We start from the raw sequence: 57,671 nt of genomic DNA, 5'->3' as shown, positions 1-57,671 counted from the left end.
TTTTACCTCTTTTTACGGTTCGGTCAGGGAGTTGTTGTTCTAGCTCCCAAGTCCAATGGGAAGACTTCATAAAAGCAGTGGCATGTTCTTCGTGGCATTCGATACATTGGCTAGTGACTTCGCTGCCACTAGCAAACGGCCCACTGAGGATCTCGCTATGATCTTGACCTGCCCAGCTTGAGCTGCTTATTAACAGGCCCAACAATAGGGGGAAAATTGGGGTTTTCATCTGATTGCTCCTTGCCCCCTTGCTGTTAACAAGGGGGCCTATCAAGACTAGAAATTAACGGTCAACGAAGCGTTGATATCAAAGGCGGTGTCGACTACCGGCAACATCGAGTAGGCACTGCCAGCTAAGATGTCATCAATACTCTGCGGTGCACCAACCGGGGTGCCGCTGCCGGTGTATTCGTAATCGTAATAAAGCCCGGCCAGCTTAATGAACATGCGTGGATTAACATCAAATATGTAATAGGCTTCCCCCACATGTCCACGAGTCGCAAGCTTGCTGCCAATGGGATCGTCTTGGGCTTGGGTAAAGGGGGTCCAATACTTAGAGCCGTAGTTGTATTCGATACCAAACTTACCTAGCGGTGCCGGGATCTGTACCCCGACATAGACGCCGTAACCATCTTTGGTGTCTTTGTCATCGCTATGGGCTGGCATCATGATAATTTCTGAACCGTCGGCATTCAGCTGTGCTTCAAATACCGCATCACTGAGCATGCCGCCAAACATGCCGGCGTTGCCATTGCTTTCACTGCGAGTCCAGCCACCAGAGATAAACCACTTGATATCATTGGCTTCCTCACGGGCAAAACCGATGCCCCCTAAGTACATATCGCCGATAACTCCACTGGGCTGCACCCGGGTTTCAAAGTTGAAGTTGCTGAACTTCTGCATGTCTTGATACATGGTGGGGGCAAAAATACCCGCCAGTTGAGTGGGAAATGCCATGGTGCCTTTGAAACCATCATTGATATCTTTCGCGCCAAATAACGTGAACTGCAGGAAGTTGGTGCCGTCATTGATAGCGTCAATGTTGAAGCCGCCTAGGTGGGTATCTTTAGTGACAATATCACCAAACATTTCACCATTGCCCCATTGGGATTCAAACCCTTGGCCATAGCAAAAACGCACCACTTGACCATCAATACCGGTGATTTCACCGAGGTTATAACCTAAGGTTGCACCATCAAAGTTAAAGTTCACTAGATGACCTGAAGGGGTGCCACCCCGTTTCTCGTTTTCGCGATAATGGGTCGGTGGGCCATAGGTTGATGGGCGACGACCAATAGACAAATAGGTGTTGGATCCACCAATGTTTTTCCAGTCAAAGTAAGCGCGCTCTACCCGCAGCCAGTCGCCGCTGGTGTTACCACTGCTGGTGCCATCCATGGTAAAAGAGCGCCAAGAGTCAAACACCTGGACGCCGGTGGAATCCCCCCAGTTTTTATACATAGAGAGTCGACCGGCAAAATTAACGTTGTCCCACACCTTTGCCTTAATATTGAGTCTAAGCCGAGTGGTATAGAAAATATCGTTATCTATATCTTGGGTACTTTTAGGCGCGAGCACATAGGGCATCACTCCCTGCAGTTGTCCCTGCTGAAATGCGGCTGCCAGTGCAGGATTTGCCGCGAGCATTTTACCTAAGGGAGAGTCACTGTCGGTTGGTGAACCGAATGCGCCGCTCATGGCTTTGCCACCAAAGTCATTGAAGTTCACTTTGATGGCGGGATTCCAAGTCACATTTTGGTAGTGCAGTGAGTGGGCTTTCACGCGAAAGTCACCAGTGAGGCTAATACGATCAAGTGCCGTGTGACGCTCATTGTTATCGACACGATCGTTCAAATCATCTAGCTCTTCTGTAATATCTGCCAGCTGTTGTTTAAGTTGGTTTATTTTTTGAGTGTCACTGTCATTTGCCCATGCGGTGCCTGACAGGGCAAGCGCATTAGCAACCAGTATTGAAAGTAAGGTACGCATAAGGAATCTCCCTATGGCAGCACGAATCGAGTCCGTTTTCCGTGTTACCAAGCTGTCCGTTTTTCATGGTTTGAGGCAATTTTTGGCAAGCCGTTGCCCTAGGGATATCCCTATAAATTGCTCAAATTAGGTTAAGTTTTTGCTAGTCGGTTTGAGCGTTAGCCGCAGGTTTGCGGTTGATCAGAATCGGCTGCATGGTCATACAGAAACTGCTGGATATCGAGCTTGTCTTTGTCAGAGAGCTGCTGAAACACTTCTGGGTTTCCTTTGTGTTTGTTGCGTTTGAAATAACGATCCCACTGCGACATTGTTTTTGTCATGGGTGTCATTTCACCGCCGACATCACCTTGGCTGTGGCAAACCTTGCAAGTTTTCTTATACAGGTGTTTGCCCTTTTTGGGATTACCGCCATCCACGGCATACGCCGAGGTTGCTAAGGCTAACCCGACAACCAAGCAGCCCATCATGTTCATCATCATTTTCATCTTTTAGTCCTTACCCATCTTGGTAGATGGTGTTCTTAGTGTTGATGAGAAGGTACTCATCTTGTAAATAAATTTATCAAATGTAGGTAGATGTAAATTTGATGTTGATCACTAATATCGTAAAAATCTAATTGATAAAAATATTGTTGAAAAAAATCTAATGAATATTCTATAGGTAATTGTGTTTAAAGGTTTTTGGTCTTTATTTTGGCAGAGGTTTGATGATTTTTAGCCTCGTAAAGGCTGTGATTAGGATCACGTTTGATTTTTTTAGCTATTACTTAAGTGATATTTTTTAGTTGACGCTACTTACTAAGGTGCTCTTTCATAGTGGAGTGATTGCAGGGAGGGCTTTGGTCACGGCAGAGTTATTCAGACTTGCGGTTGAATCGTCGGCAAAGGATTGCAATGATGGCTGGGCTTAAGATAAACAGCGCGGTTTTAGTGCACCACACCGTGATGATTTGATCGTAGTTGCTACCGGCTGGGCCATATTGTACTGGGAAATAGTAGATGACAGTCCAAACCAAAGGGGTAATGACGAGCAGTTGTAATCTAATGCGCTTGAGTAGCACTGAGCCTTTGAGTTGGTCGAGCAAGCGAATGAGAATAACGCTGCTGACAAGTAGCGACAGCATTGCAACAATGGCAATAGCGAATGCGATTATCATACCCACAGCAGCTTTCCTTTCAATGAATTATTTTCACCACTACACGCTAGCAATTATCAATTAATTCAAACTTAATCAAATGCTTAAATCGCTCAGATCCTGGCATTATTAACTAATAATAATGCCAGATGCACCCTCGCGAGATTAATGCCCTATAGCGTTGAGGTGTTGGATTAAGTACATACGGATATCATCCGGTGTTTGGCTGACCCAGAAGCCGTTTAGGTAAGCCAGCAAAGGGATAGCAAACAATAAGGTAAGCAAGGTAATTGCCAAGCCCGTTGCTGACATCTGCCAACCATTGCGGGTGCTAAAGGTCAGAGACGCTTTTTTCGGACAAGCATTGATACAGCGCATACACGCTTGGCATTCATCTGAGCGAATGTTGATTTGCTGATGTACCTTAATATTAGCGGGGCAGGCGCGGCTACATTTGTCGCATTTCATGCCTTTACTATCAATTAAGCAATGCTCTGTGTGGCGCCGTATCTTTAACGGACTAAGGAAGCTTAATATACCCAGTAGTGCACCATAGGGGCAGATGTAGCGGCAAAAACCTTGGCGTCGCCATGCGGCTAATGCCAGTATGACTGCGAAACACAGTAAGGTGATTAGCCCAGGAGTAATAAAGAACAGCGCCATTTTTAAGTCGGCAATTTTGTGGTAATTGCCGTTTAAATAGCTTGGTATGGCCTGAGATGGCATGCCAGCAATGATGATGTACAGTAAGGCCAGCAACAGCAAATACTTGAGCATTCTCAATGGCCAATCCAGCCAAGCTGGTGGTAGCAGTTCGCGATTTATAAAGCGTTTTCTGAGCTTGTAGAGGTATTCGCCGGCTAAGCCTAATGGACAAGCCCAGCCGCAAAAAGCACGCTTGCAAAGCAGCCCAGTGAGCATTACCACTGCCAGCATGACAGCTGCTGCGGGGTGAGTTTGGTCCCAATAGCCCAAAGTGATTATCGCTTTTAGCTCAATCCCTCCGGCGATAGGTAAGAAGGCATCGCCAACGTCCGGTCGCATTAACCATGGGGTTTGGCCCATTTTCAACATGATGGCATTGCAGGTAAATTGCACCGCAACCAATAGCATCGAAACCGCTAAAGTGTGATGGATAAGTTCCCGTATGGTGTTGGCTTTAATCTCAGGACTAAACAAGTTTGGCGCTAGCCGTTTAGCAAGCCCTAGCCCGACAGCTGCCAATGCCGTTGCCAGCAGCATGGGCCAATAGAGTGTGGCAATCATCCCTGCGCCCAGTAGTGATAGACTCGTCAAAGCGCCCCAACGTTTACCACTATAAAACATCAGACTGGTCGCATAGAGTAGCGCCAAGGCTAAGGTAAAGGATTCAATAAAACTCATAATGACTTCAAATTAGTTGCGGTGAGTAACGAGTGTGAGTGGTCGTTATTAATTTGGTTCGTAATGTAGCCAAAGAAGTGTGAGAGGTGTCTAAATTGTGAGGCTATTTTATCTAGATTGGTGTGCTAGCTCACAAGGGGCTAACAATCGCGTTGCGCTTGGATAAGCTTGATTGCTAGTGAATACAGGGGCAGTGTCAGATGTGGGCAGGTTTAGCCTAGACGAAACCTACCTGCCAGCTCGGTGAGCTGACAGGCAGAGTCGTTGGGCTAGTTGCCTTCGATAGAGGCGATAAACTTGTTGGACTCTTCAATTGATTTGTTCATCTCTTTAATGAGCCCGGAGATATCAGTTTGCAGGCTGGCAAACTCCCCTTTAATAGCCCCAATCGCTTGGGCATTGAGGTTATGCTTAAGGTAAAGCATGTTATCTTTCATCGCCACAAGCACTGGATCCATTTTGCTTTCTGCGCGTTTCATGGTTCTTACCAGTTGCTCATAAGAGCGCTGAGTTTCTCTGAGCTTAGTTTCACTGTTGCGTCGCAAGCTGGCCTTGCTGATTTCATTGATTTCAGACTGCCACTCATCAAATAGCGCTTCGGCCACATCTTCTACTTTACTGATGCGACTACTGACATCGTCTGCTGCTTCTTGCGATGACTCATATTCATCTTTGGCCTTGTTGTAGGCTTTTTCTAAGTCACCGCCGTCGTGGTTAAGCAGTGCCTGCATCTCTTCTAACGCAGAGCTAAACTGCTCTTGCGCTTCTTCTTGAGACTCTTTGGCATCGGTCACGCGATCGACCATGATGTCACGCTTATGGTAGCCAACTTTTTCCATGGCACCGTAATAAGCGCTTTGGCAACCACTGAGAAGTAAACTTGCCCCTAATAGCGCAATGGAAATACCTTTTTTCATCCTGAAACCACCTTTGTTTTTTGACTCATCAAACTGAGACTCTGTTCGCCCTGTGCTGTTTGGCTGACTTTTACTATTGAGTATTAGCCTCGATATCGCGCCGCATCAATGATGCACCAAATGTGCAGTGGCACAGCAACGATTAAGAATAGCCCAAGGGTGAAGCTGGCAATACCGTATGCCGCATAGGTGAACAAACAAAATAGAATCGCTGACATGATGCGGCCCTGCACAAGCTGACCCAGTCCAACGATAAAAAAGCTAGCAATTGCGGCAATAACATTGCCTGCAGATCCTTGTTGAGACATCAATTTCTTCCTTACACTTGTAAATCTGAGGTTATAAGCTTTATTGTACGAAGATACAGGTTTTATACCAATCAGTATAAGATTTTGTGCTACTCAGCGTATTTTTGAGTCACTGATTCAAAGACAACACATAGCATAATGCCTGTTGCTTATGATTTTATTCAAGCGATAAGCACTAAGTCAAAAATACGCCTACAAAGGCGAGTGTCAGTGACGCTGATGCGGCGTTAACGAATTAATGCGTAGAATGACTATGCATCGCATTCGTTGCCTAGACTTAGAACCACTATGCTCTCGCTGAGCGAACAAACCTTTATACTGATTGGTATGATACCAATCCCTAACGCCAATGAATAATGAGATAGCTGTGATTAATAAAATTAAAAGCTCAGTCTTTTATACCATCCTACTGAGTATTTGGCATTTTGCATTACACTTGCGTCAGCGCTTGGCTGAAGATCAGGTTAACATTCGAGCCGGGCATCTGGCTTATGTCACCCTATTATCGTTGGTGCCCATGGTCGCAGTGACGATGTCGATGCTGTCTGCTTTTCCGGTGTTTAAAGGCATTCGTGGCCAGATAGAAACTTTTATCTATGAGAACTTTATTCCCTCAGCGGGCGATAGCGTGCAGGTGTACATTAATGAATTTGTCGCGAATGCATCTAAAGGCACTGCAGTGGGTATTGGTGCCTTGGTCGTAGTCGCTATTATGTTGATATCTAACATAGATAAAGCACTCAATGCTATTTGGCGCACCACCGAAAAACGCTCAATGGTGGTGTCATTTTCCATGTATTGGATGGTGCTAACCTTAGGGCCTGTGTTAATGGGCGCGAGCTTGGTGGCGACCTCTTATGTGGTGTCATTAAAGGTGTTTACCGGCACAGAGTTATCTGGTGTGGTACCGCTGGTGGTTGAACGGCTGCCGATGCTGTTTTCTGTGGCGACTTTTTTACTGATTTATATGGTTGTACCTAACACCAAAGTGAAGTTTTTCCACGCATTGCTGGGGGCGATTGTTGCCGCATTGCTGTTTGAGTTCGGTAAAAAAGGTTTTGCGTATTACCTAACCCAATTTCCAAGTTATGAAGCCATTTATGGCGCTTTAGCTACGATTCCAATCTTGTTTGTTTGGGTGTATTTAAGCTGGATGATCGTGCTTATTGGGGCGGTCATCACCGCGGGTATGCCTGAGTATTTAGATACTCGTCTAGTGGCTTTACGTAGCCACTTTCGCCAGCAAAGCGCGCAACAGCAGCAAAATGAGCCCAAAGAGAGTGCACCTGAGCCAGAAAGCACGCAATCTCAGCACCAAAAAGGGGGCTAAGCTTGGCAGTCCATTTACCGCTCATTAGTCAAGATTGGCTGGATGTCGGCAATGGCCATCAACTGTTTGTTGCCCAGTATGGCTCGCCACAGGGCACGCCGGTGTTATACCTACATGGTGGCCCAGGGGCTGCTTGCCAACAAGGTGATGTGGCGCTGTTTGATAGTGCGGTCACCGACATTAAGGCGGTACGGCTGTTTATGTTGGATCAGCGTGGTTGCGGCCGCTCCAAACCCTATGCCAGTACTGAACACAACCATTTGATTGCATTACTCAGCGATATTGAAAAGCTCCGTCAATGGGCCGATGTTGACCGCTGGGGGTTATGCGGCGGCTCTTTTGGAGCAACATTGGCGTTGTTATACAGTTGCTGTTATCCCAACCGAGTGAGCTGGCAGCTACTTTGGGGGCTGTTTATTCCCTCGTCGACGAGCCTTGAATGGCTCTATGGCCGTGACGGAGCTGGGCAGATTTTCTCTCAGCAATACCGGGATTTTAAAGGTGATTACTGTGGTAGTGACACCCAAACTTTGCTCAATGACTTTGTTGCGGGGCTGGCAGATCGTGATGCGAGTGTGCGCCGCGATTACCATCAACGTTGGCAACAATGGGAGCAGGTGTTAGCGCTACCTAGTGATGACTTTACTCGCGCGCCATACCAAGGTGAGGCGTTAGCAAAAATTGAAGCGCATTATGCGCAAGCCGGGTATTTTGAGGCGCAGCAAATCTTGCAGCAACGCGCTAAGGTCATTAGCGCCGAGACTTTGATCATACAAGGCGAGTTAGATTGGGTCTGCCCACCTCAGGCCGTGAGCCACTTTATTGAAAACAATGCATTGACTCAGTTAACGCTACAAATCATTAATCACGGGTATCATGCCTTAGGCGATGATAAGATGCGACAAGCGGTCATTGCCGCCTTACGGAAAATGATGAATAACAGAAAGGATATAGCAGAATGAGAAAAACCATGATGGTCACTGCACTTTGTGCAGCATTAGTTGGCTGTGCATCAACCGATGAGGCGAACACAAGCGACGCGGCGACTGTCGCACCAGAGTCAGTTACTTTGGGCGGCATGAGTAACGAGGCCGCCGCAGATGCGTTATTAGCCGCGCTTCTGAAAAAGAATTACCTTGCCAGCAAAGTGTCGCCTACTCGAGTCGGTGTGCAGTTTGATAAAAGCCAGTTTGTACTGCAACCTAGCATTAATGCCGAGGGGATTGATCGCATCTTAATGAATCGTTTTTATGCCATTCATCCTAAAATGGCCGGTAGCAAAGAGTTACTGCTGCTCATCGGTACGTTGAACCATAAGTTAAACTTCGCTAAATTCACTTTGCGCGAGAATGGCAATGTTATTCAAGTGCAAGGCGCAGCGACTTTCGTCAACACCATTGATTTAGAAGAGATCCGCCGTTTTATGTTGTGGACCGACGACGGCCTACATCAGGTGGGGTTATCTTTACCAAAGGGATCTGAAGAGCTGATTAAGCCAATTCCCATTATGAAAAACCCAGTATCAACCTAAGCGTTAAACGAGGTTGGTCGCTAACAGGTCTTGTTATTTAACAAGGCCTGTTGATTAACAATAAGGTAGTAGAGTACGTGATAGCCCTGATCCAACGAGTGAGCCAAGCCAAAGTTGATGTTGCAGGTAAAACCATAGGCGCCATAGATAAAGGCTTATTGGTGTTGCTTGGTGTTGAGCGCGACGATGATATAGAAAAAATGCAGAAACTGGCGACTAAAGTGATGAAATATCGCGTGTTTAGTGATGAAAATGGCAAGATGAACCTCAATCTTAGCCAAGCAGGGGGCAGCTTACTGGTGGTGTCGCAATTTACACTTGCCGCTGATACTGGTCGTGGTTTACGCCCAAGTTTTTCGGGGGCAGGCACTCCAGAGCAAGCAAAACAGCTGTACGATGCGTTTGTCGAATATTGTCAGCAGCAAGGGGTGAATACCCAAACGGGCGAGTTTGCAGCCGATATGCAGGTGAGCTTAACCAATGATGGTCCAGTGACTTTTAATCTTCAGGTCTAATGATTTTTAATCTTCAGATGTAAGACGGTTAATTTACAGGTGTGGCAATTATGGTGATAGCTGAGCAATCATTATTGGCTCAATTACAACAAACATGGCATCAAACGATTCCACTGAGCCAGTTTATGGCGGTAGAACCTCTGAGCTTTAATGATAATGAGTTTAAGGTGACCGCGCCTTTAGGCCCCAATATCAACCTGCATCAGACCATGTTTGCTGGCAGCATCTATACCTTGATGACCTTAACTGGATGGGGAATGGTATGGTTGCAACAGCAACGAGCTCAAGTTCGTGGAGACATAGTGTTGGCCGATGCCCATGTGCGTTATCTTGCGCCGGTAACTGCGCAGCCCATTGCGGCTGTCCGTTGCAGCCATATCGATCTAAGTTCGCTTAGTCGCGGTAAGCGGGTTAAAATCCCACTGACTGTTGAGCTGTTTTGCGCCGATAAATTGTGCGCTCAATTTGAGGCTAAATATGTCAGTTTGCCGCTAACTTGATTAACAGCAAAGGCGATACATATACTTGTATCGCCTTATTATTTTCATTCAAATTTTTACTTAGTTAGCCACGAAGTCATCCATTAAGATGACGCCCAGTGGTGTACCACCCCCGGCGGCATCCACTGCGGCAACTGAGTAGATCCCCCCAGCCATTAGACTAACGCTAAGCGGGCCAATGGCGACATCTTTACTGTCGTGTGGTGTGACGCTAACTACGTAGTCACCGGCAGCAACTGCAAGGGCACCCGAAGCGGCCATAAATGGCACATCGCTTAATGCTGGAGCGGCATCGCTAATATCGTCAGTGGCAGTCAAATAAATATCGACATTACCAGCAGAGAATGACGCATGGGCAATATTGAGTTTTGCTGCCGTAGCAACACGGCGAGGGCTATCCATTAATACCCAAGGCATAATCTCATCACCTAGCGAACCAATTGCTAGTGCAGAATAGCTCATACCTTGATCTAACATCACCTCTGCAGCATCAATCACAACCACGCTGTTGTCAGCATCAGCGGCGACTGTCACGGTATGCTCACCTTCAGGCACGTTTAGGTAACCTGTGACTTCGCCGAAGCTCAGCATATCGACTGCTGGCATATCGCTACCGTCGAGGAATACATCAACAGCTGGCGCATCGGCAACGGCATGAATCACTCGTAGGTCAGCACCGGCGTTCTTGTCTTGAATCAAAGCTTGGCCCTCTGGCAGTGCAGCAAGTAGTGCAACAGGAGAGTTACCGCTCCAAACGTTAGTAATGGCCGTGAGCAGATAATCGGTTTCCGCAGCCAGTGTGACCGCGCCAGAATCATATACCACGTCTTTTTGATCCGCGACGGTAATGCGAACTTGATAGTCGCCAGCCATGATTTCTAATTGATCGGTATTGTCCATGTAATCGACTGAGAGTGTCGGAGCCATATCGCTGATATCTGCGTCTAGTTCAGTGACGTAAACATCGACTAGCCCAACCCCCACAGTGCCATGCAGCACCTGTACTCGCGTATATCCTGCTGCAATATCGCTAGTGGCGTTCGCTATCAGTGCGAGGTCGAGTGACTCACCTGCCACACTGCCTACGGCGACTGCGGTGTACTCCATATCAGCTTCAGCCATCAAATCAGCAGACAAGACTGTGGCAGTTTCACCACTTGGTAATTGTGCATTGACCGCAATGGCATAGGTGGCTGACTCGACACTTAACAAGCCAGACGACATTGCATAGTCAACATCTGTTAGCAGCTCGGCATCGTTAGCTGTGACATTAACCATGGGGGCATCAGCACTGGCATGAATGACTCTAACCATCGACATCTCGGCCGGAGCAGGGGCTGGTGCAGGATCTGGAGCAGGTGTTGAGCTGTTATCATCGTCATCGCTACAGCCGGTGAGAGCCAGCGCAGCAGTCAGTACGATACTAGGATAGAGACGTTGCATAGCATATTCCTTCATTGTGTGTAGGTTACGTATCGCTATACGCCGAGGTGAATTTTAACGATCACATTTTTTTAACGACCTATTGCTTGTGTTTGTGCGAAATTGTGGCTCTGCGTGACAATTTAGAACTAGCACTTCAACGTTTACATCACCGAAGAACAATCAAATAAAATTAATTGAATTAGGTGTTTGTTTATTAACTTTTGATAAAGTTAACAGCTGAATAAATCGATGCTGTTGAAACGGTTTGATGGAGTTAACAGATCGCTTTTTTTTGTCGAGGTAAAGTATTGAGCTCAGCCAAAATCAGTTAACGAAGTCGAAATGAAAGCACTCAATGGTCTGCAAAATAGTGCCGTACCGCAGGTTAATTTTAGGGCACCGTGTAAACAAAAAGCAGGCCTTGAAATACTCGACCTAGGCGACTTTTATCAAAAGCTACACCGGTGTCGTTTTGATCCAGCAAAGCCGCATCGTATCAGCTATTACTGTTTTATCTATATTTCTCATGGTGTTGGCGGACATTTCGTTGATTTTAAATACCACCATTTTCAGTCTGGTAGCTTCATTTTTATCAATCAGGAGCAGGTACACGCATTTGATATTGCAAGTCGTGCTCAGGGTAAGATGATCAATGTTACTGCTGATTTTTTTGATCTTATTCTTGCAAAAGTACGCTTGCCATTTTTCTCTCTGTCTAACTTATTTAGCACCTACACACCGCTAATTAACCTCTCGGATAGTGTGGCAGCAACCTGTAATATTTTGCTTAATGAGATCAACAAAACACAACAAAATGAAACAGATGACCCATTGCTAGCTCAATTATTGTTTTCCTCGTTATTGATGACTATTGAGAATCAGCGACATAGTCATGCTGCGCATTTAAGTGATCTGCAAGCACAGCGCTTTAATCAATTTAGGCAACTGGTTAGTCAGGGACCGCAACAGCGCTGTGCAGCAGCCTATGCACAACGATTGCATATGAGCTATAAGTCGTTAAATCAGCTATGTCGTCATGCTTGCGGTTTAACTGCCAAACAACTGATCGATAACCATACGATATTGGAAGCCAAGAGACGTTTAGCTATTGAAAGCGCACAAGTACAGGAAATTGCCTACCAATTGGGCTTTGATGAAGTGACTTATTTCGTTAAGTTTTTCAAGCGTCACACCCACCTTACCCCTTCTCAGTTTCGTGCTCAGCACGATTGTATATAAGTCCATCTAAACTGAATCAAGCACCATGGCTAGCAGCAGTGCCGACTTGTGTTGCCTAGCTCACAGATTCATTCCTCGGTACGAAAATCACCATTTTTGGGCAATTTAAGCCATGTTGTTCTCTACCTCCTAGGGAGTATTTTGAGGTCGTTAACCCGCCAAGAGAGTGAGTTAATGGTGTTGCATGATGCTGAAATAGCTGACTTGAATTTCAACTGTGTCCGTCATGCGACTAACCAAAAAAATATAAAGCGTGAATATTCCAAGGATATGTGATGATGAATTTTGCAATAGAACGCCCATCGGGTAAGTCCTTGCTATTGGCAGGCGCAATCTGCTTACTAGCAGCTTGTGGCAGTGATAGTGATAGCGACAACCCACTACCTCCCCAAAATACTCCCCCAATAGCTAACCCAGTCGATGCCCAAACAGAGCTTGGTCAAAGTGTGCTGATTGACGCATTAGCCAACGACACTGATGCCGACGGCGACACATTAACCTTGATAATGGTGCAAGTAAAATCAGGTAGTGGAGTAGCTTCAATTAAGGATAACCAAATACTGTTTGAACCTGATGGTGTCGGTACGACTTTGCTTGATTACGCCATTAGTGATGGCAATGGCGGCGAGGCACAAGCGGTGGTCACTGTTATGGTTAACGGTGCTGCTGAAATTTACGTAGGTTCAAGCCAGTGTGTTTCATGTCATGTAGATAAAAAAACCTTTTTTGAAACAGGGCATAACTTCAAATTTACTAAGATTGAAAATGGTGAAGCGCCAAGCTACCCATTTACCTCTATTGATGGTGCGGTCGATTTGATTGATGGTGTCAAAAACACATTAGGTAACCCTAGTGGATGGAGCGACATTAGTTATGTGATTGGTGGATACAAAAGTAGTGCTATGTTTCTCGACCAAAATGGCTACATCATGATTGGGGATAAAGTTGGCACAGCAGTGGTGCCAAAAGGTCATCAAGTAACACCAGAAATGATGTGGCCTTATTATCAAAATGATGCACTAGACAGCCATGGTTACGACTATTGTGGCCGCTGTCATACCACTGGTTGGAAGGATTACACAGAAGCCACAGGTGATTATCGAAACTTGAATAGGCAAGATGATATGCCTGGCATGGGCGGGACATTTGCGCTTACTGGTGTGCAGTGTGAAAGCTGTCATGGTGCAGGAGTCGACCATATTAAATCCCCGTCTAAGCAGAATATTGTTAAATTGGCGACAGCCCGTCAAACTGCGGATTTTCTAGCGGAAGATATGGGATACGGTAAACCAATTGCTTGTAGTGAGTGCCATACGGTTGATGATTCAATTAAACGTTATCCTGACTATATTTCACCGCTTAATGTCGTTTTTGGTGGGGATACTGAAGGTGGGCGCATTGACAAAAATGGTGGAGGTTTAGGTGGTCGTGGAGGACGTCATGCGGCTACGACTATGATAGGTACCGATCCTGATACTGGTGAAGCTATGGGCAAGAAGAAAGACTTCACTTGCTCTACTTGTCACAATCCACACCGCTCAGAACATAATCAAGATCAGCCCGGCCATGAAGATGCGATGGTAGCGCAATGTACTGATTGTCATTCTATGGAATTTAACTTAGGCAATGGCGGCGGAATCGTCCATGAAACCATGGCAAAATGTATTGACTGTCATATGCCTAGTGAGTCGCATATGTTCAAGATTAATCTGTCGATGCCATCGGATGACCCGAATCATTTCTCTGTCGATGGTCAATATAATAAACCTTGGCTGAGGGCGTCAGACAGCTGTCAAAGTTGCCATACCGAGGACTATGATCAAAGGGCGGCCGCGATTGGGACGATTCATAAGTAATTGACGATGAGCACCAAGATCACAAGGTGATGTTGGTGCTTTCTGGTTGAAACTATAAGCCTGTTTTAACGGCTATTAATTCGATTAATAGTAGGCGCGTAAGTACTTAGCTGCGTATCTTTGTAATTTACGCTCGCTGCTGGTTTCGGCCAGTTTTTCTATGGTTGGACGGTACTTTTCTTCGCCGCTGCTGGCCAAGGCTTTTGCCATAAAGGCGTAGGCCTGAATCGCCAATTTGTCATGTTTTAGTAGCCGAGTATCCTGCAGCTCGCTATCGAGTGTTTCCAGCACTTGGTCGGTATACACACCGCGGTTTATCACTCGTTTAGCAGCGTCCAATTTGAGCTGTAATTCATCACTTCTTAGGGCGTTACTGAGCACATTGCTACGTTGATTGTACTTGTCATCATAGTGGCTTTTATCTGCCAGAATGGGTGCCCAAACTTGGTATTTTTCGAGGTTTTTTAATGATTTTTTCGCGTACTTTTGTAGTTTACTATGATAATCACCATTGATGATTTCATTGTAAGTGGCCACATACTTCTCATCACCAGAATAGGCTAAGCCTTTAATTAACCAAGCACTGTAATCTATGCTGTGGCGATCAATGGCTAGTGGTAGTGAGGCTTGCAGCTTATTGTTGAGCGTCTCGTAAACTTGGGGGTCATTCAGACCTGCCATCACGAGTGAAGCAATGGCATCTTTTTGTTTGTCGACATTATCGCCTTGAAATATTTCAATGTACTGCGCTTCAGTTAGCGGCTTAGCAAGGGCCGCGCCGCTGGCCAGAGACAGGGTTAAACACACAGCTAAAGAGAGACTTTTCATTAGATATCCTATCTAGTTTCATTTCCATTTTTTAAAAATCAGTGACGTGTTAATGCCACCAAAGGCAAAGTTGTTACTCATGACATAGTCAGTGTCTATGTGGCGAATGTCATCGCGAATATAATCGAGTTTGGCACACTCACTGTCGACTTGCTGCAGATTCAAAGTCGGTGCAAACCAGCCAGCGTTCATCATCTCTACACTCACCCAGGCTTCGAGTGCGCCGCAAGCGCCGAGGGTATGACCGGTATAACTTTTTAGTGACGAGATTGGCATCTGGTCGCCAAAGACCGCCTGTGTCGCGTGGCTTTCAGCAATATCACCGCGGTCAGTGGCGGTACCGTGGGCATTAACGTAGCCGACTTGTTGTGGGCTAATGGCCGCGTCGGTTATTGCCTGACGTATAGCTATTTCCATGGTTTCCGCATGTGGCTGGGTGACATGTAAGCCATCGGAGTTGGTACCAAAGCCGACGATCTCAGCAAATATATGTGCACCGCGCGCTTGTGCATGGCTTAACTCTTCCAGCACTAAAGTGCAGGCCCCTTCGCCGATAACTAGGCCGTCGCGGTCAGTATCGAACGGTCTGGGGGTTGAGGCGGGCGTATCGTTACGAGTACTGGTGGCAAACAAGGTATCAAACACCACAGCTTCAGTGGCACACAGCTCTTCACCGCCGCCAGCTAGCATTAATGTTTGTTGGCCGTATTTTATGGCTTCATAGGCATAGCCAATACCTTGGCTACCCGAGGTACAGGCACTGCTGGTGGTGTGTACTCGACCTTTAATACCAAAATACACCCCCACATTAACGGCGGTGGTGTGTGCCATCATGCGAATATAGCTGGTGGCAGTTACGCCTGACATGTCGCCATCCTTCAGCATATCACCAAAAGCGGTGATGGGGTCGGTACTGCCGGTGGACGAGCCATAGGCAATCCCCATAGCGCCAGAGCTCACCACCGGATCGTTAAGTAATCCAGCACTGATTAGCGCTTGTTCAGACGCATAGGTTGCCATCAATGAAACTCGCCCCATGGAGCGCACTTTCTTACGGGAATAATGGGCTGGTTTTTCAAAGTCGGTGACTGGGGCTGCTAAACGAGTATTTAGGCCATCATACTTGTGCCATTCATCCATATGGACAACGGCATTGTGCTGATTCTTCAGCGAGGCTGCGATCGTTGGCCAATCGTGGCCTAGGCTAGATACGCCGCCAAATCCGGTAATCACCACACGTTTATGCGAGCTGGACATTAGATCATACCGCCGTTTACTGAAATAACCTGACGGGTGATGTAACCGGCATCATCAGACATTAAAAAGTTAGCTAAACTGGCAATCTCTGCCGGTTGTCCCATACGGCGCATAGGAACTAGGTCTTTCACCATGTCTTTAGGAATATCGCTAACCATGTCAGTTTCAATCAGTCCTGGTGCGATACAATTGACGGTGATTTTACGTTTGGCTAGCTCTAAACTGAGCGCCTTAGTCGCGCCAATAATGCCCGCTTTTGAAGCGCTATAATTGACCTGACCTCGATTACCTGCGATGCCAGAAACAGAAGCCATGGTAATAATTCTGCCGCCTTGGCGGGTTTGTACCATGGGCATCACCGTTGGGTGAATCACATTGTAAAAGCCATCTAAATTAGTGTGCACCACGCTGTCCCATTGTGACTCGCTCATCGCAGGGAAAGCGGTATCAGCATTGATGCCGGCATTAAGCACCACGCCATAATAAGCGCCATGTGCCGCGATATCATCTTCAATCGCTTGTTTCACTGCGGCGCGATTAGCGATATCAAATTGCAGTAAGCTGACTTGCGCGCCTAGTGCTTCAAGCTCTGCTTGCGTGGCTGCTGCGGCCTGCTGATTGCTGTGAAAGTGCAGTGCGATATCAAAGCCAGATTCGGCTAACTTAACCGCGATGGCTTTGCCAATTCCTCGGCTTGAGCCAGTTACTAATACTCGTTTTTTCATGGTCTATTTACTGTTCCCTGTTACTCAAATATCCGTTTTATTGGACACTTTGAGAAATGTAAGCTTGGGCGTCCTGTGGTTGAAACACATTGACGTTGGCGCTAGCGACAACTTGGTCTTGATGCAAGATTTGACAGTCAAATACGGCCAGCCCGGTATCTTCTTGGTATAAGCGAGTGACGCGAGTATGGTAGCGCTCTCCCAGCTTAAAACCCTGAGTATTCATTTCAAGTTTACGGCTGCCAAGCAAAAAGCCGATACAGATGGGCAGATTGTTGGCTTTGGCTTCTACCCCAGCTAACGCCGCAATGGTTTGCGCCATATATTCAATGCCAACATAATTGGGCACCAGCTGTTGTGTGGGGTCAAAGTAGGCGCTTTGTTCACTAATGACAGTTTCAGACAATAGATTGTCATCGCAATATGCCAGTATGCGGCTGATTAAAATCATAGGGTCACGGTGGGGCAGATAGTCTGCCACATTTTGCCCTGCCAGCTCGTTATCGATATCTGCGGTGGTTAAAGGAATACTCATTGTGTACCTCGGGCAAATATCACGCTGGCATTGCTGCCGCCAAAGGCAAAGGAGTTACTCATCACATAGCGCAATCGGGCCGCTGGTGCTGTGGTTACCATAGTAAGTTGTGGATTACTGCTGTCTTGGCTGCCGTCGCCCACCTGCGGAGGTAAACGTTGTTGACCATTGAAATCGCTCAGTAGTAAATACGCAAAAGCGGCTTCAATGGCGCCAGCGGCACCTAAGGTATGACCCGTCAGTGGCTTAGTTGAGCTACACGGGGGTAAGTTATCGGCAAATACTGCCGCAATCGCACGGCTCTCCATGGCATCGTTTTTAGGCGTGGCAGTACCATGAAGGTTCACATAATCAATATCTTGAGCTGATAAATTGGCTTGTTGTAACGCGTCTGTCATTGCCGCAATCGCTCCGCGGCCGTCTGGATGAGGGGCAGAAATATGGTGTGCATCACTTGATTCACCCACGGCCAGTAATTGCACCGCCGCTTGACCCAGTGTCACAGTAAACAATGCTGCGCCTTCACCTATGTTGATGCCATCTCTTTGCTCATTGAAAGGCAGGCAGTGGCCACTGGCAATCGATTCTAATGAGTCAAAGCCGTTGAGGGTAAGCTTACATAAGCTATCTGCGCCACCAACAATCACCATGTCACACAGGCCAGCAAGCAATAAACCTCGGGCACTGGCGAACACTTTTGCACTAGAGGAACAGGCGGTTGAGACGGTGTAGCAAGGACCGCTGAGGGCAAAATAGTGACTGACAAATTCGCTGCTATTGCCTAGCTCCTGTTTTTGATAACGGTAATCTGTTGGCAGGCTGTCATGTTGGTCCAGATAGGCCAGGGCTTGCTCGCCGCGATTAATGCCTGAAGTACTGGTGCCGATCACCACCGCCACTCGGTCAGCACCATATTGTTGTTTTGCTGCGTCGACTTGCGGCGCAATTTGCAGCATGGCACTAAGCAGTAGCTGGTTATTGCGGCAGTCGTATTGATTAAACTCGGCGGGTAATGTGGGCAGCGAACCGCTGACCTCGCCGACCAATACCGATTTATTGGGGATCAAATCATCGCGCCATACCATGCCTTGGGTATCGCCGTTGATCAGATTGTCGAGCACAGCTTGCGGCGTTTGCCCTAAGGGAGTGCATAAGCCTAAGCTTGAAATTGCTATGTCGGTCATGGTGTTAATCTTTACTTCTATTTATCTGTCGCGCCTACAGTGGCGTCACTGTCATGTTAAATTGCGCATCGGCAATCATCAGCTGCACCTGAGCTTGGCTTAGGTCGCTACTATTGTACTTAATCTCAATCGCAGCAACAGCGCTGTCGTTAGCATATAACCTTCTGACTGGGCCTTCAGTATCTTGACTCGAAACCAGCTGCCCTTGTTGTAAATGCTGATTGACATCATTGATAGGCCAATAGATCAGCTGCAACATCGCCAATAAATACTCTGCTTTAAACTCGCTGCCAAGTAACCGATTTTGTTGACTATTAATCTGCTGGCCATCATAGGTTACAGTAAACAGCGCATTACCCAGTGGCGCTAATCCCACTAAGGTTGCCAAGTTGGCGTTGATCTCTAGTTGGGCCAATAACTGGTGTGACTGACCTTTGACATCTAGGTTTACCTGCAAGGTGCGATTGTCTGAGCTGACGGCAGCACTGAGCGGCGCTAAACAGTAATCGACGCCGCTTGCCAGCGGCATACAGGTTTGACGCACCTTGGTGGTGGTGCAGCCACTCAATATGATGCTAGCCAGCAGTAAAAATGCAATCCAGTTTAGGCGCGGCATAGTTCTACCACGAGTTTGAGCCGACGCTCAGAATCCGCCACAAACGGGTTGCTTTCATCCCAGGCGTAACCAGCCAAGATAGAACAGATCATCTGTTTAATTTTTGGGTCGGCATCAGGATAAAAAATCACATCTTGAAAGCGACCATCGTACCAAGCTTCAACATAGGTTCTAAAGGTGTCGACACCGACCATTAATGGCTGGGCATATTGTTGCTGCCAATCAACTTTTTCACCATCGAGTTGTTTTAGCAGGCATTGGCTGGCCAGTGCGGCAGATTGCATTGCGATAGTGACGCCAGAAGAAAATACCGGATCTAAAAACTCACCGGCATTGCCCAGCAGCGCAAATTTGTCGCTAGCTAAGGTTTTTACGTTAGCCGAATAACCTTGTAGCAATGCGCATTCGCGTACAAATTTGGCCTTGCTGAGTAACTGCTTAAGTCTCGGTTCTTCATTGATAAAGCGTTGTAATATGGGTTGTAAGTCGCCATTGAGGTCGCCTAACAAATGCGGTTCGCCCACCACGCCAACAGAACAGCGGCCGTTGCTAAATGGAATTAGCCAATACCAGATGTCTTTGTTTTCTGGGTGGACACTGATCAGAATCTTATCTCGATCAAATTCAAACTCGGGATCAGATAAGGTATCGATATTGTCTTCAATATGGGTGAACACGGCGCTGCGAGTCGGTAGGCTTGATGGAATTTCTAAATCTAACAATCGCGGTAACACACGGCCAAATCCACTGGCATCAAGAATATACTCGGCTTGAATTTGGTAAGGCTGACCGTGTTCATCGACCACATCAAGCAGAGGATCGCCTTGCAAATCGATTTGCTCTACGCTGTGGCCATAACGAATATTTACCCCTTGTTCGGCAGCAGTATCGGCCAGCAGTTTATCAAAACTGCCGCGCTCAACCTGAAAAGTGGTGCCGTGGCCGACGGAAAATTTGTCGGTAAAATCAAACTCGGTGTAGCGACCCTGCGAGTTAAATGCTGCGCCATTTTTAAACTGGAACCCCGCCTGGTTAACCGCCTCAATTAGGTTTGCTTGCTCTAGTACGTTCATGCAGCAAGGCAGTAAGCTTTCACCAATAGAGAAACGCGGAAAATGCTGTTTCTCGATGACAATGACCTGTTTACCTTGTTGATGCAGCAAACTTGCCGCCACACTGCCAGAAGGGCCAGCACCAATAATTGCCACATCGAAATGCTGCGGGGATCGACTTGGGACTTGCTGTGCAGACTGCATTACTTCAAATTCCTTGCAAAGGTATGAGGGAGGGGGGACAGCATGAAGGTTAATGCAATCCCCAATAATAAGGTCAAGCCAAACGCATGTATTGCCGGAGTTTGGCTAAAGGCCAATAAACCGAACGCCAGCATGGTTGAGCACGCGGACATTGCCACGGCCATCATCACACTGTTTTGGTGTTTAGATTCGGCAAAGAACAATGCGTAGTCGACGCCAATGCCAAACACTAAAATAAGCGCTAAGGCATGAAACAGACTTAGCGCGATGCCAGCTAGCGCCAGTATACTGAGACAAATCACAATCGCCAATAGCGGCACAGCCACCACCAATAGGCCTTTTCGTAGGCCAAATCGCCAGCAAAAAATAATCGCAGCGACCGCAAGAGCAATGGCTAATAAGTTTAAGGTGAGCTGGCGGTAATGCCCCATGACGCTGGAGATATCAGCGACTTTATCAACCACGATTGCCCGGTCGATTTGCGCGACACTGTCACTGACGGCATTGAGATCTGTAATCCCGCCGAGCAGCATAATAGCGCCGTATTGATTAGGATGTGCGGGGCTAGGTGCTAGCCACAGCGGTGCAAGTAGTTGCCCCATAGGTGTTGTCATGAATGCTTCGGGTTCGATGTATTTATGTTTGGCTAAGGCAAATTGCTGCTGTAGTGGCTCAGCAAGATCGGCGCTCATCCCCAGCTGCGCCAATACTTGGGGCAACTGAGAGTACAGGGCTTGCTGTGCTTGATAGTTACGGTCTTGCTGAACATGGGGCGGAATAAACTGCGCTAAGCTGACATGATTGCCAATCCAACCTTGATGTTGCGCGTCATCTAACACCAAATCTAGCTCAGCTAAACGGGTCAACAGCTGTTGCTTGTCGTTAGCGGCAACCAATACAAATTGGTTATCGGTGCCTCCGCTTAGCAGCTGCCTGACTTGATTCTCGGCGGCCATCACTTGAGGCTCTACAGATTGCAATGCTCGAATATCATCATTGCTGCGCAGCTGGCTTAATGACATACCACAGGCGATGACCACCAGTAATAGCAGCAAGCGTCGTTGGCTTGCTGATAAGCGCTGGCAATGTTGTTCAATATACGCCAGATAAGCGCTGGCGCGATTTAGTGGTGCACTGCGATTAGGTAATGCGCCGCCCGCAAGCGATGGATAGGCCAGTAGCAAGGTTAAATAGGCGCCAATTAACCCAGCACCGCAGAAACTTGCGACCTGCTGCATACCTGGAAACGGGGTAAAGCCTATGGCCACATAGGCTAAAACCGTGGTGAGTAGCGCCAAAGAGATGGCCGGGAAAATCGCCTTAATGGCTTGGGCAGCATCGTGGTTGTTTTGGTTAAGGCGTTCACAATAGAAATGAAAACAGTAGTCGATTGCTACGCCAATTAAGCTGGTGCCAAAAACTAAGGTGAGCAGGTGCACTTCGCCAAATAACAGCAAGGTGGTGACAAAGGCAAATACAAAACTGCTGGCCAAGGTTAGGCTCGCCACGATTAACGGCACTACAGAGCGAAAAGCCAAGTACACCAAAGCGATCACGCCAATCAACGAGGCTAGCCCTAATGTCGAGATTTCAGTTTTTGCTTGCGCGGTGGCATGGGCGGCATGAAACAGTGCGCCAGCCCCCACCACATTGATGGACTCATCAAGTTGGGCTTTAGCATAATCAATACTGGCCAGCTGTAGCGCCTGAGCTTGCGGGTTAAAAGCGCTGCCCTGGCCCTTAGCACTCACCATCGCCGCTACCTGACCGGTTGGCGTATCGGTGAGCAATATGCCGGCTTGTAGCTGTAACTTGCTTGTTGGCGCCAACGCCATCAGATTATCAGGGTAGAGTAGTAAAGGGTCTTGGCTTAGCAGCGCACTGCTGGCGACCCCAAATGCGCTGTACAGCTGTTGTTGAGCTTGGGTTACCCAAGCGCTGATCCCCTGTTGTTGATAATCAGCAAGTTGGGTGTCTGTCAGTAGTTTAAAACGATGCTTAAAGTAAAACTCATTGAGTGCACTGGCATTATCAAAGTCAGCGCTTTTTATCTCGCTAAAGCCGGACTGAGTTGCTAATGCATCCATAAAACGTTGTGCGGCATCGACGGCCTGTGGTGCATTGCTGGCTGTTAGCGCAAAGTAAACTCTATTTTCTAGTTGCGACTCGACCCGCTCAATGGCAGCTTGGGTCAAGGGTTGTTCATCCACTTGCGGCAACATCGCCAAAATATCACTCTGGATGCGCGCCCCTTGTTGCCATTGCCACGAGCCTGCCAGTACCAGTAGCAACAACAAGCCAGCAAAAAGTCCCAAGCGGTGCCTAGGGTGCCAGTGGTATTGCGTTAAAGAACGGCTGGGCTTATTCATTGCTGCGGGCTTGCTGCCTCAGTTTGTCGGTTTTGTGGAGCAAATATGGCAATTTGCTGCTCCGTCAACGGGGCATAGCTGATCTGCTTGAAGCTAATTTCACTGCGGTCGCCATTATCGCTAAGCAGCTGCAGTTGGCGAACTTGAGTATCACCACTGATGATGATTTTAGGCAATACTGCGCTGAGTTCAGCAGATTGGCTCAGTAAGCCGATTTGCCACTGCTGCGGCTGCTGAATAAAGCCGATTTGAAAGCTTTGTTCAAGCTGGTGGATATCACCACTGAGTATGGCTTGCAGTAGTTGCGGCATTAACTTGGCAATCTCGGCCGCGGGTCCTTGGGCCTGCATTGATTGGCGTTTTCCTTGGCTATCAATTTGCGTGACTTGTTCGCCGCTTAATATTAAGGCGCTATAAAAAGGGCGTTGTTGTTGCCACGCTAAGCCGAGGTCAGCATCGAAGGTAAATTCGCCCTCACTGAGCAGCGGTTTAGTCAAAACGGCTAAGTGGCGCGCTTGACTGAACTGGCCATAGGCCTGTGGGCCTTGGTTCAGCTGCTTGGTTAATTGCAGCAAGGCGTCGCGATCTGCCGGGCGATTAAACAGCGCTGGGTCTGGCTCACTGGCATTGCTGTTGGGAACCAAACTGAATAACAAAACCAGCAGTAAGCCGATGATTGGGCGCATAGCGATAGGGATCATAGCTATTGCTCCATATCCACAAGGTGGGCAATTTTGTCACGAAACACCTGCGGGGTGACAAAGCATAATTCTTGGGTCGCCATATTGACAGCAGCCTGTATCGTATAGCCCTTGGTGAGGCGCTTGTTGGTGGCCGCATCTCGCACTTGGTAATTAATCTTAATGCGATTTTCCCATTCGACCATTTCAGCGTAAATCCGTACTTGCTGGTCAAACGTGCTGGATTGTACGTATTTGATCTGCACATCAACAATGGGCCAGCCATAGCCAGAATCTTGCATAGCGCGATAGCCGTAGTCGATTTTATCGAGCAACTGGCATCGGACTATTTCAAAATAGCGCAGGTAATTACCGTGCCAAGTGATACCCATCGAGTCCACATCGTGGAACGGAATGGTTAAGGTCATCTCGGTGGATAAAATAGCTTTCATCGGCTGATCCTTGCATTAACGCGTGGTGCAAATAACATTAGTGACACACTTCCCACTGGCCGAGCTGAATTTTCTCAACCGTTTGGCGCAGTAGTGCTTCTAAAGGCCGGTCTTCAACTAAGGGTTCAAAGTCAGCTCGCACCTGCGACAGTGTTTTTAACAATGAAGGGGTTAACGATGACTGACACAACTCTTGCTGTTCTATTCGTAAATTGATGCCTTGAGTCATTGCCAGCAGCGCGGCTGCCGCGGTTTGCTCTGTTAGCTGTAATACCCGTAAACAATCGCGCGCGGCAATAGTGCCCATGCTGACTTTATCTTGGTTGTGACACTCAGTTGAGCGTGAAAATACACTGGCTGGCATGGTATTTTTCAGTGCTTCTGCGGTCCAGGCAGATACCCCAATTTGTACCGCTTTAAAGCCGTGGTTAATTGCCTGACGTCGACCTTTAGCCGCCGACAAGTTAGCTGGCAGGCCGTTGTTAAATTTAGGGTCCATGACCAAGGCCATTTGTCGGTCAATTAAGTCAGCAATATTGGCAATGGCATTTTTCATCGAATCCATGACAAATGCGATATGACCACCATAGAAATGACCGCCGTGTAAAATGTGCTCGCCTTCACCGTCGACGATGGGATTGTCGTTGGCGCTGTTTAATTCGGTTTCAATGAATTGGCGCATAAATGGCAGTGCATCCTGCAGTACGCCAATAATGTGCGGCGCGCAGCGAATCGAGTAACGATCTTGCAGGCGGTCGGAGTTGCGAGGGTGCTCATGATGATTGAGATCTTGCTGGATCCACGCCGCAATCTGGTTTTGTCCTGGATGCGGTTTCGCGGCAAACAGAATGTCATCAAAATGGTTGGAATTGCCTTTTAGTGTCAGTGAGGCCATGGCAGTGATGCGCGCGCTGAGTCTAGCAAGATACTGGGCGCGGTCATAAGCTAAACACGCCAAGGCTGTCATCACGGCAGTGCCGTTCATCAGTGCTAAGCCCTCTTTAGGGCGTAAGGTCAACGGAGTAATGCCTACTTGCTGATAGACCACACTGGTGGCTTGACGTTGGCCCTGGTAAAAGACTTCTCGCTCGCCCACTAACACACCGGCTAGATAGGACAACGGCGTTAAATCACCACTGGCCCCCACAGACCCCTCTTCGGGGATAACCGGGGTGATATTTAAATTAAGTAACGTTTCGATGCGCTTAAGCAGCGCGTAGCTGACCCCTGACTTACCAAGGGCTAATGAGTTTAATCGGCATGCCATCACCGCACGAGCTTGCTCAATACTTAATACATCGCCTAACCCGCAACCATGAAAACGACTCAGATGAAGTGGTAACTCATGGACCAAATCTAACCCAACCGTAACGGTGCACGAATCGCCGTAACCCGTGGTAACACCATATACCACGCCCTCTTCATCAAGCAGGCTGTCGATGAAATGCGCGCCTTTTTCAATGTAATCTTGATAGGCTTGGCTAGTGTGGAGTTGCGCGTTAGCACCTTTGGCAACAGCGACAACATCTTCGAGCGTAAGCGCGACTTGACCAAACTTAACCGTTTGCTCTGCTGTGTGAGAAGGGTGAGTGTGTGACATTAATTTTCGGTCCTATTGTGCTGACTTTCACTGCGATTTTGTGACGTGCTAGTGCCTGTGTCGCGCAGGGTTTGGTGATCTTTCTGCCAAAAGTCAAAGAAGTTAAACCATTGCATTGGTGCAAGGCCCACATAATGCTCAAGGCGTTCGCTATATTGTGCGACCGCGGCATCGAGGCGAGCAGCTCGACCCGCACGCGGGCCTTTTAGTGATGCGGTAAACGGCTCAACATAAACTCGATAACGATCTTGTTGGCGCAAACAAAACATCATATAAACCGGGCAATCTAATAAGCCCGATAGAATAAAGGGTCCTTGAGGAAAAGGCGCGTCATGGCCCATAAACGGGCTGTAGACTACCCGTCCCATACTGCTTGAAGAAGTGCGATCGCCGGCAATTACGACTAACTCTCCCTGCTCAACTTTCTGTTGCAACAGCATGGAAGTGCTGGGGCCAAGTTCGGTAACTTGGATCAGGTTAAGTGCGCTATCAGGATTAAGCTGTTTGAGAACCCGGTTAAAGTTCTCCGCATGCTCAGTCATCACCAACACATTGACTTTTACTTTGCGTTGGTTGATAGAAATCGCGCGGCACAGTTCCAAATTACCTAAGTGGGATACCAGCAGCACCGCGCCTTGGCCGCTTGCCAGTTGGTCAGCCAGCTGTTGACGATCGGGAAAATCGACTTGGGATAATTTGATGCGGTCACACCAAGCATCGATACGATCTATAGCGGCATTACCAAAGCTTAAGAAATGCTTGAGGCTGTGTTGCCAGCCTATTTTGCCTTGCAGATCGGCATGCTCTGGATGGCGCGCTTGGGCATATTGTAAAAACTTTAACGATGCTTCGCGTGCAGGCCGCCCCGTTAAGAAGAAATAACAAATAACAGGATACATAATGGCGCGGCAAAGCCAGTGGCCACCAATGCGATAACTGTTGGCCAGTAGCTTAATGCCCCAATAACTGCCACGTTCTTTGAGGTTTGACCAATGCTGAGGCTGACGTTGGCGAGCAAGCAACTTTGGCAGGCGTTTTAGCATGCCGAAAAATAACCGCGTATGCATCCACGAGATACGCACGTTGTCTTTTAGTCCCTGAAAATGACTGATGCCACCTTCCGGATAAATGACTTTAGTGGGCACGTGCACCACTTGTACGCCACGCCAATACAGCTTGACTAATACTTCGATATCAAAGTCCATGCGCTCGCCCAAGCTGTCTTGTAAAAACAGGGCTTCTGTGGCGGCGAGCGGGTAGATGCGAAATCCACACATGGAATCTTTAATTTGCAAACTTAAGGTTTCAACCCACACCCAAAAATGGGTAATAAAGCGGCCGTAATAACGCCCTTTGGGGATAGAGTCATCGTATTGAGGTAAACCCGATATCACCGCCTGTGGCGATTGTGTTGCCGCGGCAATCATCTGTTCAATATCATTAAGGTTGTGCTGGCCATCGGCATCGACCTGCAATGCATGGCTATAGCCGTCGCGGTAGGCTGCACGCAGTCCAGTGGTCACCGCGGCCCCTTTGCCTCGATTGTAGGGGTGCTGGATTAAACGCACCCAATCAAAGCGATTGGCTAACTGCTCAAGTAGATAGCGAGTTTGCTCATTGCTGCCATCGTCGACCAAATAACATTGGAGTCCATAGGGCGCTAAAGCCACTAAAGTTTGCTCAATGGCGTAGTGGTGATTGTAGTTAGGGATCACTAACGCGAGTTTCATTGAGCCACCTCTTGCTCAATGGCCTTATCAACAAATGCGATACGCCCTGAGCCGTAACGCTTGTCGCCATCAAAGTAAGTAAACACTAACTTTTGTTTATTCGCTTTGTGGCTAATGCGTAAAGTGACTTCGGTACCGGGCAACATCAATTGCTGAAACTTCAGTACTTCTAAGCTCGTCACATCAACAGCATAGCCAAAATGTTTAGCGCCTAACTGAATCGCCCAATCAAGTTGGGTCACTCCCGGCAATACCGGCTGCTGAGGGAAATGACCCTCAAAGAAAGGCAGGTCGGCATTGATGGCTAAGCGCCACTGTGCCTCGTCATTATCAGCTGAATGGCTAATGATCGGCGGTAAAACAGACTTAATCATGGTTAAACAGCTCAACTAATTCTGTGTGGATACGCTTACCTTGAGTATTGAGCGGTAGCACATCGGGGTAGCGCCAACGTTTTGGTAGGGTGACGCGTTCAAATTGGGTTAGCAACTGGGCTTTTAAACTGTTGTTCAGTGCCAGTTTTCCTTGCGCTTGCAGCTGTTGTTGCCCTTGCTGGCTAAGAATGATGACGCCACCTAAACCCGCTCTTGGCTGGGATAGCATCACCAAGGCGGCATCGTCGACTAACGGGTGGCTACGCAATAACGCTTCCATTTGCTCCAGCGACACCCGCTTCTCTTCAATTTTCACGACTCTGTCGAGGCGACCTTGCAATACAAACTGCTGTGCAGATAGCAGCGCAATCTTGTCATCGCATTTAAGCCAATCATCATGACCTAAATAGGGGGACTGTAACCACAGTGCACCATCAGTTTCGTCACGTTTTATCTGGTGGCTACCAAAACATTGCCAAGCTTGCTCGCTTTGCTGTTGCTGACGATAGCCAATGCCACCGGTTTCGGTGCTGCCGTATATTTCTATGGGCAGTTTACCGTAGCAGTGGGCGACCTTTGAGGCGGCTTCAAATGAGAGCGGTCCGCCAGAACTAAAAATTACCCCAGGGCTGCGTAGTTGCACTTCATTATCAAGTGCGTCGGGTAAACGCGATAGCTGCGCAGGGCTACTCACTAAACACAGGTTAGGAAACAGGTTGGTGTAGTAGGTTAAGGTCTCTGGGTATTCAACTAGCTCGCTTAAAAATGGATACCCCGCCGCGAGTGGCCAGAGAATTTTAAACAGCAGTCCATAAATATGCTGATGTGACACGGTGGCAATCACGCTACTTTGCGCCACTTGTTTTGAGAAGGTTTGCGCTAACATGCTCACTTCAGCATCAAGCTGAGCCAGCTGTTTAATTATCGCCTTGGGTTCGCCACTGCTACCCGATGTGTACAGTTGCAGCTCGCCCCACTGACTTAATGCCGGCCAAGGTTGGCCATTATTGGGGTAATCTTTTTTCAGCAAAATGAGGCGTTTGCCTTCACACAGTGGCTGGTCGGAGAGCACGCCATCAAATTGATGTGTCATGGCGCTGAGGGTGCCACTTTGGGTGTTATTTGGCAGCACAATTTGCTTGCCAGCTAGCAATGCTGCACATAGGCCGGCAGCAAAGAGCGCACTGTCATCACTGGCCAGCAACCAGCGCCTTGCCTGTGATTGAGACAGCTGAGTATGAATATGTGCCACTTGATTGGTAAATAGGGCACCCGTAACAATATCGTGATGATTAAAGCTGATGAGCTGTTGGCTTGAAGGCCCTCTAATGAGCCAAGATGTAAGTAACTCAGTCATGTTTTTTCAACCAAAATGTTCGATACAGCCATTCACCTGCAAACATGGCTCCAATGAGTAAGTAAGCAATCAGACCGTTATACCAAGTCCACACTGCTAGCGTTGCATAACTTGCTGTGTACCACGCCATTGCACCATTAAAAATAAACAAACCGCACCATAATTTGGTCACTGTTCGCAGATAGGTAATCGCAGTTGCGGGTAAATTTGGCTCTTTTAAGCGTGCCAAACGCTCTATCATGCTAGGGCCGCGTTTCAGCGAATAACCAAATAGCGCTAACATGCTGACATTAATCACCACCGGATAGTACAGCAGCCACTGTTGCTCTTTGGCGATAAAGCTGGCCGCGGTTAAACCTATGCCAACAATAATGGGCGCCATCATGGCTTTAACTTGCTGACATTGCAGTGCCAATCGCAATACCAAGGCGATACACAACATTAAAGCTACGGTGCCTGGTGGCAACCACTGCAGGCCAAAAAACACCGCCAGCGGGTAACCGACAATGAGCGCACCAGTGACAATCTGCAGTAACAGCCGCATTAGCTGTGAATTAGCCCTTCAATGGCAGTGACCACATCATCAACGGTACGCACCGCTTTAAACTCGTCAGGTTGTATTTTTTTACCTGTCATCTGCTGCAACTTGATCACCAGATCCACCGCATCAATACTGTCTAAATCCAGCTCTTGGTAAAGTGATGCTTGTAAGGTGATATCGTCCGCATCAATTTCAAAATCATCCACCAAAATCTCTGTGAGTTTCGCGAGGATCTCTTCACGATTTTGCATATGTCCTCCTACGCTCTTTGTGACTCGATAAAGCTGGCTAAGCTAGCAACGCTGTAAAAATGTGCCTTAGTGGCGTCAGAATTTGCTTCAATCTTTACATCGAACTGTTTCTTGATTGCCAGACCAAGCTCGAGCGCGTCAATGGAATCTAGGCCTAAGCCTTCACCGAAAAGCGCTTCTTCAGTGTTAATATCATCGATGCTGATGTCTTCTAAGTCTAAGCAATCAATGATTAACTGTTTTATTTCGTTATGTAAGCTCATAAGTTCTTATCTAGTTGTTGTATGTAATAGTGTTCAAGATCACGGGTGAGTGTCCGCGCCATTTTGGCTTGTCCTTGATTATCGGCATCATAACCGATATGGGCAAATTTTGTCCCTACCTCTACGCGCATACCAATTGTTTGCCTTGGTATCTGATACCAAGCTTGTTGCTTGGTCAGTCCAATCGCATTGGTGCGTAGCACGACTGGGGTAATGTCAGTATGAGTACGTAGTGCAATATTGGCTGCGCCACGGGCGAAAGGGTTAATAATACTGCCCTTAAGTGTGCGTGTCCCCTCAGGGAAAATAATCAGATTAGTGCCAGTATCCAATACTTGTTGGCAATCTTGTAATAGCAGCTCGGCACCACGGTTGGGGATATAACCCGCACTGGCCAATACACCGCGCATAAATGGATTGCGCCACAACCCTTGTTTTACTATGCAGCCGACATTGGGCATCAAACTGATTAACACCACAACATCAATTAATGTTGGGTGATTCGCGACAATGACTTGGCCGGTTGCTTGGTTTAATTTTGCTGCGTTGTTAGGGTACAGTTTCAAAACGCCCGCCCAGGTCAGCATCGACACAAAGAAACGAAACATGCCGCTGACAACCGCCCGTACTCGGCGAATCCGCTGTTGTCGCGTCCCAGGCCAAAAGCGCAGCACAGGTAATAAGGTTATTGAGCTAAGCAATCCCCCCAAGCCAAATACAATGTAACAACCAACGCCGCCAAGCCACCGTGGAACATATCGAATTCCCTGTAGCCTTGGCGCCATGTGCATTTCAGTCATGGATTAATACACCACTGATGGCCTTGAAATTGCCCCGTTAAGCTATGACCTGTGGCAATAGCATGAATAATGGCACCGTAACTTAAAGGTTCGCCCTGAGTATTGCGCGTATTGAGGGTTAATTGCCCCAGCTCACCTTGGCCTGATGGAGTTAATAACAAGGCCATAGCTATCGGTAACTCGGATTCATTGACAAAATTGGCGTAAATATCGGGCACTGGCTCATCACCGAAAGCCAGCAACAAAGGTTCAGGTTGCTGTGCCAACTGACAATAGGCTTCTATTAGCGCTTGTAACAGACTTTGCTGACATGCGGCTATTGAGGTTGAAGGCGCTTGGTTGTCGGTCAATATGGTGTACAAGCCACTGGCGGTGTTATGCACCGATTGGCTAAAACCGATGGGCGAAATAGGTTCATCCTTAATGATGTCTTTAAGTAGCCCTAAAGTGCGGTGTAGCTCGCCGTGACGGGAGGCAAAAATAGAGCGGCATTGCGCTGGCGCTTGGCATTGAAAGGCGACCTCGAGCAACATTTTACTGAGGCGACTGAAACGTCGGCGCTGCATCGCAGGTACCTGAGCTAATTTAGGCTTAGCTTCTGGGTCTAGTTCAGATATAGGAGATTGCGGCCAATCTAACCAATGTGACAAAGTCTGATATTCGGGAGACCACGCTCCGATAGACTGGATGCCTAATGATAACTGCACTGCTTTGCCTCTGCTGTCGCAAAATTGCTGGGGTTGTCCTTAACATAGCGCTGGCTATAGATACGTATGTGGCACAGATGTGGTCTAGTTAACCAAAATGTTTCCGCCTTGTCGGCTATTCTATACCAAAGTAGGGGATATGCTGAATAGGTTTTGTGTATAGAGATGTATATTTTTGGCGGTAAATAAGCAGCCCGCAATGAATACGGGCTACTGCTATTGGAGGTGTTTACTGCAGTTGCTGTTTGATTTTTCTCAGCGCGGCCTTCACTTTACGGCTGTTATCTGGCCCCATACGTATCATGAGCTTTTGCGCATTGGGCAGTGCTTCAAGTTTCGGATCCATAAACTGGTAATTAACACTGACACCATCAAGTTCAATCGGCTGCTCAATAATCGGTGCGGCCAACATCACGTCAATCGCTTCAACCATACGGTCATCAAAGGCCATATCGCCATAGCCTAACTCGGCAAACGCTTCGCCTAGCAATGGTGTCATCTGTTGATAAGCACTCGCGAGCTGCTCTTGATTCATACCCGCTAAGAAATCGGCATATAGATCATATCTGTGGTAACTGTCTGGGTTGAGATAGGTTTTATTGGTGATCTCCGATACGGTAAAGATACGGTTTGGCGCTTGCAGCGGACTGACTTTGCGCGCTAACTCACCTTGCGCCAAGTTATCGACAAATACTACAAAGTGACGTACCAAATCTTTTTCAACCAGTAAGGGTTCAATCTTCATACCATCGGCTACTTCAGCCGTTTTCTGATGGACAAATTCATCACTGTCATTCAAGTTGGGTAGGGGTTCCTCTGCAGGCTCTACCACCTCAGGTAAGGTCACCGGCACCGGTTCTATCACTTCAGGTTCGACAATCTCTGGCTCTGGCAGCGGTGCGACCGTTGGCAGTGGCTCTTCAGGGACGATTTCTGGCAGTTGCACCGGTGTTGGTTCAACTGGCTCAACTGATTTGTCATCGCTGCTGACAAGGTAATAAACACCGCCAATGATAATCAGCAAAATCACCACAGCAGCGATAACCAGCGAGTTGGTGCTGCGGCGTTGCTCGGGGGCTGTGATCCTATCTTCTTGACTTACCTGCATTGATTATCCTTGAAAGGCTTATGCCTGAACGTTGTGTGTACTGTTGTTATTCTGCAAAATTAGCAGAACTTGTCTATAGCCGTTGGCGCAAATAAAGAATATTTAATCATTAAGCACGACAAAGCCAACTTAAATGTCGGTTAATTTGTATCGCGCCTAAGTGTCATCACCGGCTATCGCATCCTTGTAATGAGTGTAGGTGCTCTGCGCTGAACAATGCTTGAATATGGTGACATTCATTGTCTTTAAGCTTGTACAAATTGCTCCCGCTGCCCTAACCAGCGGTTGATGAGTGCATCAACACTTTGCGGTGCTTGCTGCATCACGTGTTGCGCTAGTTTCTGCACATGCGGGATCAGTGCTTGGTCTCGCACTAAGTCTGCTATTTTCATGTCAGCAATGCCCGTTTGTTTCGTCCCCAGCACTTCACCTGGGCCGCGAATTTCCAAATCCTTTTGGGCGATAACAAAACCATCGTTGCTTTGGCGGAGCACGCCTAATCTTTGGGTCGCAGTGGCAGATAACGGCGCTTTATACATCAGCACACAATGGCTATCGATACTGCCACGGCCGACACGGCCGCGTAGCTGATGCAGCTGGGCAAGTCCCAGTCGCTCTGGGTTTTCAATGATCATTAAGCTTGCATTGGGCACATCAACCCCCACTTCAATGACCGTTGTCGCGACCAATAAATGCAGTTTGCCCGCTTTAAAATCTGCCATGATTTGCTGCTTTTCAGCGGGTTTCATACGTCCATGTACTAAGCCAATATTGAGCTCAGGCAGGCTCAATTTAAGCTCTTCTGCGGTATCTTCTGCCGCTTGGCATTCAAGCACTTCAGACTCTTCAATCAAGGTACACACCCAATAAGCTTGACGACCATTGTCGATGGCAGCTGCACGGACTCGGTTGATCACATCATTGCGGCGCAAATCTGACATCGCCACCGTGGTAACCGGCGTACGCCCAGGCGGGAGCTCATCAATGACCGAGGTATCTAAATCGGCATAGGCGGTCATGGCCAAGGTCCGTGGTATCGGCGTTGCCGTCATGATCAATTGATGTGGATGAAACCCTTGATTAATGCCTTTTTCTCGTAGCCCTAGGCGTTGGTGCACCCCAAAGCGGTGCTGCTCATCAATAATAATTAATGCGAGCTTGTTGAACTCAACTTGCTCTTGAAATATCGCATGGGTGCCGACGACGATATGGGCATCACCGGATTTAATGTCAGCTAGCGACTGAGTTCTGGCTTTGCCTTTGAGCTTACCGGCTAACCAGCCTACTTTTAATCCTAACGGTTCAAACCAGGCACTAAAATTATTAGCATGCTGCTCGGCCAATAGCTCTGTTGGAGCCATCAGTGCCACTTGATAACCACTTTCTATGGCTTGCAGCGCTGCCAATGCGGCCACTAAGGTTTTACCGGAGCCAACATCACCTTGCACTAAACGCATCATTGGGTGTGGCTTGGCTAAATCGTCACCAATTTCTGCCACCACCCGTTGTTGAGCAGCGGTGGGTTTAAATGGCAGATCACGTAAAAAAGGGTTGAGCAGCTGGCCACTGGCAGCCATGGGGATTGCCGCATCATGGTTCACTCTTTGTCTGAGTTTTAACATGCTGAGGTTGTGGGCCAATAGTTCTTCTTGGATCAGCCGTTGCTGGGCAGGATGGTGACCTTGTTCTAGTTCAAACTGGGCAACATCAGCAGGTGGACGGTGCAAGATCTGCAAAGATTTCCGCAAGGATAAATTACCTGGCTGTAAGCTATCAGGCAGCAGCTCTTGCAAGCCGCCATCTTCAAGCATGGCTAAGGCTTGTTCGGTGAGCTTTATCCAGCTGGCTTGTTTTAGGCCTTCGGTAGTTGGATAAATGGGAGTCAGTGTGTCGCTAAGGTTAAGGTCGTCCCCTGGCTGAATCACTTTATATTCAGGATGAATGATCTCAGCATGATGCTTACCGCGGCGTATTTCACCATAGGCGCGGATAGTGGCGCCATTTTCTAAGCCGTTACGTTGTGCCAACGAAAAATTAAAAAAGCGTAACGTGATCACCCCGGTGTCGTCGCGTACTGTGCACGTTAGCATGCGTTTGCGACCTTGGATTATCTGGCTAGATTGAATGACTGCTTCAATGGTGCCGTAATGGCCGGGGTGTAAACTGGCGATAGGGTAGATTTGGGTGCGATCTTCATAGCGCAGTGGTAAATGGAATAGCAAATCTTGCACTGTTTTAATGCCGAGCTTATTTAAGCGTTCAGCCATTCGCTTGGCTACGCCTTTTAGCTCAGTAACAGCAATAAGATCGAGTCTTCTCACTTACGATACCCATTTGATAGTTTAGCTGTTTTAACGGCTAAAACCTGCTAACACTGTAAATATATACATATATTATCAGAGATATCAGTTTACGCAATCTTCAATGAATTAATCATCTTATACTAACTGGTATTACAGCCACCCCTTCTGTTTGGCAATACGTGCCGCATCAATACGGTTACTGGCATGCAGTTTTGAGATGGCTTCTGATAAGTAGTTACGTACTGTACCTTCGGCGATAAACAGCTGCCCAGCAATTTCTGCGGTTGATTTGCCTTCGCTGGCTAAGCGCAGTGCTTTACGCTCTTTGTCATTGAGCGGATCTTGCTCGCCCATGGCGCTGATGGCCAGTTCGGGGTCGATCACCCGTTTGCCTTGCATGACTTGTTCAATGGCTTTAATCAAAGATTCCGATGGCGCATCTTTAAGTAAAAAGCCGCCAACACCTAAATCTATTGCACGCTTAATGTAGCCGGCGCGGCCAAACGTGGTTAGCACCACTACTTTGGTCGTGGGGGCGTGTTGTTGGCACCACTGCGCTAACTCAATGCCACTGCGGCCAGGCATCTCTATGTCGGTCAACAGCAGATCAAAGCTATGTTGCTGCAAAGCCGCAACGGCCTCGTCGCCATCGCAAGCTTGAGTAATGTCGTAGTCGGTTTCTAAACTCAGCAGTGCCGCGAGTGCACCCCGTACCATGGCCTGATCTTCGGCTAATAGAATGCGCATGCTTAATGGGCTCCTGCTATGGGTAAATAAAGACTAAATTGGCAATGGGGCTGACTGCGATACTGTAAGCTACCGCCCAGTTTATTTAAACGTTCACGAATGCCTTTAATGCCATTGCCTTCGGTAATGTCTACGCTGTCGCCGTCATCTTCAATGCAAATACAATGTTGGCTTTCGTCTTGGCTAAACTGCAATTGGCAGTGGCTAGCATTGCTGTGGCGCACAATGTTGTTACACAGTTCGGTGACCGACAAGATGACCTGGGTTTCAACCTCTGCCTCAAGTTGCGGGATATCGCCGACTAGGCTGACGGATAAACCTTTATCACGTAGGGTTTGGCATAAATTAGCGACGCTGGCTTGCAGGCCTTGGTGTTTATAACCTGACACCGTTTCACGCACCTGCGATAAGCTCTCTCGAGCAATGCCATTGAGCTCTTGCAGCTGGGTTTGTGCCTGAGCAATGTTGCCTTTGGCCAGTAGTTTTTCTGCTAACTCGGCTTTGAGTGAAATAGACGATAAACTGTGGCCCATAATGTCGTGCAAATCTCGGGCGATACGTTCGCGCTCTAACATAGTGGCGAGCTGACTGATCTCATCTTGGCTTTGCTGTTGTTTGCATTTGGCCTCAATTCTTTTACGCTCGGCCACCCCAAATAAACCAATACCTGCCACTAAACCGGTACCGTAGATGGCAAAATAGTGACTGATTTCTAAAAAATAACTGAGGGCAAACAGACTGGCTGCCAAAGCAATAAATGCCTGTAATGCGCGGTTTAATGGATAGAAAAAACCAATAAAAAAGCCAGCAAAGGTGAATAGCGACAATGAACCGGTATTAATTGGCGTGGTGGCAATCCCCAGAGCAATCATCACTAAAATGGGTTTGTACGCGTGGTGCTTATTGCTGCGATAAGCCCAAAAGTAGGCATACACAAACGGAATGAGTGCCAATAATGCCAGGGTGATTTGCCACACTGGCTTGTCTCCAAAAAACAGCGGAATAAGGTAAAAAGCCAGGTTAACTAAATATACCCAAGCTAATTTATCTTCTTGTTGTGAGATTTTGTTTATCATTTGTCCATTCCATTTGACGGGACACATGGCCCGCAAGCGGGCCAGTTTGACTAATTGAGCCGTTAGTTTTTAACGCTTAATGACTGGTTTTGCTGTAGCAGGAAGTTAGCCCAGCCGTAACCTGAATCTACGTTGATAGCATTTTGCCAATCAGCAATTGCGCCAGCATTATCGCCTAACTCCTGCTTAGCTAAGCCGCGCCAAGTGTATGCTTCTGCATGACCCCAACAGATGTTATCGCAGGGTTCGGCAAACAATTCAATAGCTTTGCTGCTTAGATCGATACTGTTTTGTTTGCTACCGCCATAGGCTGCGGGGGTGTTAAATGCGTTCATGGCTTTTACTAACAACAGTCTTGGGTTGTTGGGCGTCAGTTGCTTGGCTTGTTCCAGTGCTTGGTATATTTTACCGCCGTAAGTCGCACCGGTTTGTGGATCTAAGCCTATTTGCATGCCATAGGTTGCGGCGAGCAAAATCAACACTTCACTGTTATCTTGGTTGCCATTAAGCGATTCTAACGTGTGCTCGGCTGCATCAATGGCTGTTTGTGCGGTGTTGCGATCGCCCATAACATTAGCACTGATGGCTAAGCGGTAGTTGGCATAGGCTTGCTCATAACCTTGTGACTCACTGGCCATGGTTTGCAATTGATCAACCGCCATATGATTCACGGCGTTATCGATGTCGCGAATTTCGACTGCGTGCAGTTGGCTGCTTAATGCGAGTGATGCTAATAAAGTCAGTGTTTTCATGTTGCTCTCCTAGATAGGTGTTGTCCTTAAATTCAGGTTCAGTATCTAAGTTGCGAGCAATAATCGGCAGGCACAAATGTCATCAATAGCCGATGACATTTGTCATTGAATGTAGGTGAGCTTTGTCACCTACATTTAATTTTATATATTAAATCAGCTGGATAACTAATTTTAGGCGTTTAATACTAGGTGACTAATGTAGGCTAAATAGCACACCAGCAATAGGCTGCCTTCACGGCGGCCAATGCGATAACCTGTCCAAGCAAACGGCAGTAATATCGCCGCGAGCATCAACATCACTATCAGATCGAGTGTGGACAATGATTGGCTCGATATCGGTGCAATCAATGCCGTAACCCCCAAAATACCTAAAATGTTAAATAGGTTAGATCCCACCACATTGCCAATGGCAATATCACTCTTTCCGCGGCGTGCCGCCACCACTGAAGTCGCTAACTCTGGCATGCTGGTGCCAATGGCCACAACCGTTAAGCCGATAACCACTTGGCTAATACCAAGCACTGTTGCTAGCTCCACAGCGCCATCAACAAACAGTATGCCGCCACCTACAAGCATGGCAATGCCAACCACTATTATGGCCATGGATTGCCAAGAGGGGGTCGTATCGGTTGCGCCTACATCACTCGGTGTTTGTGTGTCGGCTTTCAGGTAGCTCATAATGAGATAGCCAAGCAACAAACTCGACAAAATCATGCCGTCGATGAGTCCGAGGCCACCATCCCACAGTAAGGCACTGAGTAGCAGCGATGCCAGAATCATAATGGGGATATCACGTTTAACCATTTGTGATTTGACCCGAATCGGCTTAATCAGTGCAGTGATTGCCAAAATAAGCCCAATGTTGGCAATGTTAGATCCGAGCACGTTACCAATGGCAATATCGGCATTATCCGCTAAGGCCGCTTTAATACTCACGGCAAATTCTGGAGCACTGGTGCCAAATGCCACTATGGTTAGGCCTATCACTAATGGCGTGATACCCAACTTTAACGCAATCTGACTCGCGCCTTTCACTAACGCCTCTGCACCCAAGGTGAGGATGATAAAGCCAGCAATAATCGACAGAGCAATCCACATAATGTCAAATTTAAGATTAATTTAAGGGAGCGCAAGAATAGGCCGAAACGCTAAAAAGGCAACTAAAAAAACGCAATAAAACGATTAATTTTTGTTTAATTTAGGCGTGCAAAAAAGCACGTCTAGGACGTGCTTTTTAACTGGGGTAAATAAGTCATTGATTGCCGCTGATTATAGCTCTTCTTCCCAGCGCACTTTGGCACCGCGGATACCATCAACTTTCTCGCTATAGCGCTTTTCAAGCACATGGCGTTTAATCTTTAACGTTGGCGTGAGCACGTCGTTATCCACATCCCAAGTTTCGGCCACAACCACAATGGCATCGATGGTTTCATGGGATTCGAGATTAGGGTTGATGCTGTCTAATGTCGCCTTAAGCGAGGCGCGTACTTCTTCACGAGGTTGCAATTGTGCGCCTTCTGATAGCTGCACAAGGGCAATCGGGTGCGGCAGGCCTGAGCCGATGACGCATAGCAACTCTACGTGCGGGTCCTGTGCCAGTTTGCGCTCAATGGGCACAGGTGCAACGTATTTACCTTTGGCGGTTTTAAAGTTGTCTTTCACGCGGCCTGTGATGCTGACACAGCCATCTTGGTCGATATCACACAGGTCGCCGGTTTTGAAAAAGCCATCTTCATCAAAGCTAGCAGCCGTCACTTCAGGCTGTTTGTAGTAGCCGGTCATCAAGCCGGGGCTTTTGACTAACAGCTCACCGGTTTCAGCTCGTTTAATTTCACAGCCTTCAATAGCACGTCCTACAGAGCCAATTTTTTTAGCATCAAATGGGAAGTTAATGATGGAATAAGCACTGTTTTCTGTCATGCCCCAAGCTTCGCTGATGTTGAGGCCAATATTGTGGTACCACGCGATCAATGAAGGTGGAATTGGCGCTGAACCAGAACCGAGTAAGTGGCAATGCTCTAAACCCAAACCTTGGTGGATTTTTTTCTTCACGATGCTGCTAATAATGGGCACCTTGAGCAAAAAGTTAAGCTTGGCATAACCAATCTTATCGATGATGTTCTTTTGGAATAAGCTCCACAGGCGCGGTACCGAGAAAAATACCGTTGGCTGCGCGCGTTGTACATCCGCCACAAAGCTGTCGAGGCTTTCAACAAAGGCGACTGTGCTACCTGAGTAAAACGATGAGCCTTCAATGGCGACACGCTCAGTAATATGTGCCAGCGGCAGATAAGAGATAAGGCGGTCTTTCACATCCGTTTGTAAGTCGCGTACTACTGCCTGACATGTCCACGCGTAGCTGCCATAGGTTTGAATGGCACCTTTAGGTTTGCCGGTTGACCCTGAGGTGTAGATCAGCGTCATGGTGTCGTCTGCTTCAGGGAACTTGGCATCAACCAGAGGTTGACCCAGCTTGAGTAAGCTGTCCCACTGGTATTGTGCTGGCATCGTATCGTAAGGCATAGCTAAACGCAGGATATCGCCGCCAACACCGGGCTCTTGGTCAGCCCAATAATCGAGTTTACCAATAATAATGGCTTTGGCTTCGCTGTGCTCCAATACGTATTTAATGGTATCGGCATTAGCGGTAGGGTAAATCGGTACACTGATATAGCCGCCATGCATTAAGGCTAAATCGGTAATAAACCATTCGGCACAGTTTTTAGATAAAACCGCGACTTTGTCGCCAGGCTGTAAACCTAAGTGTCTGAGGGCGCCGGCAAGCTGTTGCATTTTTTGCTGCACATCTTGCCAAGTGAAATCAACATACTGACCATTTATGGGCTGTCTAAGGTAGATACTGTCGCCTTGCGTATCGACCCACCGGGCAAGCATCTCTACTGGGGTTTTGATTGCTGAATCCATCTGATCTTCCATATTTGTTATTTTTTATTGTTCACTCAGCTGAGCGGGTAGTCTTGTTGTTTAGATTGATATTTATTACGGGTAATCAATATGAGTATGGCGAATAAAAGAAATGATGACAATTGATTTGCAGGACAAAGCCCTGAATTGTCATCATAGTGTTATAAATGACAGCCAGATGTAGTGGGGCTGTAAGGTAGGCTTCAACACGCTCAAGGTAGGTTATTACTGCATAAAGTTAAGCCACTACTGAGCAAAACACATAGTGGCTTAAAAGATAAAAAAAACATGGGCTTTAGCCTGCTAACGTAACAGCAAGCTAGCATATCGCATGGGCAATGCGGGCTTTTTTACGCTTTGAGCGCCTATTCAGGTTCGGCGTTCGGGTCTGGCGCGCGCATGCGCTGCCACCAATCTTCATTAGCGGCAATTTGCCCTTGCTCGTCTACTCGTGGGTAAGGAATACCTTTGCGGCGACAAGCTTTAGCATAGATAGGATGGCCTTGTTCAAAGAGCATTTTTTGGCAATAGGCATCATCTAGGGTGCGTTTACCGTACATGCCAGCAATTTCCCGCTGGCGCTGAGCTTCATACATAATGAGTGCTGATGCCACCGAGACATTCAGTGACTGCACCATGCCGATCATCGGAATAATTATGTGTTGGTCAGCGATCGCGATACCTTCTTCACTGACGCCGTCGCGCTCGTTACCCATAATAATTGCTGTGGGTTTAGTGTAATCAATGTCACGAAAATCTACCGCGGTATCAGAGAAGTTAGTCACTAACACTTGCATGTTTTGTGCATCAAAACAGGCTTTTGCTTCACTCATGTGGTAGTGCTTTTTAGTACCAACCCACTGCTGACTGCCAGAAGCTGTGTTACCCGATACGCGCATATCAATGTCGGGCCAAACCGCATGGATTTGGTGGATGCCTACGGCATCGGCTGTGCGGACAACCGCGGCAATGTTATTGGTTTTATGAACTTTATCTAAACAGATAGTCAGGTCGGTTTGACGATTGTCGAGCATCTGATTGATGCGCTGTAAACGTTCGGGGCTCATAGTCTTTTTATTTCAGTGTGGTCAACAAGTTGGGCTAACAGTCACGAGTAAAAATAACAAAGGGCGCTTATGCGCCCTTTAATACTGAGTGTTAGGCTTTATAGCTCTAACACGCCGTCCATTTCGACTAGCGAATCTTTAGGCAGTTGCTTAACGCCAATCGCTGCACGGGCAGGGTAAGGCTGACTGAAATAACGACCCATAATTTCGTTAACCGTCGCAAAGTTGCTTAGATCGGTCATGAAGATGTTGAGTTTAACGATGTCGTTTAATGAACCACCTGCGGCTTCACAAACGGCAGTTAGGTTGTCAAACACTTGCACAACTTGTGCTTCAAATTCATCGCTCACCATCTCCATTGTTTGTGGATTCAGTGGAATTTGACCTGATAGGTAGACAGTGTCTCCCACTCTAACAGCTTGAGAATAAGTGCCGATAGCTTGCGGGGCTTTATCGGTAGCGATGATTGTTTTTTCAGCCATGAAACTCTCCGTTATTATCTTCTGCGATTGCTTATCGATTACGAGATGTACGCAAAACTTCTGGCAATACGCGGATGCGGCGCATCACGTTTGCCAAGTGAATTCGGTCGGTCACCGAAATTCGTAAATTAATCAAGAATACTCGGCCGTCACGCTCCTCGGTACTGAGGTTGTGAATGTTCGAGCCTTCTGCCGCCACAATCGAGGTGATTTTTGCTAACGCGCCTTGGTGGTTAACAATTTCAACCCGCAGGTTGGCTTGGAATTCAACGCCTTCAGCGTTATCCCACTGTACTGGAATATATTTATCTGGCTCGCCTTGGTAGCCACGAATGTTAGCGCAGCTTTCCATGTGCACCACTAAGCCTTTACCTGGACTTACATGGGCAATCACCGCATCACCCGGAATAGGGCGACAACAGTTCGCGAATGAAACCAACATACCTTCAGCGCCACGGATAGGCATCATGTTGGATTCTTTATGTTCGTGCTGTTCGACTTCTTGGTCGCCACGTAAACGCTGAGCGACAACAATGCTCATGGCATTGCCTAAACCAATATCTGCTAGTAGACCATCTAAGGTGTCATGCTTAGTATCGGCGACAACTTTCTCAATCTGTTTAGGATCAATATCTTCGATATTATTCTCACCCAGCGCGTGGTTGAGTAAGCGCTTGCCGAGGATAACCGCGTCGTCCTCTTTAAGACTCTTAAGCAGATGACGAATTTTAGCGCGGGCTTTACCTGTTACCACAAAGTTAAGCCAAGCCGCATTAGGCCTAGCGCCCTTAGCGGTAATAATTTCGATGGTTTGCCCTGAAATCAGTGGCTGACTCAATGGGTAGGCTTGGCGATTAACGCGCGCGCCTACGCAGGTGTTACCTACATCGGTATGAACTTCATAAGCAAAGTCGACCGGAGTTGCGCCAACGGGCAATTCTAGAATTCGACCTTCTGGGGTGAAGACATAAATTTCTTCTGGGAACAGCTCAGTTTTAAAGTTTTCTACAAACTCAAATGAAGTGCTGGCACTTTGCTGCAGCTCCAACAAGCTTTGCATCCACTTGCGGGCACGCACTTGGGTTGTGGTGCCTTGGTCTTGAGAGCTTGAACCTTTGTACAGCCAATGTGCTGCCACCCCTTTATCGGCCATTTGATCCATATCTTCGGTACGGATTTGAATTTCAACCGGTACGCCGTGGGGACCAAATAGTGATGTGTGCAACGACTGATAACCGTTGGCTTTAGGAATGGCAATATAATCTTTAAAACGGCCAGGGCGAGGTTTATACAAACCGTGCATTGCACCCATAACGCGATAACAAGTATCGACCGAGTCAACAATTACGCGGAAGGCGTAAATGTCCATCACCTCTTGGAACTGCAACTCTTTGTTGCACATCTTGTTATAGATGGAATAGAGGTTCTTTTCGCGGCCCTTAACGGCGCCGACTAATCCGGTATCTTCTAGGCGGGTATGGATGGCCGCTTCAATGCCTTGGATCAGTTCTTTACGATTACCCCGTGCGGCCTTGACCACTTCTTTTAATACGCGATAGCGCATGGGGTAGTAGGCTTGAAAGCCTAAATCTTCAAGTTCAGTTTTAATGTTGTGAATACCTAAGCGATTGGCAATCGGTGCGTAAATCTCTAAGGTTTCACGGGCAATACGGCGACGTTTATCAGGGCGAAGTGCCCCAAGGGTGCGCATATTGTGGGTGCGGTCAGCCAGCTTGATAAGAATGACTCGGATATCTTGGGTCATTGCCATCATCATTTTACGGAAGTTTTCCGCTTGGGCTTCTTTTTTGTCTCTGAACTTGAGCTTGTCGAGTTTAGACACACCTTCAACCAATTCGGCAATCGATTCACTGAATCGTTCGGCCAATTCTTCTTTGGTTACCGGGGTATCTTCAATCGTGTCGTGGAGCAGGGCAGCCATCAGCGTCTCATGATCGAGACGCATGTCTGCCAGGATGCGGGCTACCGCAACCGGATGGGTAATATAAGGTTCGCCACTGGTGCGCATCTGACCTTCATGGGCATCACGCGCCACCTGATAGGCCTGCTTGAGTAATTCTACCTGCTCAGCTTCTAAATAGGCTGACGCAGACTCCCTGAGACCTTCAAACAGATACAAAGTGGCGGCACTCCTTATATAGTGTTGCGGCCTTCAGCGATGGCAGCAACAGCAGCAATTTCAGCTGCTTCACGTTCGCGGACAGTTTGACGCTCGTCGGCATCAAGGGTGTCAGCAGTCACTAAACCTAGTTCGATTTCGCGAAGTGCGATAACGGTTGGCTTATCGTTCTCTTCTTCAACCATAGGGTCTTTACCCTGTACAGCGATTTGGCGAGCTCGACGAGCTGCAACCAAAATCATGTCAAAACGGTTGCCGATTTGTTCTACGGCGTCTTCTACAGTTACGCGAGCCATCAGATGGAACTCCAGTATTTATGGGTGAAAAAATGACGCAAAATTGTACACTATGACAGTTAGTCTGCCAACAGATCTTTAAGCATATCATTTTGAGCGTGAATTTGGCTAGCACCAGTAAGCCGTTGGCTGCGAATAATCGCCTTTAAATCTACTTGTGCTTGTTCAAAATCGTCATTAACGATGATGAAATCGTATTCGTTGTAATGGGAAATTTCTGAAGTCGCTTGCGCCATACGGCCAGCAATTACTTCAGCAGAGTCCTGCCCTCGGCCGGTTAAGCGGCGTTCTAGCTCCGCTTTTGAGGGCGGTAAAATAAATACCCCAATGGCTTCTGGCATCATCTGTTTAACTTGCTGTGCGCCTTGCCAGTCAATGTCGAGGAAAATATCAACACCTTCAGCCAGTTTAGCTTCAATCACTTGGCGTGAGGTGCCGTAATAGTTGCCAAACACTTCAGCCCACTCAAAAAATGCACCTTGATCAATTAGCGCTTTAAACTCATCAACCGACACAAAATGATAGTGTTCACCATTGTTTTCACCATTACGAGGCTGGCGAGTGGTGTGTGAAACCGACACCTGCATATCAGCGGGCTTATCTTTTAAGATAGCAGAAAGAAGCGACGATTTGCCGGCGCCACTTGGCGCAGAAATGATAAAAAGGTTGCCACGAGCGGTCATGGTGCGGAGTCCAAAGCTAGAAATTGATAATAGCGGCCCATTATACCTCTTGGCAGATCTATTGAGCTAGTGTTAGGGCAAAAATTTATCAATTGCTTGTTGGCATGCACAATTTAACAGGAACCGGGGTGAGTATTGGGTGTTAGTTCCTCTGTATAAGCGTAGTGACTAGGGCGAACTAGCAGTATATGGTATAAAAACAGCCAAGATGGAGCATATTATCTGCTAGCGCATTAATCTTCAGCTCAGCTCCATCGGGTTTAATCGACTTTTCCATGCATGTTTTAGGTGATCGCTGTTATGCATATTAAATCGCTGTTTTGTTTAACGGGTACTGATAGTCAATATCGTTTTATGGCGATTAACGCCTTGGCTTACGTGGTGTTATTGATTGTTACTAGCTTAATTGGCGCGCACGCTGGCACTCTTGTGGTGGCAATACCCGTTATCGCATTGGTTATTTTGAGCGCTAAACGCCGCGTTAAGCATGTGGCACACCCTGCTTGGTTTATCTTATTGCCGGCCCTACCCCTAGTCCTATTTTGGAGTGCGCTGGCATTTGATGCAGGCATCGCCTTTGTTATTGTCAGTGCCCTGTTAGGCGTAGCGGTATCGCTGTTAACCCAAGTGGTATTGCCTACCACTAAGCCGGTAAAATTTGATCAGTTTGGCTACGCTGGCCCCCATAGCCATAAAGCGCCGTCAAATAGTAGTGCTGAGCGCCGCCGAGTTGAACCCACATTAGATGGTGAAGTAACAGAGGTTACTGAGGCTAACTTTGAGACTAGCGCGGTAAGCGGTGACTCATTGGATAGCCATAAAGAGGCTGAAGCAGCGCAAATCAATTGGCAAGCACTTGCAGGACGTTGGTCAGCGCTGTCAGCTGTGAAACAAAAAATGCTGATGATTAGCAGCGCTGCGCTTGTGGTGCTAGTGGTGGTACTGAGCCTTTTAAAGCCTAGCGAGCAGGTTGAAACTTTGGCATCGGAGCCCGTTGAGCCGCAATCTATAGAACCTGTAGCATTTCAGGCTGATGCTAAAGCAGATATGCCCGATGGATTTAGCGTGATTTTGTCTGATGGTGCAGTGCTGCTTGAATGGCTGGGCGAGCGCGGTGCGCCGCAACAGTTATGGTCATTGGCAACGGCTAAAGGCGACAGAACTTGCCAAGCCATGGAGTTTAATAATGGTGCCAGCTATCGGCCGATTAATGTGGAGCTACTTCCAAGTAGTGCTACCCGAGCACGGTTTTCGCCGTTAGATACTCAGGCCATCATTACCGATATTGCCATGCGCGGAAATTTAAAACTGTGTGGCTATCAGTTTAGCCTTAAAGGCAGCCAAGCAGCACTGGCTAAAAGTGCAGGCTTTATCGACTACTTATAAGTCGCGCTAGCATTTATGCTGTTAAGTTATTAGACTGCTGGGCTTGCTTGTTAGCACTGTAATGGCGTAGCAGTATGCCGTTGTAAGCTAAACCGTGAGGTGACTAGCGCTGCATAAACCTTGGTTGAAGCGCCTAAGTACAGCAAGTTAATGATTAATCGAAAATAAGTTAATGGCGCAAGATTAAATGTCTCAACACTTTATGCCTAAATGCGGTGGCTTAACCTTAGTGATTATGGCTGCAGGCATGGGCAGTCGCTTTGGTGGCGACAAGCAGCTTGCTCAACTTGGCCCCAATGGTGAAACCTTATTGGCGCTATCGGTACGCGAAGCCATTGCAGCAGGTTTTAGCAAAGTGGTGTTAATTATCCGTCCTGAGCTGGAACAAGAACTCAAATCCAGTTTAGCGCCGATGTTTGCTGGGCAAATAGCAATTGCATTTTGCTATCAAGCGATGGATGACTTGCCCGATGGCTGGCAACAGTTTATTGCAAATACCGAGCACAGAACTAAGCCTTGGGGCACGGCCCATGCGCTATGGTGCGCTCGCCACCATGTATCTGGACCAATGGCGGTGATTAACGCGGATGATTATTACGGCCAAGATGCATTTAAGCTATTAGCCGCAGGATTTAAATCTGCACCGGAACAGTGGCAAATGGTAGCGTATCGTTTGCGTAATACCTTGTCTGAACACGGCGGCGTTAATCGTGGAGTTTGCCAGGTTGAAAATGGCGAGCTGCGCTCTGTGCAAGAATGGTTGAACATTCGCCCGACTTTGGCGTCTGATACATGTAGCGGCGAGTTTGCTGGCCAAGTAAAGCAACTGTCAGCCGATGCGCTGGTATCTATGACCTGTTGGGGCTTTACCAGCAGTATTTTTTCGGTGCTAGAACAGCAGTTGTTGGCTTTTGTTAGCGCCAATGCCAATAGTGCCACTGCCGAATGTTATTTACCTTCTGTGGTGCAAAGTGCCATGGATGGAGCAAAAGAAACACGTGATGTGTTTAAAATAGGGGTCAGCACGGCAACCCAAACATGGTTGGGTGTGACCTATCCTCAGGATGTGGCTGAGGTAAAACAAAAATTAATGGAGTTGTTGGGTGATTGATTTTATAAAGCAGCATGTACTGCCGAATTTTGGCATTGAAGTTGAGGCCAAAGTGTCACCGCTAGGAAATGGACATATTAACGATACCTTTCTTGTACGCGGCCAGCATGGTGAAATGGTGCTGCAGCGTATCAATACCGAGGTCTTTAAAACGCCATTTGCTTTGGTTAATAATGCCCAAAAAATTGCCCAACACCTGCGGGAAAAACGCCAGCAAGCTGAGTACCAACTTAAAGTCGTGTCGCCGCTCATGACTCAAGCTAATGAACTCGCTATAGATTTAGGCGACAAGGGTTTTTGGCGAGCGATCAATTACCTACCCAACAGTCACAGTATTGATGTAGTAGGCGACGAGCAACAAGCCCAAGCCGCAGCCAAAGCTTTTGGCCATTTTTCGCAAGCATTGAGTGATTTTGATGCTGAGCAAATTGAAGATGTGATCCCACAGTTTCATCACTTACCTGGGCGTATTCAGCAGCTTGAGCAAGCGGTTGCTAGCAATGGCCAACAACGTTTACATGACTGCCAAGCTTGGGTGGATTTTGCCCTGACTCAACAAAGTTTATTGCAAGAACTGGCTGATATTGAGCCACAGCTACCAAAGCGTATTTGCCACAACGACACTAAAATCAACAACATGTTGTTTGATAAGCGTGATATGTCGAGCATGGCGATTATTGACTTAGATACCTGCATGAAAGGGCATTTGATGTATGACTTTGGCGACATGGTACGTACCTTTTGCTCGCCAGAAGAGGAAGACTCAACCAACCTCAGTAATGTACAGGTGCGTGAAACCATTTTTGCTGCGATATGCCAAGGGTATTTGAGCGAATTAAGCAGCATTCTTACCGAAGCTGAACGTCAAAGTTTATGGCTGGGGGCTAAAATTATCTGTTTGATGATTGGCGTGCGCTTTTTAACTGATCACCTTAATGGCGATGTGTATTTTAATATTCATCATGAAAACCATAATTTAGAGCGCGCTGCCAATCAGTTTACCCTGTACAAAAGCCTGCTTGAAAACCAAGCGGCACTGCAACAACACTTAAGCTAGTCGAGCACACGCGTAACGTAACCGGCACTACAGTGATTAACGCACTGAGGTGCCAGTCACTCAGTACTATTTGCTGAGTTAATCGTGCCTACCGGAGTCGCAGCCATGTTGGCCAATCTTTTAATGCTCGCGCCGCTGTTATTAACCTTAGTGTTGGCTTTGGTATTACGCCGAACATTAGTGGCCTTAGGCGTGGGTATTGTTTCTGGCGCCCTTATCTTAAGCAGTTTCAATCCACTCGAAAGCATTCACTATTTATCGAGCACGGCTTGGCAGCAATTTTATGCCAACGGCCAATGGCAAGCGTGGCACTTAAATGTGCTGGCGGCGATGGTGCTGTTAGGGGTTATGACGCAATTGCTGGCCCGAGGCGGCGCAGTTAAATCTTTTGCTGACTGGTTGTATCATCGCATTCAAAGTGGTCGCCAAGCACGCATTGGCGTAGTGCTGCTGGGTTGGGTGGTATTTATTGATGGTATTTTTAGTTGCTTAGCGGTGGGCCATGTATGCCAGCCATTGAGCCAGCGTTATCAAATGAGCAAAGAGCAAATTGCCTATCTGGTGGACTCTAACGCATCGCCGTTATGTTCGTTACTGCCTTTTTCAAGCTGGGGGCCTTATGTGATGGCGATTTTGGCCGGCATTACCCTGATGCCGTTATCACCGCTTGAGTCCTTTATTGCCATTGCTCAGCTTAACTTTTACGCCATTACGGTGATTGTGTTGTCATTGCTGATAGCGTGGTTTGGCATTGGTTTTACTTACCCTAAAGCGGCAAATGCAGAAACCTCGCAATCAGCAACAGAGGATGCAAATCATGCTGATGCGTCTACAGAGGTGGCCGCAGGCAGCCCGTGGTTATTGGGTGTGCCCATGGCGAGTTTGTTGTTAGCATCGATTGGTTTCACCTTGTGGTCGGGCGCGGCTAATGCCACATCAAACGAGCTTGCTGCATGGCTTACAGCGGCAGATATCGGCGCTGCCATGCGTGATGCCTGTTTGCTAGCCACAGGTATTGCAGTGGTGATGTTAAAGTTTGCCGGGCGAAGCTTAACCCAATTACTAACCGATACCGTGGCAGGCATTAAAGTGATTAGCTTTGCTATCGCCATTTTACTGTTTACCTGGATGATTGGCGCTGTTATCGCCGATTTAGGTGTGGCTAAGCTGCTGGCCAGTTGGGCCGAGCAATTTATATCGAGCCACATTTTGGTTGCGGGCTGTTTTGTACTGTGCGCGGTGATGGCTTTTACCACAGGCTCTAGCTGGGGCACCTTTGCCATTATGATCCCCATAGGTGCTGAAATTGCCCAGGCGGTAGATCAAACTCTGATGTTGCCAGTACTCAGTGCGGTAATGGCCGGGTCAGTATTTGGTGACCATTGCTCGCTCATATCAGATACCAGTGTGATCAGTGCCACCAGTTCAGGTTGTGCGCCCCATGCCCATGTAGTGACTCAGCTGCCGTTTGCCATGATTGCCGCGCTGAGTGCGATAGTGGGCTTTCAGGCAATCAACTTAGGTTTAGCGCCATTATGGAGTTGGATAATGGTGTTATCGGTCGCAGCGGCGCTGTTATATGGCTATCAACAATTAACGACAAGCCGAGCAGCTCGTATATCAAGCGCAGGCTAATTGGCTTAGGTTTGTGTGATTGGCGAGCTATGCGGGGCAACTATATGGGCTAATTTTACCGGCCAACGATACGAGTTAGACTGAAAGATCCACGCGCCGTGTTAGGTCTATATTACAAAGCCTAGCAAGAGTGCGATTATGTTTGCCCCAATCCCCCAAACGTGTAGTTTGTCATCTCGTCAAAACTGGCGGCATTATAGTGTAAGCAGCCTGCGAATTTATTTATTGGTGCTGTTTTGCAGTGGCTTTTTGATGTCCCAGCCATTGCGAGCAGCCTCGCTAGGCGAATTTAATCAACAAAGCAGTGTTTATCGACCTTATTTTGTTGAGCTTTATACCTCACAAGGTTGCAGCAGTTGTCCACCTGCAGAGCAATGGTTATCAAGTTTTCGTGACCATAATCAGTTATGGAAAACCCTATTTCCGTTGGCGTTTCATGTAAGCTACTGGAACTACATCGGCTGGAAAGATCCCTACAGCCAACGCGCGTTTAGCCAGCGCCAATACGATCATCTTAACGCCAAAAACACCGGCCAAGTCTACACCCCACAGTTTGTGATTAACGGCAAAGAATGGCGCGGCTGGTTCGACCGAGAAAGTAGGGTTTAAATTGTGTTTTAGTTAGATTAGGGAGAATAAGATTGAATTTGAATAAATGAGCGGGCGGCGTAAAGCCACTCGTTTTACGATTGTCGGATATGCTGGGTGGTGCGTTTGAGAACAAAGCCCTTATCCTCCAAAAATTCAATTCTTTTTTGGATGTTTGAGAATAGTATATTGACTAGATTATCGTTTTCTCTATAATGCCCTTTCACAGCTAGGTCGATTAGCTCAGCTGGGAGAGCACCTCCCTTACAAGGAGGGGGTCACTGGTTCGAGCCCAGTATCGACCACCATTCTTTTCATAAAGAATTAAAACATTATGTATCCCAGGTCGATTAGCTCAGCTGGGAGAGCACCTCCCTTACAAGGAGGGGGTCACTGGTTCGAGCCCAGTATCGACCACCATTCTTTTTATAAAGAATTAAAACACTATGTATCCCAGGTCGATTAGCTCAGCTGGGAGAGCACCTCCCTTACAAGGAGGGGGTCACTGGTTCGAGCCCAGTATCGACCACCATTCAAGTTATCCAGCCTTTACCAACTCGAACATTTGTACTGGTCAACCCAAATTGGACACTTTTAGTTGAGAATTTTCAAATTCCACAGGTGACAGGTCACCATTAGTAGAATGAAGTCGCTCTAAGTTATAATATTTCTTGTAATCAGCCACATCTTGCTTTATGAACTCCCTTGTTGGTTGAGGAACTTTAAAAATCCAATTGTGTTTCAAACTACCAAAGAAACGTTACACTACGGCATTATCCCAACACGCACCCACATCTCCCATACTGGCTCGAATACCATAAGTCGATAACAGCTTACCGAATTGCTTGCTGGTATATTGTGAGCCTCGGTCACTGTGAAATACCAGCCCTCTGGCCAGTTGACGCAGATTGTAGGCTTTCATCAATGCCTTCGATATCAAATCTGTGGTCATTCGTTTGTCTATGTGCCATCCCACAATCCGACGTAAATGTAAATCCATCACCACAGCCAAATACATCCAGCCTTCACCCGTCTATAAATACGTCTCGTAACCTGCCCAAATCTGATTAGCTGATACAGGGTTAAAGTTCATGTTTAACAGGTTGTCAGCCACAACATCTAAATGTTTTCACTGTGTAGTCACCTTATAAGCACGCCGCTGGGTTACGTTGAGTCGAAGTCGGTACATAATTTTACGAACGAGATAGCGACCAACCTGGTAGCCTTCCTTGCGCAATTTCTTCACCATTTCACGATTCCCTAAGCTGCCACGACTTTGCCTAAATAGCTGCCGAACGAGGCGATAAAGCTTCAGTGTTTCAAGGTTTATCACGTTTACAGGGCGCTTATGCCAATCGTAATAGCCTGACTTACTCACATTCATTACGCGGCATAACAGTGCTATAGGGAACAGGTTTGAGTGCTGTTTGATGAAGCGAAATTTTACTTCATCTCTTTCGCAAAGAAAGTGCTTGCTTTTTTTATTTCTTTCTCCATGCGTAATTCTTTGTTTTTTCGACGCAATCTTTTCAGTCCATCACGTTCAGGCTCTTCTTGAGCAATAGCCTGTTGCTGGGCTTGGTGTTTTCCTTCCAGTTGTAAAGCAGGCTCCTGTTAACCCCAAGAGACTTTGCTGTATCAGCAAAGCTATAACCTTGTTCTAGGGCCATCAATACGGCTTCATCTTTAAATGCTTGTGGATAACTCTTATGTGATTTTTTAGACTTAATATCGACCTCTTAATTTATTGACCATGCTGTCTCAAAATTATGTGTCCGATGGAATTAGACCAGACCAGTTTCACAGAAATCAGGGTAGCCATTACACCAGTTGTAAATTCAGGCAACAGCTATGGCGTTACCAGATAAAACAAAGCATGAGTCGACGAGGAAATTGCTGGGATAATGCGCCAATGGAGTGATTTTTTAGAAGCTTAAAAACAGAATGGGTACCATCGCGCGGGTATCGTAATTTTGCTGAGGCTAAAGTATCTATTACTAGCTACATCATTGGATATTATAGGCCGGTCAGGCCATATCAATATAAAGGTGGACTGACACCAAATGAGTCAGAGCGACGCTCTGGTTTGAATACAAAACCGTGGCCAATTTACTACACAAGGAGCTATAAGAAGCTCCTTGTCAGTATGGCTTTAGGTAGTTTAGTTTTTGCATTAGTACAAATTAGGAGTGTTCTATAATTCGTCAGGTTCTAGCGATTCAATATCATTTAACAATTTAACTAAAGAGTGCCCCAGTGCCCTTGCCATATTAACAGGTACAGCATTACCTATTTGTTTGTATGCTGCGTTTTTTGAGCCTTGAAACTCCCAATTGTCAGGGAAAGTCTGAATGCGAGCATACTCTCGCACTTGAAGTGGACGCGTTTGCAGAGGGTGACAACGTTCGGTTTGTTTTTGTGCTGGGGATGTGGTCAACGTCAGACTTGGCTCATTTAGCGATAGACGTCTTGCCATTCCGGTCTTTCCACCTCCTAAGAAGTAGCTGCCACCCATGTATTCCCTTTGTAATTGATCTGAAAGGTCACGCCAGTATCCACCTTGCGGTACTTCGTCCATTATCTCTTTCTTTCGCTGTGGATATGTCTGTCCGTCAGATTCAGGCACATCTGTGTTATACAGTTCCCCTGCATAGAATGCGTCTCTTAATGTCATTATGCGCTTATATGGCGATGGCCAATGAAACTTCACTTTTTGCGCCAAATCTTTACGGATACCGATTAATATCACGCGTTCACGCTTCTGTGGCACTTTGTAGAAAATGGCTTTCAATACGCGTGGCTCTACCAGTTCATAGCCTAACTCGTCAATTACAGCTTTTATGGTTTCCAGCGTTCTACCATTATCATGGGTAGATAATGCTTTAACGTTTTCGGCTAGGAAGACTTTGGGGTTTGTTTCTTTGATAGCACGTGCCATCTCAAAAAATAATGTACCACGAGTGTCTTCAAAACCTAGGCTTTTACCCGCATACGAGAAAGATTGGCACGGAAAGCCACCAGTTAGAACATCTACTTCATCTTCTATTTTTGTAAAGTCTATGTTAGTTATATCACCTTCAATCACGTTCCAATCAGGGCGATTGTGACGCAAAGTGTTACAGGCATGCTTATCCATTTCGTTGAGCAAGATGCTATCAAGACCAGCTTGTTCCATACCAATCGCTAGGCCGCCTCCGCCAGCGAAAAGCTCTACTAAGTTGTAGGTACGTTTCGGTGTGACCGCGTGCTCTTCATCCCAAAGGCCTTGCAGCATCTCTTGAATTTCAGGGTGACTCTTGACTTGCTTAATAGGAATCATTCCAGTATCTGGGCACGGAGTGAGCTCGCCTCGTTTGATTCTTGCCCCCATTGTTGCTTTTGATTGGGAAAGAATATCTGCCAGGACTTCTATGGTGAAATGAATATCTTTTTGTTTAGTTTGGACATCAAACACTATGACGCTTCCAAGTTAGTTATCGCATTCCCAAGATCATACAGGTGAAATCACCTCTGGTCCAGACTTATTTTAATAAATAAGTTCAAACATTTCTAAATAATTGATAAGGTGGGTTTTATTGTAATTAATGGCTTTGTTTGGAGCGTATAATAATATGGCATATGAATTGCGGGATTTTGATGGCCAACCGGTAGAGTTCTATCAGCTGAACGAGAAGTCATTCGCGTGTGCTCATGGAGAAACACAAGAGGAGTTGTTTGTTTCTGCTTTTGCTAGGATGCAAAGTTGTGGGTACATTTCGGATAAAAGTTCAATTGCTGTTCACCCTGAGAAGGAAACTAACCCATATCACCCTGATTTACTTATTGATGGTTCATTAGTCGGAGAACTTAAGGCAAAGGCCTCACCGCTTTTTATGGCTGGAACCTATGGGATAGATCCTCAGTACGCTTTGACAATGGATCTTAAGGATTCATTTCACTATTCAAAATACTTACAAAAAGGCATAGATGTTACGATATTTATTTGGGTTAAATGGGCTGCAAAATCCATGTGTACGTTTTCAAAAGGAAGTTCAAGGGACTACCCCAGTAGAACATATGAAGTGAAACAGCTGGCAGGCATATGGAAAGTCAAATTTTCTGACTTGAGACGTTTCGAGCTAGAAAGTAGTGTCCCTATACACTGGTACAAAGAGAGTTTTAGGCAGCCTCCAAAATACAGTTTGGGTGACCCCAACCACAAAGAGTGGACGCAAGCCTTAATTGAGTTTGAGCCTCGGTTAGTTGAAGGAAACTTAGTAAAAAGCATTGCTTCTAAGGGATATACAAAGCAAATTGATGGTGAGATGTACACTGCTGGAGATTCATCAGGCAGTTATGTTTTTGATTTAAGAAATCCTATATTTGAATGTCTCTACACAAATGCTAGAACAAAGACCTAGTTCACGCTCAATCGTTTATATTGTTAAGTGAAGTGTTAGCTAGGTCTAAATTAGTGCAACTAAGAAAAATTAAGGTCTTCAAAACCTTCGTATTGTTGAAATGGGAGAAGGTAGATACTTTTGAGTATATCGTCTGAAATTTTTTCCAGCTCAATAAAGACAGTGTTCTCTATCTTTCCAAGTTTGGCTTCAGCGATAACATCGTCAATAACTTTGGGAAGTACCTGGCACAATTTTTTGAAAGAAAGAGAATCACCCGTAGCAATCTCATAGAACTTATCCATTGAGATTCTTCGTATCTTTTTGTGACTGATCTTTTCACTATCTAAACTAATAGCCCAAGGTATATCCTGACTGTTCTTGGCAATGACTTCTACCAAATAGCATATAGCCTTATCATCACGGACGATTTTGTTTTGCATCTTCATATAGGTTTTTTGAGATGAAGCAGAATTCATTGTATTGTGCTTATTTTTTAATTCGGCATAGATATTAAGCTTTGAGTTAATTGTATCGAAGCCTTGCTCAGGTACTTCCCAACCATCTATAAATTTGAATATGTTTTGATGAAAATAGCCGATGTGATTAGTATTTGACTTGTCAATCTGCCGGATAGATTCTGACTCAATAATTTCTGGTATTGTTTTGCCATAAACTTTCGAGTCAAAGGTTAGTTTGATCGGGTCAAGTAAGTTCTTATTAAATTGTGAAAGGTTAATTTTGAAGCGGTACTTCTGAACAGTATCTTTCACATGTTCAAATAGTTGCTCATCCGTGATAAATCCTAGCCCATATGTCTTTGACATTGATCGCTTACCTTATATGTTAAACAAGTAGTTATGGTATCGTAATGTGGAGAAAAAAAAAGGCAAGGGTTCAATCTTCATGATCTGTTGCAATTTCAAATCGATGCTAAGACCTAGAATAAGTGAGTACCTAAATAATAAGTGAGATTAAATAAATAAGTGTCTAAGATATTAGTTTTTACCAAAACTCATCTCTCGCTTATTTATCTAACAAAAAGCCCAGCATTTGCTGGGCTTCATATCTTTTCTAATCAGTTTAAACCGAAAAATGCTTATTCCACATTCTGAATTTGCTCACGCATTTGCTCAATCAGTACTTTAAGCTCGACCGCTGCTGCAGTGACTTCAGCGCTGATAGATTTAGAGGCTAAAGTGTTAGATTCGCGGTTGAACTCTTGCATCATGAAGTCTAAACGGCGGCCTTGGGCGCCCCCTTTTTTTAGGATGCGGCGAGTTTCTTCAACGTGGGCGTCGAGGCGGTCCATCTCTTCGGCAACGTCCATCTTTTGTGCCAGAATCACCATCTCTTGTTCTAGACGTGCGGGGTCTAAATCTTCTTTAATTTCCGCGAGACGATTGGTGAGCTTCTCACGTTGCCACTGCATAACGGCAGGCATGTGCTCACGTACTACGGCGACTTGTTCAACAATGGCATCAAGACGGGTGTCTAGCATGGTTTTAATGGCTTCGCCTTCGCGGCCACGGGCTTCAATAAATTGGTCGATGGCGCTGTCAAAGGCGGTAAGCAGCTCTTTACCTAGGGCGTCCATGTCTTGTTCAGAGCTTGACATCACACCTGGCCAGCGTAGTACGTCAACCACGTTTAGCTCGCCTTGGCTAGCTTGGTCACGTACCCAGTTGGCCGCTTGAATCACTTGCTTGGCCAAATCTTGGTTGAGTTGTAGCTCGTTGTTGTCATCGTCTTTGATGTCGTAACGCAGGTTCACTTCAACTTTACCGCGGTTTAATCGCTTGCGCAGGCGGTCTCGCAGCATGGGCTCTAGGTTGCGAAAATGCTCAGGCAGACGCAGATAGGTTTCTAAATAGCGCTGGTTAACAGAGCGAATTTCCCATGAGGCATTACCCCATTGTGCTTTGTGCTCTATACGAGCGTAGGCTGTCATGCTTTGGATCATGAAGTGGGTCCGGTGTTATTTATTCGTCAAAGTGAATGCCGATTATAGACCTATCGCAGTAATGGTCAAAGTAATTGCCTGAAGTATCAGGGATAGGGTGGCAACTTAGGGTATTAAGTCAGTGATTTTAAGCGATGATATGCTGTTAGGTTAGCTTGATTGACTGGTCTTTGCTGGCGTTTGATTGTGAGTCATACGCCACTGTTTAAGCTTGTTGGCTGAATGTCATGGCATATAGGCGCGCTAGCCCCTATAATATGCAGCCAAAATCGCTTTGTTTATTTTTAATACAGGAACCTTCTATGCGCCCAAGTGACAGA

56 protein-coding genes, 3 tRNA genes and 2 pseudogenes (2 of these 61 cut by a window edge) are annotated in these 57,671 nt (G+C 46.9%); 18 read left to right on the top strand and 43 right to left on the bottom strand.

Annotated elements, in window-relative coordinates; all coding sequences use genetic code 11:
- The 7 genes from FLM48_RS20750 to FLM48_RS20720 all read right to left on the bottom strand — a co-directional run.
- Window positions 1-229, bottom strand: partial view of a tetrathionate reductase family octaheme c-type cytochrome gene (locus tag FLM48_RS20750; protein WP_179025982.1) — the start only. Its footprint begins 1,166 nt before the window's first position; only the first 229 of its 1,395 coding nucleotides appear in the window; it begins with the start codon at window positions 227-229; its stop codon lies off the left edge, out of view.
- Between the two features lie 47 nt (window positions 230-276).
- Entirely contained in the window at window positions 277-1,989 is a 1,713-nt protein-coding gene (locus FLM48_RS20745) for a DUF3373 domain-containing protein (protein ID WP_179025981.1), read from the bottom strand.
- Window positions 1,990-2,147: 158 nt separating this feature from the next.
- Window positions 2,148-2,465: a cytochrome c gene (locus FLM48_RS20740; RefSeq protein WP_179026448.1), complete on the bottom strand. Its 318-nt coding sequence runs from the start codon at window positions 2,463-2,465 to the stop codon at window positions 2,148-2,150.
- Between the two features lie 377 nt (window positions 2,466-2,842).
- Window positions 2,843-3,151 carry a hypothetical protein gene (locus tag FLM48_RS20735; protein ID WP_179025980.1) on the bottom strand — a complete coding sequence of 103 codons (309 nt, stop codon included), beginning with the start codon at window positions 3,149-3,151 and terminating at the stop codon, window positions 2,843-2,845.
- 138 nt (window positions 3,152-3,289) lie between these two features.
- Window positions 3,290-4,507, bottom strand: a complete 1,218-nt coding sequence (locus FLM48_RS20730) for a 4Fe-4S binding protein (protein WP_179025979.1) — start codon at window positions 4,505-4,507, stop codon at window positions 3,290-3,292.
- A 269-nt stretch (window positions 4,508-4,776) separates the two neighbouring features.
- On the bottom strand, window positions 4,777-5,424 hold the full coding sequence (locus FLM48_RS20725; RefSeq protein ID WP_028773436.1) for a DUF2959 domain-containing protein: 648 nt from the start codon (window positions 5,422-5,424) through the stop codon (window positions 4,777-4,779).
- An 83-nt stretch (window positions 5,425-5,507) separates the two neighbouring features.
- Window positions 5,508-5,732, bottom strand: a complete 225-nt coding sequence (locus FLM48_RS20720) for a hypothetical protein (RefSeq protein ID WP_028773437.1) — start codon at window positions 5,730-5,732, stop codon at window positions 5,508-5,510.
- A gap of 349 nt (window positions 5,733-6,081) precedes the next feature.
- Between FLM48_RS20720 and FLM48_RS20715 the strand changes: the two genes are divergently transcribed.
- The 5 genes from FLM48_RS20715 to FLM48_RS20695 all read left to right on the top strand — a co-directional run bounded on the left by FLM48_RS20715 (window position 6,082) and on the right by FLM48_RS20695 (window position 9,608).
- Complete coding sequence (locus FLM48_RS20715) at window positions 6,082-7,062, top strand: virulence factor BrkB family protein (protein ID WP_084632527.1); 981 nt, start codon at window positions 6,082-6,084, stop codon at window positions 7,060-7,062.
- Between the two features lie 2 nt (window positions 7,063-7,064).
- Window positions 7,065-8,024 (top strand): alpha/beta fold hydrolase, encoded by a 960-nt coding sequence (locus FLM48_RS20710; protein ID WP_179025978.1) that lies wholly within the window; start codon window positions 7,065-7,067, stop codon window positions 8,022-8,024.
- Window positions 8,021-8,593: a hypothetical protein gene (locus FLM48_RS20705; protein ID WP_028773440.1), complete on the top strand. Its 573-nt coding sequence runs from the start codon at window positions 8,021-8,023 to the stop codon at window positions 8,591-8,593. The genes FLM48_RS20710 and FLM48_RS20705 overlap by 4 nt, the downstream gene beginning before the upstream one ends.
- Window positions 8,594-8,670: 77 nt before the next feature.
- Entirely contained in the window at window positions 8,671-9,108 is a 438-nt protein-coding gene (dtd, locus tag FLM48_RS20700; RefSeq protein WP_179025977.1) for a D-aminoacyl-tRNA deacylase, read from the top strand.
- Between the two features lie 50 nt (window positions 9,109-9,158).
- On the top strand, window positions 9,159-9,608 hold the full coding sequence (locus tag FLM48_RS20695) for a thioesterase domain-containing protein (RefSeq protein WP_179025976.1): 450 nt from the start codon (window positions 9,159-9,161) through the stop codon (window positions 9,606-9,608).
- A gap of 60 nt (window positions 9,609-9,668) precedes the next feature.
- On the opposite strand, the gene FLM48_RS20690 is transcribed toward FLM48_RS20695, so the two are convergent.
- Window positions 9,669-11,051, bottom strand: a complete 1,383-nt coding sequence (locus FLM48_RS20690; protein WP_179025975.1) for a DUF4397 domain-containing protein — start codon at window positions 11,049-11,051, stop codon at window positions 9,669-9,671.
- Between the two features lie 324 nt (window positions 11,052-11,375).
- Between FLM48_RS20690 and FLM48_RS20685 the strand changes: the two genes are divergently transcribed.
- The gene (locus FLM48_RS20685) at window positions 11,376-12,272 is read left to right on the top strand and encodes a helix-turn-helix transcriptional regulator (protein ID WP_179025974.1); all 897 of its coding nucleotides are present in this window, start codon (window positions 11,376-11,378) and stop codon (window positions 12,270-12,272) included.
- Window positions 12,273-12,547: 275 nt separating this feature from the next.
- Window positions 12,548-14,128: an Ig-like domain-containing protein gene (locus FLM48_RS20680; RefSeq protein ID WP_179025973.1), complete on the top strand. Its 1,581-nt coding sequence runs from the start codon at window positions 12,548-12,550 to the stop codon at window positions 14,126-14,128.
- Between the two features lie 84 nt (window positions 14,129-14,212).
- Here the strand turns inward: FLM48_RS20680 and FLM48_RS20675 are convergent, their stop codons facing one another.
- The 31 genes from FLM48_RS20675 to gmk all read right to left on the bottom strand — a co-directional run bounded on the left by FLM48_RS20675 (window position 14,213) and on the right by gmk (window position 45,232).
- The gene (locus FLM48_RS20675; RefSeq protein WP_179025972.1) at window positions 14,213-14,956 is read right to left on the bottom strand and encodes a hypothetical protein; all 744 of its coding nucleotides are present in this window, start codon (window positions 14,954-14,956) and stop codon (window positions 14,213-14,215) included.
- 18 nt (window positions 14,957-14,974) lie between these two features.
- On the bottom strand, window positions 14,975-16,213 hold the full coding sequence (locus tag FLM48_RS20670; RefSeq protein ID WP_028773445.1) for a beta-ketoacyl-ACP synthase: 1,239 nt from the start codon (window positions 16,211-16,213) through the stop codon (window positions 14,975-14,977).
- Window positions 16,213-16,938, bottom strand: coding sequence for a 3-ketoacyl-ACP reductase FabG2 (locus FLM48_RS20665; protein ID WP_028773446.1), 726 nt, complete (start codon window positions 16,936-16,938; stop codon window positions 16,213-16,215). Before FLM48_RS20665 ends, FLM48_RS20670 begins: the two co-directional genes overlap by 1 nt.
- Window positions 16,939-16,975: 37 nt before the next feature.
- Complete coding sequence (locus tag FLM48_RS20660; RefSeq protein ID WP_051484577.1) at window positions 16,976-17,473, bottom strand: hotdog family protein; 498 nt, start codon at window positions 17,471-17,473, stop codon at window positions 16,976-16,978.
- Entirely contained in the window at window positions 17,470-18,657 is a 1,188-nt protein-coding gene (locus tag FLM48_RS20655) for a beta-ketoacyl-[acyl-carrier-protein] synthase family protein (protein ID WP_179025971.1), read from the bottom strand. The genes FLM48_RS20660 and FLM48_RS20655 overlap by 4 nt, the downstream gene beginning before the upstream one ends.
- Window positions 18,658-18,691: 34 nt before the next feature.
- Window positions 18,692-19,273, bottom strand: coding sequence for a DUF3261 domain-containing protein (locus tag FLM48_RS20650; protein ID WP_179025970.1), 582 nt, complete (start codon window positions 19,271-19,273; stop codon window positions 18,692-18,694).
- Window positions 19,261-20,529, bottom strand: a complete 1,269-nt coding sequence (locus FLM48_RS20645) for an NAD(P)/FAD-dependent oxidoreductase (RefSeq protein WP_179025969.1) — start codon at window positions 20,527-20,529, stop codon at window positions 19,261-19,263. Before FLM48_RS20645 ends, FLM48_RS20650 begins: the two co-directional genes overlap by 13 nt.
- Entirely contained in the window at window positions 20,529-22,898 is a 2,370-nt protein-coding gene (locus FLM48_RS20640) for an MMPL family transporter (RefSeq protein WP_179025968.1), read from the bottom strand. Before FLM48_RS20640 ends, FLM48_RS20645 begins: the two co-directional genes overlap by 1 nt.
- Complete coding sequence (locus FLM48_RS20635; protein WP_179025967.1) at window positions 22,895-23,599, bottom strand: outer membrane lipoprotein carrier protein LolA; 705 nt, start codon at window positions 23,597-23,599, stop codon at window positions 22,895-22,897. The genes FLM48_RS20640 and FLM48_RS20635 overlap by 4 nt, the downstream gene beginning before the upstream one ends.
- 2 nt (window positions 23,600-23,601) lie before the next feature.
- Window positions 23,602-24,030: a thioesterase family protein gene (locus FLM48_RS20630; RefSeq protein ID WP_179025966.1), complete on the bottom strand. Its 429-nt coding sequence runs from the start codon at window positions 24,028-24,030 to the stop codon at window positions 23,602-23,604.
- Window positions 24,031-24,067: 37 nt separating this feature from the next.
- On the bottom strand, window positions 24,068-25,630 hold the full coding sequence (gene hutH, locus FLM48_RS20625; RefSeq protein WP_179025965.1) for a histidine ammonia-lyase: 1,563 nt from the start codon (window positions 25,628-25,630) through the stop codon (window positions 24,068-24,070).
- Window positions 25,630-27,360 (bottom strand): glycosyltransferase, encoded by a 1,731-nt coding sequence (locus tag FLM48_RS20620; protein ID WP_179025964.1) that lies wholly within the window; start codon window positions 27,358-27,360, stop codon window positions 25,630-25,632. The genes hutH and FLM48_RS20620 overlap by 1 nt, the downstream gene beginning before the upstream one ends.
- Complete coding sequence (locus FLM48_RS20615) at window positions 27,357-27,734, bottom strand: 3-hydroxyacyl-ACP dehydratase FabZ family protein (RefSeq protein WP_179025963.1); 378 nt, start codon at window positions 27,732-27,734, stop codon at window positions 27,357-27,359. Before FLM48_RS20615 ends, FLM48_RS20620 begins: the two co-directional genes overlap by 4 nt.
- Window positions 27,727-29,091: an AMP-binding protein gene (locus FLM48_RS20610; protein WP_179025962.1), complete on the bottom strand. Its 1,365-nt coding sequence runs from the start codon at window positions 29,089-29,091 to the stop codon at window positions 27,727-27,729. Before FLM48_RS20610 ends, FLM48_RS20615 begins: the two co-directional genes overlap by 8 nt.
- Window positions 29,084-29,635: a hypothetical protein gene (locus FLM48_RS20605; protein WP_179025961.1), complete on the bottom strand. Its 552-nt coding sequence runs from the start codon at window positions 29,633-29,635 to the stop codon at window positions 29,084-29,086. The genes FLM48_RS20610 and FLM48_RS20605 overlap by 8 nt, the downstream gene beginning before the upstream one ends.
- On the bottom strand, window positions 29,635-29,883 hold the full coding sequence (locus FLM48_RS20600) for an acyl carrier protein (RefSeq protein ID WP_028773458.1): 249 nt from the start codon (window positions 29,881-29,883) through the stop codon (window positions 29,635-29,637). Before FLM48_RS20600 ends, FLM48_RS20605 begins: the two co-directional genes overlap by 1 nt.
- A gap of 8 nt (window positions 29,884-29,891) precedes the next feature.
- Complete coding sequence (locus FLM48_RS20595) at window positions 29,892-30,146, bottom strand: phosphopantetheine-binding protein (protein WP_028773459.1); 255 nt, start codon at window positions 30,144-30,146, stop codon at window positions 29,892-29,894.
- Window positions 30,143-30,946, bottom strand: coding sequence for a 1-acyl-sn-glycerol-3-phosphate acyltransferase (locus FLM48_RS20590; RefSeq protein ID WP_179025960.1), 804 nt, complete (start codon window positions 30,944-30,946; stop codon window positions 30,143-30,145). Before FLM48_RS20590 ends, FLM48_RS20595 begins: the two co-directional genes overlap by 4 nt.
- The gene (locus FLM48_RS20585) at window positions 30,943-31,653 is read right to left on the bottom strand and encodes a beta-ketoacyl synthase chain length factor (protein ID WP_179025959.1); all 711 of its coding nucleotides are present in this window, start codon (window positions 31,651-31,653) and stop codon (window positions 30,943-30,945) included. Before FLM48_RS20585 ends, FLM48_RS20590 begins: the two co-directional genes overlap by 4 nt.
- 229 nt (window positions 31,654-31,882) lie before the next feature.
- A complete protein-coding gene (locus FLM48_RS20580) occupies window positions 31,883-32,761 on the bottom strand; it encodes a DUF3014 domain-containing protein (protein WP_179025958.1) in 879 nt (292 codons plus the stop codon).
- A gap of 245 nt (window positions 32,762-33,006) precedes the next feature.
- Window positions 33,007-35,082 (bottom strand): ATP-dependent DNA helicase RecG, encoded by a 2,076-nt coding sequence (gene recG / locus FLM48_RS20575; RefSeq protein WP_179025957.1) that lies wholly within the window; start codon window positions 35,080-35,082, stop codon window positions 33,007-33,009.
- Between the two features lie 132 nt (window positions 35,083-35,214).
- On the bottom strand, window positions 35,215-35,811 hold the full coding sequence (locus tag FLM48_RS20570) for a response regulator transcription factor (protein ID WP_028773464.1): 597 nt from the start codon (window positions 35,809-35,811) through the stop codon (window positions 35,215-35,217).
- 2 nt (window positions 35,812-35,813) lie between these two features.
- Complete coding sequence (locus tag FLM48_RS20565; protein WP_179025956.1) at window positions 35,814-36,887, bottom strand: sensor histidine kinase; 1,074 nt, start codon at window positions 36,885-36,887, stop codon at window positions 35,814-35,816.
- A gap of 62 nt (window positions 36,888-36,949) precedes the next feature.
- Window positions 36,950-37,639: a M48 family metallopeptidase gene (locus FLM48_RS20560; protein ID WP_179025955.1), complete on the bottom strand. Its 690-nt coding sequence runs from the start codon at window positions 37,637-37,639 to the stop codon at window positions 36,950-36,952.
- Window positions 37,640-37,810: 171 nt separating this feature from the next.
- Window positions 37,811-38,737, bottom strand: coding sequence for a calcium/sodium antiporter (locus FLM48_RS20555; RefSeq protein ID WP_179025954.1), 927 nt, complete (start codon window positions 38,735-38,737; stop codon window positions 37,811-37,813).
- A 171-nt stretch (window positions 38,738-38,908) separates the two neighbouring features.
- Complete coding sequence (locus FLM48_RS20550) at window positions 38,909-40,564, bottom strand: AMP-binding protein (RefSeq protein WP_179025953.1); 1,656 nt, start codon at window positions 40,562-40,564, stop codon at window positions 38,909-38,911.
- Window positions 40,565-40,929: 365 nt separating this feature from the next.
- Window positions 40,930-41,631: a tRNA (guanosine(18)-2'-O)-methyltransferase TrmH gene (gene trmH / locus FLM48_RS20545; RefSeq protein ID WP_179025952.1), complete on the bottom strand. Its 702-nt coding sequence runs from the start codon at window positions 41,629-41,631 to the stop codon at window positions 40,930-40,932.
- A gap of 98 nt (window positions 41,632-41,729) precedes the next feature.
- Window positions 41,730-42,113: a RidA family protein gene (locus tag FLM48_RS20540; protein WP_028773470.1), complete on the bottom strand. Its 384-nt coding sequence runs from the start codon at window positions 42,111-42,113 to the stop codon at window positions 41,730-41,732.
- Between the two features lie 31 nt (window positions 42,114-42,144).
- On the bottom strand, window positions 42,145-44,253 hold the full coding sequence (gene spoT / locus FLM48_RS20535) for a bifunctional GTP diphosphokinase/guanosine-3',5'-bis pyrophosphate 3'-pyrophosphohydrolase (RefSeq protein WP_179025951.1): 2,109 nt from the start codon (window positions 44,251-44,253) through the stop codon (window positions 42,145-42,147).
- Window positions 44,254-44,267: 14 nt separating this feature from the next.
- The gene (gene rpoZ / locus FLM48_RS20530) at window positions 44,268-44,549 is read right to left on the bottom strand and encodes a DNA-directed RNA polymerase subunit omega (RefSeq protein WP_028773472.1); all 282 of its coding nucleotides are present in this window, start codon (window positions 44,547-44,549) and stop codon (window positions 44,268-44,270) included.
- Window positions 44,550-44,608: 59 nt separating this feature from the next.
- A complete protein-coding gene (gmk, locus tag FLM48_RS20525; RefSeq protein ID WP_179025950.1) occupies window positions 44,609-45,232 on the bottom strand; it encodes a guanylate kinase in 624 nt (207 codons plus the stop codon).
- A gap of 300 nt (window positions 45,233-45,532) precedes the next feature.
- On the opposite strand from gmk, the gene FLM48_RS20520 reads away from it, so the two are divergent.
- The 8 genes from FLM48_RS20520 (at window position 45,533) to FLM48_RS20485 (ending at window position 51,541) form a co-directional block, all read left to right on the top strand.
- Window positions 45,533-46,618 carry a DUF805 domain-containing protein gene (locus tag FLM48_RS20520; RefSeq protein ID WP_179025949.1) on the top strand — a complete coding sequence of 362 codons (1,086 nt, stop codon included), beginning with the start codon at window positions 45,533-45,535 and terminating at the stop codon, window positions 46,616-46,618.
- Between the two features lie 187 nt (window positions 46,619-46,805).
- A complete protein-coding gene (locus tag FLM48_RS20515; protein ID WP_256870989.1) occupies window positions 46,806-47,729 on the top strand; it encodes an NTP transferase domain-containing protein in 924 nt (307 codons plus the stop codon).
- Window positions 47,722-48,786, top strand: a complete 1,065-nt coding sequence (locus tag FLM48_RS20510) for a phosphotransferase enzyme family protein (RefSeq protein WP_179025948.1) — start codon at window positions 47,722-47,724, stop codon at window positions 48,784-48,786. The genes FLM48_RS20515 and FLM48_RS20510 overlap by 8 nt, the downstream gene beginning before the upstream one ends.
- 105 nt (window positions 48,787-48,891) lie before the next feature.
- Window positions 48,892-50,421: a Na+/H+ antiporter NhaC family protein gene (locus tag FLM48_RS20505; RefSeq protein WP_179025947.1), complete on the top strand. Its 1,530-nt coding sequence runs from the start codon at window positions 48,892-48,894 to the stop codon at window positions 50,419-50,421.
- 138 nt (window positions 50,422-50,559) lie between these two features.
- Window positions 50,560-51,030, top strand: a complete 471-nt coding sequence (locus tag FLM48_RS20500) for a DUF1223 domain-containing protein (RefSeq protein ID WP_179025946.1) — start codon at window positions 50,560-50,562, stop codon at window positions 51,028-51,030.
- A gap of 211 nt (window positions 51,031-51,241) precedes the next feature.
- Window positions 51,242-51,317: transfer RNA gene (locus FLM48_RS20495), tRNA-Val, on the top strand.
- Window positions 51,318-51,353: 36 nt separating this feature from the next.
- Window positions 51,354-51,429: transfer RNA gene (locus FLM48_RS20490), tRNA-Val, on the top strand.
- A 36-nt stretch (window positions 51,430-51,465) separates the two neighbouring features.
- Window positions 51,466-51,541, top strand: a tRNA-Val gene (locus tag FLM48_RS20485).
- A gap of 42 nt (window positions 51,542-51,583) precedes the next feature.
- On the opposite strand, the pseudogene FLM48_RS20480 reads toward FLM48_RS20485, so the two are convergent.
- Window positions 51,584-52,739: pseudogene (locus tag FLM48_RS20480) on the bottom strand (IS3 family transposase).
- 68 nt (window positions 52,740-52,807) lie between these two features.
- Here FLM48_RS20480 and FLM48_RS20475 point away from each other — a divergent pair.
- A pseudogene (locus FLM48_RS20475) lies at window positions 52,808-53,139 on the top strand (integrase core domain-containing protein); the annotation flags it as partial.
- Between the two features lie 64 nt (window positions 53,140-53,203).
- On the opposite strand, the gene FLM48_RS20470 reads toward FLM48_RS20475, so the two are convergent.
- On the bottom strand, window positions 53,204-54,328 hold the full coding sequence (locus FLM48_RS20470) for a DNA cytosine methyltransferase (RefSeq protein WP_218645313.1): 1,125 nt from the start codon (window positions 54,326-54,328) through the stop codon (window positions 53,204-53,206).
- Between the two features lie 292 nt (window positions 54,329-54,620).
- Here FLM48_RS20470 and FLM48_RS20465 point away from each other — a divergent pair, with 292 nt between their 5' ends.
- Window positions 54,621-55,409, top strand: coding sequence for a hypothetical protein (locus tag FLM48_RS20465; protein ID WP_179025944.1), 789 nt, complete (start codon window positions 54,621-54,623; stop codon window positions 55,407-55,409).
- A gap of 59 nt (window positions 55,410-55,468) precedes the next feature.
- Here the strand turns inward: FLM48_RS20465 and FLM48_RS20460 are convergent, their stop codons facing one another.
- Window positions 55,469-56,215: an Eco47II family restriction endonuclease gene (locus FLM48_RS20460; RefSeq protein WP_179025943.1), complete on the bottom strand. Its 747-nt coding sequence runs from the start codon at window positions 56,213-56,215 to the stop codon at window positions 55,469-55,471.
- A gap of 272 nt (window positions 56,216-56,487) precedes the next feature.
- Complete coding sequence (locus FLM48_RS20455) at window positions 56,488-57,351, bottom strand: YicC/YloC family endoribonuclease (protein ID WP_179025942.1); 864 nt, start codon at window positions 57,349-57,351, stop codon at window positions 56,488-56,490.
- Window positions 57,352-57,653: 302 nt separating this feature from the next.
- On the opposite strand from FLM48_RS20455, the gene rph reads away from it, so the two are divergent.
- Window positions 57,654-57,671, top strand: partial view of a ribonuclease PH gene (rph, locus tag FLM48_RS20450; protein WP_028773483.1) — the beginning only. 696 nt of this gene lie beyond the right edge of the window; 18 of the gene's 714 nt are visible here — the first part of the coding sequence; it begins with the start codon at window positions 57,654-57,656; the stop codon falls past the right edge of the window.

Origin of the sequence: Shewanella sp. Scap07 (assembly GCF_013394145.1) — a bacterium.
Lineage (GTDB): Bacteria > Pseudomonadota > Gammaproteobacteria > Enterobacterales > Shewanellaceae > Shewanella > Shewanella waksmanii.
Note: the sequence above shows the minus strand (reverse complement) of the source record. Positions and strands in the feature narration are given on the sequence as shown.

Coding starts and splice junctions, on each gene's coding strand:
- FLM48_RS20720 (WP_028773437.1), bottom strand. CDS start 5,732: ATGTCTCAACAAGGATCTGCAGGCAATGTTATTGCCGCAATTGCTAGC.
- FLM48_RS20580 (WP_179025958.1), bottom strand. CDS start 32,761: ATGCAGGTAAGTCAAGAAGATAGGATCACAGCCCCCGAGCAACGCCGC.
- trmH (WP_179025952.1), bottom strand. CDS start 41,631: ATGAGCCCCGAACGTTTACAGCGCATCAATCAGATGCTCGACAATCGT.
- FLM48_RS20460 (WP_179025943.1), bottom strand. CDS start 56,215: ATGTCAAAGACATATGGGCTAGGATTTATCACGGATGAGCAACTATTT.
- FLM48_RS20605 (WP_179025961.1), bottom strand. CDS start 29,635: ATGCGGCTGTTACTGCAGATTGTCACTGGTGCGCTCATTGTCGGTTAC.
- FLM48_RS20705 (WP_028773440.1), top strand. CDS start 8,021: ATGAGAAAAACCATGATGGTCACTGCACTTTGTGCAGCATTAGTTGGC.
- FLM48_RS20555 (WP_179025954.1), bottom strand. CDS start 38,737: ATGTGGATTGCTCTGTCGATTATTGCTGGCTTTATCATCCTCACCTTG.
- FLM48_RS20500 (WP_179025946.1), top strand. CDS start 50,560: ATGTTTGCCCCAATCCCCCAAACGTGTAGTTTGTCATCTCGTCAAAAC.
- hutH (WP_179025965.1), bottom strand. CDS start 25,630: ATGTCACACACTCACCCTTCTCACACAGCAGAGCAAACGGTTAAGTTT.
- FLM48_RS20550 (WP_179025953.1), bottom strand. CDS start 40,564: ATGGATTCAGCAATCAAAACCCCAGTAGAGATGCTTGCCCGGTGGGTC.
- FLM48_RS20665 (WP_028773446.1), bottom strand. CDS start 16,938: ATGAAAAAACGAGTATTAGTAACTGGCTCAAGCCGAGGAATTGGCAAA.
- FLM48_RS20540 (WP_028773470.1), bottom strand. CDS start 42,113: ATGGCTGAAAAAACAATCATCGCTACCGATAAAGCCCCGCAAGCTATC.
- FLM48_RS20660 (WP_051484577.1), bottom strand. CDS start 17,473: ATGAGTATTCCTTTAACCACCGCAGATATCGATAACGAGCTGGCAGGG.
- FLM48_RS20600 (WP_028773458.1), bottom strand. CDS start 29,883: ATGCAAAATCGTGAAGAGATCCTCGCGAAACTCACAGAGATTTTGGTG.
- FLM48_RS20740 (WP_179026448.1), bottom strand. CDS start 2,465: ATGATGAACATGATGGGCTGCTTGGTTGTCGGGTTAGCCTTAGCAACC.
- FLM48_RS20455 (WP_179025942.1), bottom strand. CDS start 57,351: ATGATCCAAAGCATGACAGCCTACGCTCGTATAGAGCACAAAGCACAA.
- FLM48_RS20615 (WP_179025963.1), bottom strand. CDS start 27,734: ATGATTAAGTCTGTTTTACCGCCGATCATTAGCCATTCAGCTGATAAT.
- FLM48_RS20725 (WP_028773436.1), bottom strand. CDS start 5,424: ATGAAAAAAGGTATTTCCATTGCGCTATTAGGGGCAAGTTTACTTCTC.
- FLM48_RS20640 (WP_179025968.1), bottom strand. CDS start 22,898: ATGAATAAGCCCAGCCGTTCTTTAACGCAATACCACTGGCACCCTAGG.
- FLM48_RS20730 (WP_179025979.1), bottom strand. CDS start 4,507: ATGAGTTTTATTGAATCCTTTACCTTAGCCTTGGCGCTACTCTATGCG.
- FLM48_RS20595 (WP_028773459.1), bottom strand. CDS start 30,146: ATGAGCTTACATAACGAAATAAAACAGTTAATCATTGATTGCTTAGAC.
- FLM48_RS20745 (WP_179025981.1), bottom strand. CDS start 1,989: ATGCGTACCTTACTTTCAATACTGGTTGCTAATGCGCTTGCCCTGTCA.
- FLM48_RS20520 (WP_179025949.1), top strand. CDS start 45,533: ATGCATATTAAATCGCTGTTTTGTTTAACGGGTACTGATAGTCAATAT.
- FLM48_RS20655 (WP_179025971.1), bottom strand. CDS start 18,657: ATGACCGACATAGCAATTTCAAGCTTAGGCTTATGCACTCCCTTAGGG.
- FLM48_RS20565 (WP_179025956.1), bottom strand. CDS start 36,887: ATGATAAACAAAATCTCACAACAAGAAGATAAATTAGCTTGGGTATAT.
- FLM48_RS20515 (WP_256870989.1), top strand. CDS start 46,806: ATGTCTCAACACTTTATGCCTAAATGCGGTGGCTTAACCTTAGTGATT.
- FLM48_RS20715 (WP_084632527.1), top strand. CDS start 6,082: ATGAATAATGAGATAGCTGTGATTAATAAAATTAAAAGCTCAGTCTTT.
- FLM48_RS20690 (WP_179025975.1), bottom strand. CDS start 11,051: ATGCAACGTCTCTATCCTAGTATCGTACTGACTGCTGCGCTGGCTCTC.
- rpoZ (WP_028773472.1), bottom strand. CDS start 44,549: ATGGCTCGCGTAACTGTAGAAGACGCCGTAGAACAAATCGGCAACCGT.
- FLM48_RS20570 (WP_028773464.1), bottom strand. CDS start 35,811: ATGCGCATTCTATTAGCCGAAGATCAGGCCATGGTACGGGGTGCACTC.
- FLM48_RS20685 (WP_179025974.1), top strand. CDS start 11,376: ATGAAAGCACTCAATGGTCTGCAAAATAGTGCCGTACCGCAGGTTAAT.
- FLM48_RS20680 (WP_179025973.1), top strand. CDS start 12,548: ATGATGAATTTTGCAATAGAACGCCCATCGGGTAAGTCCTTGCTATTG.
- FLM48_RS20620 (WP_179025964.1), bottom strand. CDS start 27,360: ATGAAACTCGCGTTAGTGATCCCTAACTACAATCACCACTACGCCATT.
- FLM48_RS20470 (WP_218645313.1), bottom strand. CDS start 54,328: ATGATTCCTATTAAGCAAGTCAAGAGTCACCCTGAAATTCAAGAGATG.
- FLM48_RS20635 (WP_179025967.1), bottom strand. CDS start 23,599: ATGATCCCTATCGCTATGCGCCCAATCATCGGCTTACTGCTGGTTTTG.
- FLM48_RS20670 (WP_028773445.1), bottom strand. CDS start 16,213: ATGTCCAGCTCGCATAAACGTGTGGTGATTACCGGATTTGGCGGCGTA.
- FLM48_RS20645 (WP_179025969.1), bottom strand. CDS start 20,529: ATGCAGTCTGCACAGCAAGTCCCAAGTCGATCCCCGCAGCATTTCGAT.
- FLM48_RS20630 (WP_179025966.1), bottom strand. CDS start 24,030: ATGAAAGCTATTTTATCCACCGAGATGACCTTAACCATTCCGTTCCAC.
- FLM48_RS20675 (WP_179025972.1), bottom strand. CDS start 14,956: ATGAAAAGTCTCTCTTTAGCTGTGTGTTTAACCCTGTCTCTGGCCAGC.
- FLM48_RS20560 (WP_179025955.1), bottom strand. CDS start 37,639: ATGAAAACACTGACTTTATTAGCATCACTCGCATTAAGCAGCCAACTG.
- FLM48_RS20590 (WP_179025960.1), bottom strand. CDS start 30,946: ATGACTGAAATGCACATGGCGCCAAGGCTACAGGGAATTCGATATGTT.
- FLM48_RS20505 (WP_179025947.1), top strand. CDS start 48,892: ATGTTGGCCAATCTTTTAATGCTCGCGCCGCTGTTATTAACCTTAGTG.
- FLM48_RS20650 (WP_179025970.1), bottom strand. CDS start 19,273: ATGCCGCGCCTAAACTGGATTGCATTTTTACTGCTGGCTAGCATCATA.
- FLM48_RS20465 (WP_179025944.1), top strand. CDS start 54,621: ATGGCATATGAATTGCGGGATTTTGATGGCCAACCGGTAGAGTTCTAT.
- FLM48_RS20610 (WP_179025962.1), bottom strand. CDS start 29,091: ATGACTGAGTTACTTACATCTTGGCTCATTAGAGGGCCTTCAAGCCAA.
- gmk (WP_179025950.1), bottom strand. CDS start 45,232: ATGACCGCTCGTGGCAACCTTTTTATCATTTCTGCGCCAAGTGGCGCC.
- FLM48_RS20695 (WP_179025976.1), top strand. CDS start 9,159: ATGGTGATAGCTGAGCAATCATTATTGGCTCAATTACAACAAACATGG.